Below are 54,802 nucleotides of genomic sequence, written 5' to 3' on the forward strand. Positions count from 1 at the left end.
CGGGAAACCGCCGCCAGAAGCCGATCCCATACCCCCGCCTTGCGCCAGCGCACGAACCGGTTGTAACAGGTCGTGTAAGGCCCATAGCGTTCGGGAATGTCCGCCCAGGGGCTGCCGGTGCGAAACCGCCACAATATCCCGTTGATCACCCGGCGATCATCCACCCGAGGCACGCCACGGCTCTTGTTCGGCAGCAACGGCTCAATCACCGACCACTCGAAATCTGTCAGGTCAAAACGACGGCGCATATCCAAGGCTCCTTTCCCGAACCTTGAATCAATCACTTGCCGTCCACGCAAGCCAGTTTATGAGTTTACGGCCTAGTTCTTCACCGAGATGCCGCCCTGGGCCTTGATCCGCCGCACATGGGCCAGCGCATCGGCATAGCTGTCGATGCGGGCGAAGAAGCCGGGGGCCTTGGCGCCGTAGATCACCTCGCCGGTGGAAAAGATGCGCGGCCCCAGCGTCAGCCCGGCGCGCTGGCGCTCGGCCGCGGCAAAGACGGTGCTGGCCTGGCTTGAAGGGTTGTGGATGGTGGTCACCCCCATGGCCAGATCCTGCACCAGCGACCAATTCTGCTGGGGGATGAAGTCCCCCACCCCATAGGCGCCGTGGGCATGGGCATCGATGAGCCCGGGCATGATGGTCTTGCCGCTGGCATCGATGAAGCGGGTGCCCTCGGGGAAGGAGAGCCTGACCCGGGTGGCATCATGCACCCCGGTGATGCGATCGCCCTCGATCACGATGAGGCCGTTTTCGATCACCCCGGGATCATCGGCGGCAAGCCCGGCGCGCATGGTCAGCACCCTTGCCCCGCTGATCACCGTGGTGCCGCTGGGTTTGGCCTTGTCCACCGTGAGGCCGAGGGGAATGCCGCCGGCAGGCGGAGTAAAGGTGGCCGGCTTTGCCCCTTCGGCCTTGGGCGCGCTCGCAAACAGCGCGCTCACGCTGGCGGTCTTGAGCGTCGGGCCGATCGACCAGAACAGGGTTTCCCCGCCATTGGCCCAGCCGAGGTAATCCGCGCCGCCGCTGCTCACCTTGGTCACCGGCAGCGGCCCGCCGGTCTCGCTCACATCGACCGGCTTGCCGCCGGGCAGCAGCGGCATGGCAAAGACCTCGTAATTCTGGCGGAAGGCGATGGTGCGGCCATCGGGCGCGACCCGCAGGTCGCTGGCCATGTCGCCCTTGGCGTGAATGCGCCGCGCCTCGCCATTGAGATCGGTGGAGACAAGGGCAATGCCGCTACCTTCGCGCGCGATCAGGAACAGCCGGTCATTGGCGGCGCCCCATTGCGGCGCGCTGCCATTGCGGGTGACGCGCCGGGGCGGGGCCGAGCCATCGACGGGCATGACATAGATGCCCGGGCCCTCGGAATGTTCGGGCGCGGTGAGATAGCCGCCCTGGCGCTTTTCAAAGGCGATCAGACTTCCGTCGGGCGAAAAGGCGATCGGGCCATAATGGCCCGGGCCGGTGAGCACCCGGCGGTTCTGCCCCGCGGCATCGGCGATGACGATCTCGCCGAGGTGCTCGTCGCTCCAGCGCACATAGGCAAGCGCGCTGCCATCGCGGCTGAAGGCAGGGAAGGCCTCGATCACGTCGGCCGCATCGCCAGTGAGGGGGACGGGCGGCTCGGCCCCGCTGGCGGATTTCACATAAAGCCGCCCGAGGCTCTCGAACACCACCCGGCTGCCATCGGGGGCAAGCGTGGCAAAGCGCGGCATGGTGGTGGCAAAGCGTTCGGGAGCAACCGCGATCACCGGGTGCGGCGCATCGGCAACCCCGCGGGTGTCGTTGATGGCAAAGGGAATGATCCGGTGGCCGCTGCCATCGCGATTGACCCGGTTCAACTTGCCCCCGGCCCAGAACACGATTCCCGAACTGTCGGGCAGCCAGGCGATATTGGGATAGACCCCGGTGACCGCCCAGGTCTCCTGCACGTCAAGATCGAGCTTGCCATAGATCATCCGCTCCTGGCCGCTTGCCAGATCCTTGATCCACAGCTGGCTCTGGTCCTTGTCGCGCCGCACGAAGGCCAGCTCCTTGCCATCGGGCGAAGGCGCCGGGCGCACCGCGCCACCATAGCCCGAGACCGCGGTCGTCACTTCGCCGGTGGCAAGGTCATGGCGCTCGATCGCGAAGATGCCGGCCTGGGAATCCTGAGCATATTCGAACACATTGCCCGGGGTGATGTTGCGGGTGTAATAGACTGCGCTGCCATCGGGGGCGAAGACCGGCTCGCCCAGTTCCTTCTGCAGCTTGTCATTGGCGCGCTCGACCACCTGCACCCCGCCACCGCCCGAGACATGGTAGAGCCAGATCTCGCCGGTGCCGGCGCTGCGCTCTGTGGTGAAGTGCTTCTTGGCGGCGATGAAGCGCCCGTCGGGTGACCAGGCCGGCTGATTGAGCAGGCGGAAATCTTCGCGCGTCACCTGCCGCTTGTCGCTGCCATCGACATTCATCACCCAGATATTGTCGCCCCCGCCGCGATCCGAGGTGAAGGCGATGCGCTTGCCATCGGGGGAAAAGCGCGGCTGCACCTCCCAGGCGAGGCCCTCGGCGATGCGCCGCGGCATGCCGCCGGTGATCGGCATGGTGTAGATATCGCCCAGGAGGGTGAAGGCGAGGGTCTGGCCATCGGGGGAGACATCGACATCCATCCACGTGCCTTCCTCCACCCGGATCGGCACCTGGCGGATGGTGGCGCCCTTGGGCGCCTCGACATTCCACTTCTCCTCCGCCCCCTTCTCGGCGGCCTTGCCATCCGGTTTGGGCGCGGCGGGAAGCGGGGTGGCAAGCATGGCGACCCCGGCGAGCAGGGCGGCGTGAAGCAGGCGCATGGAAAGTCTCCCTCTGTCGGCGCGCGAGACTAGCGGCGCGCAAGGATATTGCTAGGGGTGGCAATGTCGTTGGTCGAGCCGGAGCGGCCATTTGCGGGGAAGGCGATGCTGCGCATCATCACCAACAATTTCGCGCTGCTCACGGTCGCGGGCGTGGGGCTGGCGTGGATTTTTCCGCCCGCCTTCACCTGGATGACCGATGGCAGCATCCGCCTGGCGGGCCAGCCGCTGCTCAGCCTGGCGCTGGGGGTGGTGATGCTGGCGATGGGGCTGACGCTGACCTTCGCCGATTATCGCGCCCTGGCGCAGATGCCGCGCGCGCTGCTTGTGGGTGTGGGGCTGCAATTCCTCGTCATGCCCCTGTCCGGCTTTGCCATTGCCAGCGCGCTCGATCTGGAGCCGGGGCTGGCCGTTGGCCTCATCCTTGTGGCCTGTTGTCCGGGGGGCACGGCCTCCAACATCGTCACCTTCATCGCCCGCGGCAATGTCGCGCTGTCGGTGGCGATGACCATGGCCTCGACCCTTGCCGCGGTGGCCCTCACCCCGCTGCTCACCGGCGCGCTGGCCGGGGCCTATGTGGCGATCGACCGGCTCAACCTGCTGCTCAACATGGTGGGGATCGTGCTGGTGCCGGTGGTGCTGGGCACCCTCTTGAACCGCCTGTTCCCGCGCGCGGCGGCGCGGGTGAGTGCGGGGCTGCCGGTGATGGCGATCGTGCTCGTGATCTGGATCGTCGGCGGGATCGTCGGCGGGGCCAAGGCGCAGATCATTGCGCATGCCGGCACGGTGCTGCTCGCCACCTTCCTGCTCCACGCCAGCGGCTTTGCCTTGGGCTATGTGCTCGCCAAGGTGCTGGGCCTTGACGAGGTGGCGGCGCGCACGATCAGCATCGAGGTGGGGATGCAGAACTCCGGCCTCGGCTCGGGCCTTGCCAAGACGCCGGCCTTCGCCGCGCAATTCGCCAATGCCACACAGGCCGCGCTCGCTCCGGTGCCGGCCGCGATTTCAGCGGTGTGGCACGTGGTGATCGGAAGCCTGCTTGCCGGGTGGTGGCGGCGGCGGGGTTGATCCTTCTTGCTCCCCTCCCCCGGGGGAGGGGCTTAGGCGAACATCCCCCGCTTCGGCCCCAGATAGCCGAACAGATAGGCCGCCACCTTGCGCATCTGGATCTCCTCGCTCCCCTCGGTGATGCGATAGCGGCGGTGGTGGCGGTAGATGTGCTCGAAGGGCTTGTGGCGCGAATAGCCGATGCCGCCATGCACCTGCATCGCCCTGTCCGCCGCCTCGCAGCACAGCCGGTTCGCCCAGTAATTGCACATCGAGACCTTGTCGGAAATGCGCCGCTCGATCTCCTCGTGCGGCATGTTGTCCATCTCCCAGGCGGTCTTGAAGATCAGCAGCCGCAGCATCTCGGCCTGCGTCGCCAGCTCCACCAGCGGGAACTGGATCGCCTGGTTGCGCGCCAGCTCCTCGCCGAAGGGCTTCCGCTCGCGGGCATATTTCACGCTCTCATCGATGCAATAGAGCGCCGCGCCGCAGCTCGAGGCCGCCTGGCGGATGCGGTTCTGGTGAACGAAGCTCTGCGCCAGCGCGAGCCCGCGGCCCTCCACCCCGAGGATCGCGCTGTCGGGCACCCAGACATTGGTGAGCGACAGGCGCGGGTGATCGGTGGGCATGTTGAAGGTCCACAGCCATTCCTCGATCTTGAGGCCTTCGCTGGGGTTGGGGACGAGGAAGCAGGTGATCCCGCTGGCATCGCCATCCTTGCCGCCGGTGCGCGCAAACAGCGCGCAATGGGTGGCCACATGCATGCCGGTGATCCACATCTTCTCGCCGTTGATCAGCCAGCCATCCACCCCGTCGCGCGCCTCGCGCACCGCGCGGGTTTCCATGTGGGTGGCGTCCGAGCCGTGGCGCGGCTCGGTGAGGCCAAAGGCGACGCGCCGGGTGCGCTCGAACCCGCCGAGGATGAACTCCTGCTTCTGTTCCTCCGTCCCCCATTGCTCGAACATGGCAACGAAGGGGAAGTTGCCGACAATGCTGTGCTCGTTCTGCAGGTCGTTGTGGAGGCCCAGGCCCTTCCGCGCAAAATGCTCGCGGATCACCGCCATCCACAGGTTGGAGCCATCCTTGCCGCCATAGCGCTTGGGTGCCGAGAAGCGCCAATGGCCGGCCGCGTCGGCGCGGCGCGTCGCCTCTTTCAGCAGTTCCTCCCACTCGTGCCGGGGCAGCCCGCCGCGCTCCCAATCGGTGCGGGAATGCTCGCGGCGGTGGTCGAAGAAGCGGATATTGTCGTCCTGCTCCTCCAAGGGCTTGATCTCGGCCTCGATGAAGGCGTCAAGCTCGTCGAGATAGGCTTGCAGGTCGGCGGGGATGGCAAAATCCATGGGGCTATTCCTCTCCGGTCCATCGTTGGCGCGCAGCTTCCAGCGCGGGATATTTTGGCACGTCTGCGGCCAGCTTGGTGAGCGCGAGGCGTTTGAGCTGCGCCAGCAGGCCGGGCGTGGCCAGCCCCTCGCGCCCGGCAAGCAGGGCTTCGGCCAGATCGCGATCATGCACCTTGGCGATGATCGCGGGTTCCTCGCGCGCGATCATGCCCAGCGCATTGCGCGCCACCGCCCATTGGAAGCGGTCATGGCCTTCAAGCCGGGGCTTGATGGTGGCGAGCCAATCGGCCACGGCGGTGGCGATTTCCGCGGCGCTGGCCTCGCCAAGCGGCGCTGCCTGCGCCGCAGCGCGGGGCAGGGACCGCGCGCGCTCGGCGCTCGGGGCCTCCTCCTCGAGCAGCAGCAGCAGATCGAGTTCCTGCTCGCTGGTGCGGCGGGAGATCACCACGCGCTCGAGCATCCGGTCGGCGCCCGAGCGCCATTGCGCCGCCATCCTGAGACAGCCCAGCGCCCACCACACGGTGCGATAGATCGTCCAGAAGCGCAGGCGTGCCGGATCGACCTTTACGCCTGCTTCGGCCTCATAGGCGGCGATATAGTCCTCGACCACCCCCAGCCCGAGGGCCGGGCGGTCATAGCGGTGAAAGCGCCACACCGCCATGCAGCCAAAGGCAAGATCCTCGTGGGGATCGCCGAAATGGGCGATCTCCCAATCGAGCACGCCGGTGAGGTGCGAGCCTTCCACGAGCAGATTGCCCATGCGATAGTCGCCGTGGGTGAGCACGGGTTCGACCGCAGGCGGGCAATTGTCCTCGAGCCACTTGAGCCCCAGCGCGATGATCGGGCGGTCGCCGCCTGCCTCGAGGAATTGCCGCTTGAGCTCGGCAATCGCGGCGCGGGTTTCAAGCACCGGCACGCCTTGGGGCACGTCGATTTGGCGCAAGCGGTGGATGCGGGCGAGATCGCGGGCAATTTCGCGCAGCAACCCGTCAGGATCATCGCAATCGAGGATGACCTTGGGATCGGCCGTGCCCGGCAGGGCGCGCATGATGAATCCCGAGCCAAGCCCGTCCTCCGGCGCCAGCAGCGCCACCACCTGAGGCGCAGTCACGCCCTTGGCCCGCGCCGCCTCGATCAGCGCGGCCTCGACCGCGTGCCCATAGGGCCGCCCTTCCATGAAGGCGAGGCTGGGCGCGCGGCGCAGCACGAAGGCCTCGTCCCCGCAGGCAAAGCGCCAGCTTTCCATCACCGCCCCGCCGGTGAGGCGCTGGGGCGGGGCGGAAAGGGCGCCAAGCCCGGCGCGGGCGCACACCCGCGCAAGGCCCGCACGCAATTCGTCAGCCGTGATCGCCACCGGATCAGGCGGGGACGTTGTCTCTCCTCACGGTGATCACCTGGGGATAGGTGAACTCCTTGAGACCTTCCTTGCCATATTCGGCGCCAAAGCCCGATTGCTTGTGCCCGCCGAAGGGCGCGAAGGGCGAGAGGTGGAGATATTCGTTGATCCACACCGTGCCGGTCTCGAGCTGTTCGGCAATCTTCACGCCCCTTTCGGGATCGCCCGTCCACACCGCGCCGGCAAGGCCATATTCGGTGTTGTTGGCGCGCGCGATCACTTCCTCCTCGCTCGAGAACTTCATCAGCGGCATGACCGGGCCAAACTGCTCCTCGGCCACGATGCGCGCGTCCTCGGGCGGATTGTCGAGGATGGTGATCGGCACGTAGAAGCCGGTGCCCGAGGGATCGACATCCCCGCCCAGCAGGAACTTGTAGCCATTGGCCTTGGCATCCTCGATCAGCTCGATCACCCGCTCATATTGCTTGCGGTTCTGGATCGGGCCAACCCCGGTGCCCTGTTCGCTGCCATCGCCGACCTTCACGGTCTTGGCATATTCGACGATCGCAGCCGAAAGCTCGTCATAGATGTCCTCGTGAATATAGACGCGCTTGGCCGCGACGCAGATCTGTCCAGCATTGGAGAAGCTCGACCAGAACAGCTGCTCGGCAACCTTCTTGGGATCGGCATCGGGCAGCACGATCGAGGCATCATTGCCGCCAAGCTCGAGCGTGATGCGCTTCAGATCCGCGCTTGCCCCTTCCATGATCTTCTTGCCCGTGGCGGTCGATCCGGTGAAGGTGATCTTGTCGATATCGGGGTGGCTGGTGATCATCGGCCCCAGATCATCCTCGCCGGTGATGATGTTGACCACGCCCGCAGGCACCTTGGCGGCGATCAGCTCGGCGATGCGCAGGGTGGTGAGCGGGGTGAAGGGCGAGGGCTTCAAGACGATGGTGCAGCCCGAAAGCATCGCCGGCACGATCTTCTGGATCGCCATCATCACCGGGAAGTTCCACGGCACGATGCCGCCAACCACGCCCACCGGCACCCGGCGCACGCGCATCAGGCGGGTGTCATCGTCCTGCACGATCTCTTCCTCGAGGCTCAAGGTCGATTGTGCTGCCGCCATCCCGGCGGCGCCATAGATTTCGCCCCGGGCCTGCTCGTGCGGCTTGCCCTGTTCGCTGGTTAGCAGGCGATAGAGTTCCTCGGCGTTTTCCTTGATCGCGCCCGAAATCGCCATGATCGCGGCACGGCGCTCCTCGATCGGGGTGTTCTTCCAGGTCTTGAAGGCCGCGCGCGCGGCGGCGACCGCTTCGTCAAGCTCGTCCTTGCCGCACACCGGCACCTGGCCGATCACCTGTTCGTTGGCGGGATTGATCACGTCCATCCAGCGGCCGGTTTCCACCATCTTGCCGCCGATCAGGTTCTTGTATTGGGTGACCATGGTTCTTCCTCTCTCGTGCGTGGGGGGACTCGTCTCTCGCCCACAGGTTGGCGCGTTGCATTGAAAAACGCAATCGCCCGCAGCCGGGCAAGTGTAGCGGGCCGGCGCGGGCGCAGCGCCTGACAATTGCGCTATTCCCGCGCGCGGCTATGGAAGCGGCAAAGAGCCTGCAAAGAGGATACCCTGATGAGTGATTCCCGCCCCGACCTCGTGATCTATGGCAGCCCGATCTCGCCCTTCGTGCGCAAGGTGGCGGGGGTGTGCATTGCCAAGGGGGTGGGCTACGAGATCGAAGCGGTCAATGTCTTCGATCCGCCCGCATGGTTCCGCGCGATCTCGCCGATGAAGCGCATCCCGGTGCTGCGCGATCGCAGCGTGGCCGAGGAGGGGGTGGCCGGCACCATCGCCGATTCGAGCGCGATCTGCGCCTATATCGAGAAAAAGCATCCTGCCCCGGCGCTCTATCCCGATGCGCCGCTCGCGCTGGGCGAGGCGCTGTTCATCGAGGAATATGCCGATACCGCGCTGGCCATGGCCGCAGGCATGGGCATGTTCCGCCCGATCTTCTTTGCCATTGCCAAGGGCGAGGCGCCGGCCCTCGACAAGGCGCGCGAGGCCTGGAGCGCGCAGGTGCGCCCGATCCTCGACGTGCTCGAGGCGCGGCTTGCCGGGCGGGCCTTCTTCGCCGGCGAGGCGCTCTCGATCGCCGATATCACGGTCGCCTGCGTGCTCGGGCAGATCGCGCTGGTGGCCCGGCTCGATCTTGCCCCCTGGCCTGGCCTTGCCGCCCATTATGCCGCGCTGCAGGCCCTGCCCGCGATTGCAGGGCCTTTCGAGGCGGCGGAAAAGGCCGTGCGGCAGAGCTTGCCCACCCCCTTCGAGCTGACCTAAGCCCCCGGCCACCAGCAGGAGGACAGCAGCAGGCATGGCCAGCGAATGGTGCATCGGGATCATCGGCGGATCGGGCCTCTATGCCATCGAGGGGCTGGAGGATGAGCAGTGGATCGCGATCGAGACCCCCTGGGGCGATCCTTCCGATGAGATCCTGTGCGGCACGCTCGGCGGGGTCAAGCTGCGATTCCTGCCGCGCCACGGCCGCGGGCACCCCATCACCCCGAGCGAAGTCAATGCCCGCGCCAATATTGATGCATTGAAGCGCGCCGGCTGCACCGATATCCTGGCGATCAGCGCGGTCGGCTCGTTGCGCGAGGAGCTTGAGCCGGGGCGGTTCGTGGTGGTCGAACAGTTCATCGACCGCACCGTCAGGCGCGAGAGCACCTTCTTCACCAGCGGCTTTGTCACCCATGTCTCGATGGCCGATCCGGTGTGCCCGCGGCTGTCGCAGATGGCCGCCGAGGCGGTGGTCAAGGCCAGGGGAAAGGTGGCGGTGGGGGCGACCTATCTTGCCATGGAAGGCCCGCAATTTTCCACCCGCGCCGAAAGCCGGATGTACCGCGCCTGGGGGGCGGACGTGATCGGCATGACCGCCATGCCCGAGGCCAAGCTCGCGCGCGAGGCCGAGCTGCCCTATGCGCTTGTCGGCATGGTCACCGATTATGATTGCTGGCGCGAGGGCGAAGCGGTCGATGTCGCCGCGGTGGTCCAGCAGATGCAGGCCAATGGCGCGCTCGCCCGGGCGATGGTGAGGAACTTCATCGAGGCCCTGCCGCCGACCCGCGCGCCCTCCCCGATCGACACCGCGCTCGACAACGCGGTGATCACCGCGCCTTCCGAGCACGATCCGGCGCTGCTGGCGCGGCTCGACGCGGTGGCCGGGCGGCTGTTTGCCTGAGGCCTACCCGGCCTAGCCCGGAGCGGCATCGGCGATGGCCTGCGCGGTCTTGTAATCGGGCTTGCCGTTGTTGAGCCGCAGCGAGGCTTCGGTGAAGATGTAGCGGCGCGGGATCTTGTAACCGGCAAGCCCGGCGCGCGCATGGGCATCGAGCTGGGCCTCGAGACCAGTGCTGTCAGCCGGCGCGGCGCCCGCGGCCGGCTGCACCACCGCCACCACCTTGCGCCCGAAACGCGGATCGGGAAGGCTGACCACGCGCACATCCTGCACCGCCGGATGGGTGATCAGCACCGCTTCGACCTCCTCGGGGAAAACCTTCTCACCCCCGGTGTTGATGCACATGTTGTCGCGCCCGATGAACTCGAGCGTGCCATCGGCGGCCCAGCGCGCCCGGTCGCCGGTCATCAGCCAGCGCTTGCCGCCGATCACCGGGAAGGTCTGGGCGTTCTTTTCGTCCTCGCCGAGATAGCCCAGCGGCAAGGGGCCGGTGCGCGCGACGATCCCGACCCCTTCCGCGCCCGGGGGGATTTCCTTGAGGTTCTCGTCGAACAGCTTGGTCTCGCGCCCGGGCAGCGGCTGGAACTTGCCCCCGCCGCTCGATCCTTGGGCGGTGGTGATGACGATGCCGGTGCCCGAGCTTTCCGAGGAGCCGAGTGCATCGATGATCATAAGGTGGGGCGCGTGCCCGATCAGGCGCTGCTTGAGGGCTGGCGAGAACACCGCGCCCGAGGAGGTGATGGTGCGCAGCGAGGCGAGCACCTTCGCGCCATCGCCGCGGGCATCGAGCCGGTCAGCCAGCGGCAGGGCAAAGGCATCCCCGACGATGAAGATGCCGCGCGCGCCAAGCCGAGCGATCTCGTCGAGAGCGAGATCGGCATCGAAGCGGGGCGCCGGCAGCAGCGCCAGAGTGCCGCCCTTGAGCAGGTGGATGAGCGCGGTGAACTGGCCGGCGCCGTGCATCAGCGGCGAGAGCAGCAGCAGCGGCGAGGTGCTGGCCGGATGCTCTGGCCCGATCCGCGCCGCTTCGGCCACCTGGTCTTCGAGCGAGGCGGCGACGAATGGCGCTGTGCCGGGCGCGCGCTGCCACACCCCGATGCTGAAGGCGGCCCAGGCCTGATCCATCGGCCACATCACCGCCTTGGGCATGCCCGTGGTGCCCCCGGTGGCGGTGAGGAACAGCGCCGCGCGGTCATCATGCACACCAAAGCCTTCGCCGAGCGGGCTGTCGCACAGCGCCGTCCACTCGGCCCCGCCCACGTCGATCGTGTGCGAGCCGGCCGGCATGGCGCCCTCGGCCAGTTCGGCAAAGTCGCTTTCGACAAACAGCGCCTTGAGGCCAAAGCGGGTGAAGATGTCGGCAAGCTCGCGCGCCTTGTAGTGGTAATTGACGTTCACCGGCACCAGCCCCGCCTTGACGCAGCCGAACCAGGCAAGGAGGTATTCGGGGGTGTTGCGCAGCATCTGCCCGGCAATGTCGCCCGGCCGCAGCCCGCGCGCCATGAGCCCCGCGGCGATGCGATCGGTGAGCGCGTCGAGTTCGCCCCAGGCGATCACCCGCTCTCCATGCACCAGCGCCGGGCGATCGGGCGGGATCGCCGCGGCCAGCTGCTTGAGCACCACCCCGAAATTCGCACCTTCAAACACCATGCCTTGCTCCACCTGACATGTCATTTTCGCTAGCCCCGTCGGCGCCCGGCTTCCCCTAGGTAAATGATGAGGCATTTGCCGAAAATTGCGCTAGTGTGAGCGCGCGGGAGAACATTGGAGAGGAGCAAGGCTGACAATGGCCAACAATGTTGTCGAATTGCGCACGCCGCAAGGCCGCGAATCGCTTGAACAATATCTCGAATCGGTGACCATCCGCTGCCCCGACGACATCCACGATGCCGCAGTGAACCTCGCGCGAATCGCGCAGGAGCGGGGGATGCAGGTGGCCGTGTGCGACGATATTTCGTCGAAGGAACCGATGGTCGATGCCGAGGGCACGATCCTCAATGCCGACACCTTTCGCTGGCTCGATGATGGGGCGCGCTGGTGGGAGGATCACCGCCTCGCACTGCATTCGCCGCTGCCGCGCGCCTGCCGCTATGAGAGCGAGCCCTTCTGGGTCAACCGCCACGGCTTTCACACCCGCTGGCGCAACCACTATCTTGATGAGATGGACCTTTCCGATTTCGAGCGCCGCGCCCTGTGCAAGGCGGCGATCGTCATCCCCACGCACCTGCCCTTCGGCCAGATCAGCGCTTCGAGCTTCATCTCGATGGATCGCAACAAGGAGGATCTCAGCCGCGAATTTGCCGAATACGGCACTCTGTTTGCCATGGTGATCCGCTGCTTTGTGGCGGGCTATGTGCAGGCGATGCGCACCAAGCGGCGGATTCCATCAGACTGTGTGCTCTCGAAGCGCGAGGTGGAATGTCTGCGCTGGGCCGCGATCGGCAAGACCGACAAGGAAATCAGCATGATCCTCAACCGCTCGCACGCCACCATCCGCTATCACATCCACCGCGCGGGCGAGAAGCTCGACAGCGTCAACCGCGCCCAGACGATCTTCAAGGCCGGGCAGCTCGGTTATCTCGGCGCGTCTGACTGAGCTTGCGGGGCGGGGCGCCTTGCCTGGCCCTGCCCGCTGCCCGATCGCATCGCCGCGGGCGTGTGCCGACCGGGGCCGGCTAGCCCAGCCTCCCTAGCCCAGCCTCCGCAGCGGCTCGCTGCCATCCCAGCCGATGCTCGCCGCCTTGATGATGGCAAAGAGATCCGGCCCGTCCTTGGCCTGCTGGAGAATTTCGACCAGCGTGCCGGGGCCGGTGCCGGGATCGACATAGATCACCTCGCTGGTGCCGAAGCGGCCCTCGATCACCACCTCGGCGCCTTCGGCCTCGCACAGCGCCCGGGCGGCGGCGAGATCATCGACCAGGATGCACACGTGGTGCAGCCCGTTACCGGTCGATCCATATTCGCCGCGGTAAATCGAGGGGTGTTCATCGCGCGGGCGAATGAGCTCGATCTGCATCTCGCCCCAATAGGCAAGCGCAAGGTCAAAGGCCGCCGCGGTGGGCGCGCCGCGATATTTCATCCCTTCAAGATGGATGTTCTCGATCAGGAAGAACGGCCCCACCCCCATGACCTTCGTCCAATGGGCAAGGGCGGCATCGAAATCCGCAGGCACGAAGGCAAGCTGCATGATGTGCCCAAGCGCTGCGATCTTGCCGGCCAATGCCATCTCACTCTCCAATCCGCTAGGGTGACCCTCCCGGCAGACTGTGTGATATTCCTTGCTCGAGACACTGCGCAAAGTGCGAGGGACGGACTGGCAGCATGAACGAGATCAAGGACATTGCCCGCGGCGATCGCTGCCCAGGCATCAGCTATACCGACATGCTCAACGGCGATACCCGCCGTCCGCCCGATTACCTGTTCGAGGAATCCTTCATCGAGATGGGCGATGCGCCGCTCTCGGTCGAGCCCTATATCTCGGAGGAATGGGCGCGGCTGGAGCGCGAACGGATGTGGCCCAATGTCTGGTTGTTCGCCGCGCGCGAGGATGAACTGCCCGATCCGGGCGACAGCGTGGTGTTCGACATCGCCGGCAAGAGTTTCCTCCTCATTCGCCAGAAGGACGGGAGCGTGAAGGCCTTCTACAACGCCTGCCTTCACCGCGGGCGCAAGCTGCGCACCGAGAGCGGGCCCTCGGTGCAGCTGCGCTGCCCCTTCCACGGCTTTACCTGGCGCAACGACGGGAGCCTCAAGGAAATCCCTTGCGCCTGGGATTTCAAGCACCTTGAAGGCAAGGACATGAGCCTGCCCGAGGCCCGGGTCGAGCTGTGGCAGGGCTTCGTGATGATCACCGAGAACCACGCCCTGCCCGATTTCAAGACCTGGCTTGGCCCGGCGGCCGCGCATTATGACCGCTATGACTTTGAAAACCGCTACACTGGCATGTGGGTCAAGAAGAAGATCCCGGCCAATTGGAAGGCGACCGCCGAGGCCTTCATGGAGGCCTGGCACTCGATCACCACGCACCCGCAGCTGCTCGCCTTCCTCGGTGATGCGAACACCCGCTATGATCTCATCGGCGATCACTTCAACCGCGCGATCACCCCTTCGGGCGTCCTTTCCCCGCACATGAAGGGCAAGGATTCGGACTATGTGCTCGAAAAGATGAACGAGTTTTCGGGCGGGCAGGATGCGCGCACCAACCGCCGCTTCTCGGCTACTGAGGGCCCGGCGGAGGATTATGATCCGGCCGATCCGCTGGCGGCGCGCCGGGTGCTGGCCGAGGCCGGGCGCAAGGGCTTTGCCGAGCAATATGGCTATGACTATTCGCAGGCCTCGGACGCGGAAATCCTCGACAATTTCACCTACAACATCTTCCCCAATTTCTCGCCCTGGATCGGTTTCCTGCCGACGCTGGTCTATCGCTGGCTGCCCGGCGACACGCCCGATTGGTGCATCATGGAAATTCGCTTGCTGTTTCCCACCCCCAAGGGCGAGAAGCGCCCGCGCGCGGTTGAGCCGACCTATATCCCGGATGACCAGCCCTTTGCCTGGGCTGCCGACAAGATGGGCCCGCAGCTCGCCAATGTCTTCGATCAAGACATGGCCAACCTTCCCTATGTGCAGGAGGGGATGAAGGCGCTGCGCGATGGCCTCATGGAACTTGGCCACTATCAGGACAGCCGGGTGCGGCATTTCCAGCGCACGCTGAAGAAATATATCGACGGGGAATTGCCGGCGGTTAAATGACCGCATGGCAGGCTTTTCCTTCGATCTTTCGGGGCGCAGCGCGCTCATCACCGGGGCTTCATCGGGCCTTGGCGCGCGCTTTGCCCGCCTGCTCGCGGCGAGCGGGGCGCGCGTCGCGCTGGGGGCGCGGCGGGCTCACCGGCTGGCAGCGCTGGCGGGCGAGATCGGCCCGGCGGCGCAGGCCGTTTCCATGGATGTGGCGCGCGAGGCCGACATCATCGCCGGCTTCGATGCCGCCGAGGCGGCATTCGGCGGGGTGATCGACACGGTGATCGCCAATGCTGGGGTCGATGGGGCGGGGCTTGCCACCGCGATCAGCGAGGCCGAGATCGAGCAGACGCTCGCCATCAACCTCAAGGGCGCGATCCTCACCGCGCGCGAAGGCGCAAGGCGGATGATGGCCCATGGCGTTACCAAGGGGCGCATCGTGCTGATCGCCTCGATCACCGCCTTCGAGCCTTCCCCCGGCCTCGTCGCCTATGCCGCCTCCAAGGCCGGGGTGGTGCAGGCCGGGCGCACCCTCGCGCGCGAATGGGCGCGGGCGGGTATCTGCATCAACACCATCTCCCCCGGCTATATCCGCACCGCCATCAATGCCGACTGGTTCGAGACCGAGGCGGGCAAGAAGCAGATCGCGCGCTTCCCGCGCCGGCGCCTGATGGGCGAGGAGGGCCTCGATGCCCTCGTCCTGTTCCTGTGTTCGGATGCGGCCGAGTTCGTCACGGGCAGCGATTTCGTGCTCGATGACGGGCAGACCTTGTGATGCGCCTTCGCTTCAGCCCGACGCGCACTCACGGCCCCGCGCACGGGCTGCGCGGGGCGCTTCGCGCCGTCCCTTCACCAGCCGCCTGCGATGCCTAGACGAGCGATCTCGCTCGCCGCCGGGGTGCTGCCCGAGGCCAGTCCGGCCGAACTGATCGACTGCGCGGCGGCGGCCGGGTTCGATTATGGCGGCATGTGGGCCGCGCCCGAAAGCTGGACCAGCGCCACCACCCGCGCCGTGCGCCGGCAGGCGCGCGAGGCAGGGGTGCGGCTGCTCGACCTCGAGGTCGCCTGGATCATGCCCGGCCCGCCCGATCCGTGGCTGGCCGAGCTGGTTCACATCGCCGCCGAGATCGGCGCGGCCAACCTCTTGGTGGTCTCGAGCGATCCCGACATGGCCGCCACCGCCGCCAAGTTCCAGGCGCTCATCGATGCCGCGCGCGGCACGAAGGTGCGGGTCAATCTCGAGTTCGGCCTGTTCACCGCGGTCAAGACCATTCACATGGCCCGCGCCGTGCTCGATGCGGTCGAGGGCGAGGCCAAGGCGCTGCTTGTCGATACCCTGCACTGGGCGCGCTCGGGCGGCACGCCGGCCGATCTTGCGGCGATCCCGCGCGACTGGCTGTCCTATTGCCAGCCCTGCGATGCGCCCGCCGAGGGGCCCGCGGCGGATGATCTCGATGCGATCATCGACGATGCCATCAACCGGCGCATGCCGCTGGGGCAGGGTGGCCTGCCGCTCGGTGCAATGCTCGATGCCCTGCCCGAAAGCCTGCCGCTGGCGGTGGAGGAACGTTCGGCAGCGCTGCGCGCGGCCTATCCCGATCTTGCCGAACGTGCCCGCGCGGTGGCGCGCACCAGCCGTGCCTGGCTTGCCGCGCGCGGTTAGGTGCGCGGCATCGTGGGCAAGGCGCCCGGCCCGCGTTGCATTTCCGTGACGGAGCGCTAGGCGGGGCGCAGCAGCCGCAACGGGGATTCGCGCGCGATGAAGATCATGTCCGGCAATTCCAACCTGCCGCTCGCCCGGGCGATCGCGGCCTATCTCGAGATCCCGCTCACCGATGCCAGCGTGCGCCGCTTTGCCGACGAGGAGGTGTTCGTCGAGATCCACGAGAACGTGCGCGGCGAGGATGTCTTCGTGGTCCAGCCGACGAGCTATCCGGCCAATGACAACCTCATGGAACTCCTGATCTGCATCGATGCGCTGCGCCGCGCCTCGGCCCGGCGGATCACCGCGGTGGTGCCCTATTTCGGCTATGCCCGGCAGGACAGGAAGCCCGGCCCGCGCACGCCGATCTCGGCCAAGCTGGTCGCCAACCTCATCACCGAGGCCGGGGCTGACCGGGTGCTGGCGGTGGATCTCCACGCCGGGCAGATCCAGGGCTTCTTCGACATTCCCACCGACAATCTCTATGCCGCCCCCGTCATGGCCGCCGATATCCAGGCGCGCTATGGCGATCAGGCGCTGATGGTGGTGTCCCCCGATGTCGGCGGGGTGGTGCGCGCCCGCGCGCTCGCCAAGCGGCTCGACAATGCGCCGCTGGCGATCGTCGACAAGCGCCGCGATCGCCCGGGCGAATCGGAAGTGATGAACATCATCGGCGAGGTGAAGGACCGCCATTGCATCCTCATCGACGATATCGTCGATTCGGGCGGCACCCTGTGCAATGCGGCCGAGGCGCTGCTCGAGAACGGGGCAAGGTCGGTGGCCGCCTATATCACCCACGGGGTGCTCTCGGGCGGGGCGGTGGCGCGCATCAACGGCTCGGCGCTCAAGGAGTTGGTGATCACCGATTCGATCCGCCCGACCGAGGCGACCCAGGCTTCCGAGCGCATCAGGGTGCTGCCCATCGCCCCGCTGGTGGGCGAGGCGATCCGCCGGATCGCCGATGAAAGCAGCGTCAGCTCGCTGTTCGATTGATGTTTGATCCGGCCGAGGTGCGCGGCCTGCTGATCGCAGCGGCGCGTGCCCGGCAGCCGCTCACCTATGCGGCGCTGCTGAGCCTGCTCGGGTTTCGCTTCACCCGCCCGCTGATGCGCCAGCTGTGCAAGGTGCTCGACCGCATCGACGAGGATGGGCGCGCTTGCGGTGAGCCGGGCCTTGCCGTGCTGGTGGTGCGTCAATCGGACGGGCTGCCGGGGCAGGGCTGGTTTGTCAGCCGCGCTGGCCTTTATGCCGATCTGCCGCTCATCTGGGAAGGGCCGGAGGCGCGGCGCTATGTCGAGGCTCGACAGGCCGAGGCCTTCGACTATTGGAAGGGCGCATGACCAGCAGCAGCAATGATCGCGACCTCGCCCTCGCCTTGGCGCTGGCCGATGCCGCCGGGGCGGCGATCCGCCCGCTGTTCCGGGGGCAGTGGAGCGAGGAGCGCAAGGCCGATCGCTCCTATGTCACCGAGGCCGATCGCGCCGCCGAGGCGGCGATGCGCCGGCTGATCGAGGAGACCTTCCCCGCCGACGGGATCATCGGCGAGGAATATGGCAGGCGCAACGAGGGCGCCGGGCGGCAATGGGTGCTTGACCCCATCGACGGCACCACCAGCTTCATTGCCGGCCGCCCGATCTTCGGCACGCTGATCGCGCTCCTCAAGGATGGCTGGCCGGTGCTGGGCATCATCGACCAGCCGGTTGCGGGCGAGCGCTGGGTCGGCCAGCTGGGCCGGCCGACGCTGTTCAACGGCAAGCCGGCCCGCACCCGGCCCCTGCCCGATCTGGCCGAGGCGGTGCTCGCCACCACCAGCCCCCACGCCTTCAGCAACGCGGAGGCCGATGCCTTCATGTCGGTGGCCAAGGCCGTGGCCGAGCGCAAGATCGTCTATGGCGGGGATTGCTACAATTACGGCCTCGTGGCGAGCGGCCATATCGACATCGTTATCGAGGCGAACCTCAAGCTGCATGATTTTGCCGCGCTGGTGCCGGTGGTCGAAGGGGCCGGGGGGATGATGAGCGACTGGCAGGGCCACCCGCTCGATGCCGGCTCTGATGGCACGGTGATTGCGCTCGGCGATCCGGCGCGGCTGGAAGACGTGCTCGAGGCGATGGGCTAGGGTGCATCTGTTCTTCTACGGCGTGCTCTTGCAGGGGAGCGCGGTCTGGCCGATCCTGCGCGGCCTCGGGCCGGGGCGAGCGGCGACCACGCGCGGGGCGCTCTATGCCCTTCCCGATCCTTTGGGCTGATATCCGGCGCTCATCCCGGGCGACGGAGCGGGCGCGGGCCTCATCCTTGGCCGGGTGCACAGGGCCGGGGAGATTGACCTTGGCGCGCTCGATGCCTTCGAGGGCGCCGATTATGTGCGCCGCCCCGTGCCGGTTGCCGTGGAGGGGCAGAGCCTGTGGGCTGAGGCTTACGTCTGGGCTATGCCATTGCCGCTAGGGGCAGAGCCGATCGTGCATGGCGATTTTTCGCGCTGGCTCAGCGAGACCGGACGCGCGCCCTATCGCGGGCCATGAGAACCGGCCCTGCCGCGCGGGGCATGGCCCGAACCCTTGCCTTTTGCCCGCTGCGCGCCTAAGCGCACGCACTTCACCGACACGAATCAATCAGCCAGCCTGGCGAGAAGGGCTGCCACGGCCGGTTTCGACGTGTCCTGCCAAGGAGATGAAAATGCCCAAGCTCAAGACCAAGAGCGGTGTGAAGAAGCGCTTCAAGATCACCGCCACCGGCAAGGTCAAGCATGGTGTCGCCGGCAAGCGCCACCGGCTGATCAGCCACAATGCGAAGTATATCCGCCAGAACCGTGGCACCAGCGTGCTCTCGGAACACGACACCCCGGCGATCAAGCGCTGGGCGCCTTACGGCCTCGATTGATGCGCCGGGCCGCAAGGGCCCTTCGCGCATCCTCAAGACAAGGATAGACTGATATGCCTCGCATCAAACGCGGTGTTACCACCCGCGCCAAGCACAAGCGGATCCTCGATCAGGCCAAGGGCTATCGCGGCCGCCGCAAGAACACCATCCGCATCGCCCGCCAGGCGGTCGAAAAGGCGGGCCAATACGCCTATCGCGACCGCAAGGTGAAGAAGCGCAATTTCCGCGCGCTCTGGATCCAGCGCATCAATGCCGCGGTGCGCATGGAGGGCCTGACCTATTCGCAGTTCATGCACGGCATCAAGCTTGCCGGGATCGAGCTGGATCGCAAGGCCATGGCCGATCTCGCCATGAACGAGGCCGGTGCCTTCAAGGCCGTGATCGCGCAGGCCAAGGCCGCGCTGCCGGCCTGATCTGCTTTACGCCGCACCCCCGATGGGCGCGGCGGACACGGGCTGACTGCCACGAAACGATGGGGTGGCTGGCATGGCGCCAGCCGCCCCTTGTCGCATGGGCTTTGCAAGAAGGCGTCAACACGCTTGTAAAACCGCGCCACCTGCGGCAAGCGACGGGCATGGGGGACATGTTCGATCACAGCGGCGTGCTCGCGCCAAAGACGGTTTCGGGCGAGCGCCTGCGCGCCGAGTTCCGTGAGCCGCCGGCCGAGTTCGACGGGTGTTTCACCACCTTCTATCACCTCAGCCTCGATTTGCCCGAAGGCGCGCCCCCGGTGATCGACTATCTCCAACCCGAATGGGCCAATATTCGCTTCTTCTGCGGCGGCACGCCCGACGCGGCGATCGGCACCACCGCGGTGAGCGGTGCGCGCTTCGTTGCCACCGGGCCGAGCGCGCTGCCCTGCCGCTTTGCGCTCGGGCGGGTGCGGATGTGGGGTGTGGGCTTCCTGCCGCTGGGCTGGGCGCGCTTCTTTGCCGCCAGCGCCAGCAGCTGTGCCAACATGATCTGCGATGGCGCGCAGCATCTCGCGTTCCGCCACTTTGCCCCGCTGGCCGAGACGCTGTGCGATCCCGAGGCCAGCCTCGATGATCAATATGCCGCAATCGTGGCGATGATGAAGCAGGCGATGCGCCCCTCCCGCGACGAGCAGCGCATCGCCCGGGTTCATGCCGCGCTGGTCAAGGGCGACCTCGTCTCGGTGCACGAACTGGCCGATGCCTGCGCCATGAGCATCCGCACGCTCGAGCGGGTGTGCATGCGCTATTTCGGCTTCTCGCCCAAGCTGCTGATGCGCCGCCAGCGCTTCATGCGCTCGCTCACCACCTTCATGCTTCAGCGCGGCAGCCGCTGGACCGAGGCGATGGATGCCCATTACCACGATCAGGCGCAGTTCACACGCGAGTTCCGCGAGTTCATGACCATGAATCCATCGGAATATGCCGCGCTCGAGCACCCGATCCTCACCTCCTTCATGGAGGCGCGGGCGCGCATCTGGGGCAGCCCGGCGCAGACGCTCGACCCGCCGCGCGGGACGCGCTGATGGGGCAGGACCAGCGGCGGGCTGCGCCGCGCCAAGCGCTCGTCCGGCCCAAGGGGCGCTGAACCATGCGCAACCGCGCCGGCCCTGCGATCAAGGTGCATTTTGTCGCGCCCCCACCGCCGCTGCGCCCCTATGTCACCGCGCTCTATCGCACCGAGGTTACCTGCCCGCCCGGCGCGGCGTGGGTGGAGGACTGGCTGCATCCCGAATGGGCCAATCTGCGGTTTCTGGGCGCCGCCCACGCCGAGGCGGGGTTCGGGACGGGTGTGCTGGAGCCCAGCCCCGCCTTTGCCGTTACCGGCCCCACCAGCCGGGCGATCCGTGTCCGGCTCGGCCCGGGGCAAAATTGGGGGATCGGGCTCTTGCCGCTGGGCTGGGCGCGGCTGATCGGCGCCCCGGCCGATGCCTACGCCGACCGGATCGTCGATGCGAAGGCCGATCCTGTCTTTGCCCCCTGGTTGCCGCTCGCCGCGGCGCTGGCGGCGAGTGATGGCGAGCCGGAGCGCGAGGCGGCGCTGATCAGCGCGCATCTTGCCCGGCTTCTTGCCGAGGCCGCACCCATTGATCCAGCACAGGAGACCGCGATTGGCGCGCTCAATGCCGCGCTGGTCGATCCCGAAGTCGCCAGCGTCGCCGATCTAGCCTTGCGGCTCGGCATGACGGTGCGCTCGCTCGAGCGGCTGTCCTACCGCGCCTTCGGCTTTGCCCCCAAGCTGCTGATCCGCCGCCAGCGGTTCCTGCGCAGCCTGGCGCGGGTGATGCTCGATCCCGCGCTCACCTGGCTGGGGGCGCTCGATTCGCGCTATCATGACCAGCCGCATTTCGTGCGCGACTTTCGCCGCTTCATGGGCATGAGCCCGAGCGCCTATGCGCGCGCCGACAAGCCGCTGCTGCGCGCCGCGGCGCAGGCGCGCGTGGCCGCGCTTGGCGAAGCGGTGCAGGCCCTCCACGCCCCCGGGGGGGCAGAGCCTGGCTGAGCGGCTTGCGCTTTGCAATCCGCCCGATTTGCCGCTAGCGCGCGGCGGCAACCCTTCCGCTGCTTTCCAACCATCCCTTGGGCCATGACTGACATCACACGTGAGACCGAGGCCGCGCTCGCCGCGATTGCCGCCGCCCCGAACCTCGCTGCGCTCGAGGCGCTGCGGCTCGAGACGCTGGGCAAGAAGGGCTGGGTCAGCCTTGCCTTGAAGACCCTGGGGACGATGCGCCCCGAGGAGCGCCAGCAGGCTGCCCCGGCGATCCAGTCCGCCCGCGCCGCGATTGCCGAGGCGATCGAGGTGCGAAAGGCCGCGCTCGAGGCGGCCGAGCTCGAGGCGCGGCTTGCGCGCGAGACCATTGATCTCACCCTGCCTGCCCCGGTGCAGCCGAGGGGCTCGGTGCATCCGGTGAGCCAGGTGATGGACGAGCTTGCCGAAATCTTCGCCGATCTCGGCTTTGCCGTGGCGAGCGGCCCCGAGATCGAGGACGATTGGCACAATTTCACCGCGCTCAACATGGACGAGACCCACCCGGCGCGGGCGATGCACGACACCTTCTATTTCCCCGACCGCACGCCCGAGGGCCGCGAGGTGCTGCTGCGCACCCACACCTCGCCGGTGCAGATCCGCGCGATGCAGGAACACGGCGCGCCGCTGCGCATCATCGCCCCGGGGCGGGTCTATCGCTCGGACAGCGATGCCACCCACACGCCCATGTTCCACCAGATCGAAGGTCTGGTGATCGACAAGGACATCCACCTCGGCCACCTCAAGTGGACGCTGGAGACCTTCCTCAAGGCGTTCTTCGAGCGCGAGGACATCGTGCTGCGGCTGCGCCCCTCCTACTTCCCCTTCACCGAGCCGAGCGTCGAGATCGACGTCGGCTATGCGATGGAAGGCGGGCGCCGGATCGTCGGCGGGTCGGGCGATGAACCGGGCCATGCGTGGATGGAAGTGCTGGGCAGCGGGATGGTCAACCGCAGAGTGATCGCCGCCGCCGGGCTCGATCCCGACGAATGGCAGGGCTTCGCCTTCGGCACCGGCGTCGACCGCCTCGCCCAGCTCAAATACGGGATGAACGATTTGCGCGCCTTCTTCGACGGCGATCCGCGCTGGCTGGCGCATTACGGCTTTTCGCCCTTCGACCAGCCGACCCTCTCCGCCGGTGTGGGAGCGCGCGCATGAAGTTCTCGCTCGCCTGGCTCAAGGATTACCTTGAAACCGATGCCAGCCTCGCGGAGATCTGCGATGCGCTCAATGCCATCGGGCTTGAGGTGGAGGGCGTGGAAGACCCGGCGGAGAAGCTCGCAGGCTTCCGCATCGCCCATGTGCTCACCGCCGCGCGCCACCCCGATGCCGACAAGCTCCAGGTGCTCAGCGTCGATACCGGCGAGGGTGAGCCGCTGCAGGTGGTGTGCGGCGCGCCCAATGCCCGGGCCGGCATGAAGGGCGTGCTCGGCCTGCCCGGCGCGGTGGTGCCGGCAAGTGGCATGGTGCTCAAGAAAAGCGCGATCCGCGGGGTCGAATCCAACGGCATGATGTGCTCGGCGCGCGAGCTTGGCCTAGGCGATGATCACGCCGGGATCATCGAACTGCCCGATGATGCGCCGGTGGGCATGGAGTTTGCCGCATATCACGGCGCCGATCCGGTGATCGAGGTCGCGGTCACTCCCAACCGGCCCGATTGCATGGGGGTCTATGGCATTGCCCGCGATCTTGCCGCCAAGGGGCTGGGGCGCCTCAAGCCGATCACCATTCCCGCCTTCACGCCCACAGGCCCGTGCCCGGTTGAAATCCGCACCGACGATGCTGAAGGCTGCCCGGCCTTCTATGGACGGGTGATTACGGGGGTGCGGAACGGCCCTTCGCCCGACTGGCTCCAGGCGCGGCTCAAGAGCGCTGGCCAGCGCCCGATCTCGCTCCTGGTTGACCTTACCAATTACCTGATGCTCGGCTTTGGCCGCCCGGCGCATGTTTATGATCTTGCCAAGCTCAAAGGCGCGGTGGTGGCGCGCCGGGCAAGGGACGGCGAGCAGGTCCTCGCGCTCAACGAGAAGACCTACACGCTCGATGCCGGGATGACCGTGATCGCCGATGACCATCAGGTGCACGATATCGCCGGGATCATGGGCGGGGAGGATTCGGGCGTTGCGGACGAGACCAGCGACGTGCTGCTCGAGATCGCCTATTTCGATCCGGCCCGCATCGCGGCGACTGGGCGCAAGCTTGGCCTTTCGACCGATGCGCGCACGCGGTTCGAGCGCGGGGTTGATCCGGCCTTTCTGGACGAGGGGCTTGACCTTCTGACCGGCCTCATCGTTGAACTGGCGGGCGGCCAGCCGAGCGAGGCCGTGCGCGCCGGTGCGCCGCCATCGGTGCCCAAGGTCGTTGCCTTCGATCCCGGCCTCACCGCCCGCCTCGGCGGCGTGGAGGTGGCCGAGGCCGAACAGCGGCGCATCCTTGAAAGCCTCGGCTTTGCCGTCAGCGCTGACTGGCAGGTGAGCTGCCCGCTGCGTCGCCACGATATCGAAGGCCCGGCCGATCTGGTCGAGGAAGTGGTGCGCATCCACGGGCTCGACAAGGTGGCCAGCGTCGCGCTTCCGCGCCCCGAGGGCGTGGCCCGGCCGACCGCGAGCGAGGAGCAGCGCCGCGATCGTCGCCTGCGCCGGGCGGCTGCGGCGAGCGGGCTCAATGAGGCGGTGACCTGGAGCTTCCTGCCTGAATGGGCGGCGGCCCACTTCGCGCCCGAGGGCGAGCCGCTGTGGGTGCTCGCCAACCCGATCAGCGAGGACATGAAGGCGATGCGCCCCTCGCTCCTGCCCGGCCTGCTGCTCGCGGCCAAGCGCAACGCCGATCGCGGCGCGGCTGCCTCGCGCCTGTTCGAGATCGGGCGGCGCTATTTCCGCAGCGGCAATGGCCTGAGCGACGAGCGCCCCACGCTGGGCATCGTGCTCGCGGGCGAGAAGACCCCGCGCGGCTGGCAAACCGGCAAGGCGCAAGGCTTTGACGCCTACGACGCCAAGGCCCTGGCGCTGCAGCTGCTCGAAGCGGCAGGCGCACCGGTGGCAAATCTTATGGTAATGGGTCCTGACCCGCTCGGGCCGGGGCCGCAGTTCCACCCCGGCCAGTCGGCCACCCTGCGGCTCGGCCCCAAGACGGTGCTGGCGCGCTTCGGGATGCTGCACCCGGCAACGCTCAAGGCCTTTGATGCCGAAGGGCCGATTGCGGCAGTGGAGCTGTTCCTCGATGCGATCCCGGCGCGCAAGAGCGCCGGCTTTGCCCGGCCCGGCTTTGCCCCGCCGGCGCTTCAGGCGGTGCGGCGCGATTTTGCTTTCCTCGTGCCCGAAGCCCTTGCCGCCGGCGATCTGGTGCGCGCGCTTGCAGGGGCAGACAAGGCGGCGATCACCGCGGTGCGGGTGTTCGACGTGTTCCAGGGGCCCGGCGTGCCCGAGGGGCGCAAGTCGCTTGCGCTCGAAGTCACCTTCCAGCCGGGCGAGAAATCCTTCACCGAGGCCGAGCTCAAGGCCCTGTCCGACAAGGTGGTGGCCGCCGCCGCCAGGCTCGGTGCGGAGCTGCGCTGATGAAAACGGCACTCGTTACAGGCGCGACCTCGGGGATCGGCCTTGAAACCGTGCGCCGTCTTGCCCAGGAGGGCTGGCGCTGCATCGCCACCGGAAGGCGGCAGGATCGGCTCGATGCGCTGGTGGCCGAGCTTGGCAGGGACAAGGTGCACCCCGCCTGTTTCGACGTGCGCGACAGCGCGGCGATGGACGCAGCGCTCGCCAGCCTGCCCGAAGGCTTTCGCGCCATCGACCTGCTGGTCAACAATGCCGGCCTCGCGCGCGGCCTTGCCCCGGCGCAGGAAGCCCGCCTCGAAGACTGGCAGACGATGATCGACACCAACGTCACCGCCTTTGCCGTGCTCACCCGCAAGCTCTTGCCCGGGCTGATCGCGCGCAAGGGCGTGATCATCGCAATCGGCTCGGTGGCGGGCAGCTACATCTATCCCGGCGGCAATGCCTATGCCGGGACCAAGGCCTTCGTGAACCATTTCACCCTTGCCCTGCGCGCCGATCTGCACGGCACCGGGGTGCGGGTGACGAGCATCGAGCCGGGCATGGTCGAGACCGAGTTCACCCTGGTGCGCACTGGCAGCCAGGAGGCCTCCGACCGGCTCTATCGCGGCATGAACCCGATGACCGGAGCGGATATCGCCGATGTGATCGCCTGGGTTGCCGGCCTGCCGCCGCATCTCAACATCAACCGGATCGAGCTGATGCCGGTCAATCAGGACTTCGCGGGCTTCCGCGTCGCACGCGAGGGCGAATGACCGGCAGCACCGTTTCCAACCGCCGCACCTTCGCGATCATTTCGCACCCTGACGCCGGCAAGACCACGCTGACTGAAAAGCTGCTGCTGCAGGGCGGGGCGATCCACCTTGCGGGTGAGGTCAAGGCGCGCGGGGCGGCGCGGCGCGCACGCAGCGACTGGATGAAGATCGAGCAGCAGCGTGGGATCTCGGTCACCTCCTCGGTGATGACCTTCCAGAAGGATGGCATTGTCTTCAACCTGCTCGACACGCCGGGCCACGAGGATTTCTCCGAGGACACCTACCGCACGCTCACCGCGGTCGATTCGGCGGTGATGGTGATCGATGCGGCCAAGGGTATCGAGCCGCAGACCCGCAAGCTGTTCGAGGTGTGCCGCTTGCGCTCGGTGCCGATCCTCACCTTCGTCAACAAGGTCGATCGCGAGGGCCGCGATCCCTTCGAGACGCTCGACGAGGTCGCCGACATGTTGGCGCTCGATGTGTCCCCGCAGATGTGGCCGATCGGCATGGGCGGGGAGTTCGAGGGTGTGCTCGACTTTGCCAGCGGCCTCGTCAGCCGGCCCGAGGGGCCGAGCCGCGAGTTTGCCGGTCAGCGCGAGGCCGATGCCGACATTCCTGAACGCTTTGCCGAGGAAATCGAGCTCGCGCGCGGCGGCTACCCCGAATTTGACCTTGAAGCCTTCCGCCATGGCGATCTTACCCCGGTCTATTTTGGCTCGGCGCTCAAGAATTTCGGGGTGGCCGAGCTGATCGACGCGATCGCCCGCTACGCTCCGCCGCCGCGGCCCCAGCCGGCGGGCGAGGTGCTGATCGCGCCTGACCGCGACGAGGTGACCGGGTTCATCTTCAAGATCCAGGCCAATATGGATCCCAACCACCGCGACCGCATCGCCTTCATGCGCCAGGTCTCGGGCACCTTCAAACGGGGCATGAAGCTCATCCCCTCGGGCCTGGGCAAGCCGATTGCGGTGCATTCGCCGATCCTGTTCTTCGCGCAGGACCGCGAGGTTGCCGACACGGCCGAGGCGGGCGACATCATCGGCATTCCCAACCACGGCACCCTGCGCGTGGGCGATACCCTGTCCGAACGCAACCAGGTGCGCTTTACCGGCCTTCCCAACTTTGCGCCTGAAATCCTGCGCCGCGTGCAGCTCAAGGACCCGACCAAGACCAAGCAATTGCGCAAAGCGCTCGACGATCTTGCCGAGGAAGGGGTGATCCAGGTGTTCCACCCCGAGATCGGCGCGCAGCATATCGTCGGCGTGGTCGGCCAGCTTCAGCTCGAGGTGCTGATCTCGCGGCTCGAGGCCGAATACAAGGTTGCCGCGGCGCTAGAGCCTTCGCCATTTGCCACCGCGCGCTGGATCAAGGGCGAGGCGCGGGCGCTCGAGCAATTCGCCAGCTTCAACCGCGCCCATCTCGCCCGCGACCGCGATGGCGACCTCGTGTTCCTGGCCAAGAGCGCCTGGGACGTGAATTACCAGATCGAGAAGAACCCCGAACTGACCTTTTCGGCCACCAAGGAACGCTAGTCTTGCAGGGCCGCGCCCTTCGCGGCATGGCGCTGGCCCATGGAAGACACCGGCCCCACCTCACAGACCTTCATCTCGCAGCGCCTGCGGCTTAACTATCTCGACTGGGGCGGGCGGGGCAAGCCGCCGCTGGTGCTGGTGCACGGCGGGCGCGATCATGCCCGCTCGTGGGACTGGACCGCGCGGGCGCTGCGCGCCGATTACCACATCATCGCCATGGATCACCGCGGGCATGGCGATTCGGACTGGGTCTCGGACGGGGTCTATACCGCGGCCGACATGGTCTATGATCTTGCCCAGCTCATACACCAGCTTGGCGTTGGCCCGGTGCGGATCGTGGCCCATTCGATGGGGGGCAATGTCGCGCTGCGCTATGCCGGGGCCTTCCCCGAGATGGTGACCAAGCTGGTGGCGATCGAAGGGCTTGGCCCTTCGCCCGAGCTGCGCGCCAAGCAGCGCGCCGTGCCCTATCCCGAGCGCCTCGCCGAATGGATCGGCAAAAAGCGCGCCGCGGCCGGGCGCACCCCGCGCAAATATGAGAGCATCGAGGCGGCGCTGGCGCGGATGATCGAGGAGAACGCCTATCTCACCGAGGAACAGGCGCGCCATCTCACCGTCCACGGGGTCAACCGCAACGAGGACGGCACCTATAGCTGGAAGTTCGATCCCCACCTCAATGTCTGGCCGGTCGAGGACGTGGCCGACGAATTCATCGAGCAGCTCTGGGGCGCGATCACCTGCCCGACGCTGCTGCTCTACGGGGCGGATTCTTGGGCCTCGAACCCACAGAAGGACGGGCGCATCGCCCATTTCAAGACCGCGCGCGTGATCGAATTCGAAAAGGCGGGCCACTGGCTCCACCACGATCAGTTTGACCGCTTCATCGCCACCTTGCGCGATTTTCTCTGAGCCGCAGGGGTGCGTTTGCCGCCGCGCCGCAGCGCCAGGCGCGGGACGCCGACCAATTCTGCCTAAAAACTAAGCGCACGATTGAGAATTAGGCAGGGATTCTCCCGCAGGTGCGAAGAAACGCGCTGATTCCGCTGTGTCAGGCGCGTTACCCAAGGATGGCACGCTTGTTGCTGGTCTCTGGCTGACCGGAATGATCCGGCACAACAGGGGCCAGAGATGAAGTTCATCATCGCCATCATCAAACCGTTCAAGCTCGACACCGTGCGCGAGGCCTTGAGCGGCATCGGCGTCGCCGGGATGACTGTCACCGAAGTCAAGGGCTTCGGCCGGCAGAAGGGTCAGACCGAAATCTACCGCGGCGCCGAATATTCCACCAACATGCTTCCCAAGGTGAAGCTCGAGATCGCTGCGAGCGACGACATCGCCGCGCAAGTGGTCGAAACCATCCAGCAGGCCGCCAACACCGGATCGATCGGCGACGGCAAGATCTTCGTGCTCGATCTTGCGTCTGCCACCCGCATCCGCACCGGCGAGTCCGGCGAAACCGCGCTGTAAGGGGACCCAATCGATGAAATCCATGCTTTTCAAGGGTGCAGCGCTGGCGACGGGGGCGGTGATGCTGGCCGCGCCTGCCTTCGCCGCGCCGGTGGCCGAGGCCGCCGAGGTTGCTGCCGAAGTGGCGAGTGCCGCTGCCGAGGCGGCGCCGGCCGTGCCCAACCCGGGCAACAATGCCTGGATGATGACCTCCACCATTCTCGTGCTGCTGATGATCCTGCCGGGTCTCGCGCTGTTCTACGGCGGTCTCACCCGCTCAAAGAACATGCTTTCGACCATGACCCAGGTGGGTGCCACGGCGGCGCTCGCCATGCTGATCTGGGTGATGTGGGGTTACAGCCTCGCCTTCGGGCCGGAATCGACCGGCGCGCTCAGCCAGTTCATCAGCACCGGCAGCTATTTCCTCTCCTCGGTCAGCCCCGACACCACCGCGGCGACCTTCAGCGAGGAGGTGATCAGCGAATATGTCTTCGTCTGCTTCCAGATGACCTTCGCCGCGATCACCTCTGCGCTGATCCTCGGTTCGACCGCCGAGCGTATGAAGTTCTCGGCCACCATGCTGTTCGTGGCGGTGTGGCTGACGATCGTCTATTTCCCGATCGCGCACATGGTGTGGGCCGGCGGCGGGCTGCTGTTCGAGATGGGCGCGCTCGATTTTGCCGGGGGCACGGTGGTGCACATCAACGCCGGGGTTTCGGGCCTGGTGCTCGCCTACCTCTTGGGCAAGCGCAAGGGCTATCCGACCGAGCCGATGCCGCCGCACAGCCTGACGCTGACCATGGTCGGCACCGGCCTGCTGTGGGTGGGCTGGTTCGGCTTCAACGCCGGCTCCGAGCTTGAAGCCGATGGCACCGCGGGCCTCGCCATGATCAACACCTTCGTTGCCACCGCTGCCGGCGGCCTTGCGTGGATGCTGGCCGAGAAGCTCGCCGGCCACAAGGGTTCGGCGCTGGGCTTCTGCTCGGGGGTGATCGCGGGCCTCGTGGCGGTGACGCCGGCGGCCGGCAATTCCGGGCCTTTCGGCGCCATCCTGCTCGGCATCATCGCCTCGGTGATCTGCTACTTCGTGGTCTCGAAGGTGAAGGCCAAGCTGGGCGTGGACGACTCGCTCGATGCCTTCGGCATTCACGGCGTGGGCGGCATTGTCGGCGCGATCGGCACCGGTATCGTCTATTCGCCCGCGCTTGGCGGCCCTGGCGATCCGGCCGAATATGTGATGGGCGCGCAGGTCACCACCCAGATCATCGCCGTGGCGGTGGCCATCGCCTGGGCGGCGGTGGGCACGCTTATCGCCGGCTTCCTGGTCAAGGCGGCCATTGGCCTCAGGGTCGATGAGGAGGCCGAGGTCAACGGCCTCGACATCTCCGAACACGGGGAGCGCGCCTACAACTAGGCGCCCCCTCACCAGCTTGGCGGGGGGAGGTTCCTCTCTCCCACTCCCTCTCCCCTCCCCCCGCCTCACCGAGTTCCTCCTGCGAACGAACAAACTGGGCAAGGCCGGAGCGGCGATAAGCCCTCCGGCCCCTTTTTTTCAGGTCTTCGGTTTGCGCCGCTGCCTCTGCGAGGTCGCCTCTGTGCGTTTCGCGCGGGCGCGCGCGGCCCGCCCTGTGTTAGGCCGGATCAGCGCGATGGCGGGGGCGTGCTTATGCCCGCTCGGCGGCGATCACGAAATCGGCGCAGCGCTCGCCGATCATGATCGAGGGCGCATTGGTGTTGCCGCCGACGATCTTGGGCATCACGCTGGCATCGGCCACCCACAGGCCCTCAAGCCCGTTGAGTTTGAGGGTCGGATCGACCACGGCCCCTTCATCCACGCCCATGCGGCAGGTGCCGACCGGATGATAGACGGTATCAGCCCGGCTGCGGATGAGATCATCGAGCGCGGCATCGTCATCGAGGTTCACCGGGTGGCGATCCTTCGGTCCGAAGGCCTGCAGCGCCGGGGCCTCGACGATGCGGTGCGACAGGCGCACCCCGGCGCGCAGGCAGGCAATGTCGCGCGGATCGTCGAGGAAATTGGGATCGATCACCGGGGCCGCCGCCGGATCGGGCGAGCCCAGCCGTACCGTGCCGCGGCTCTCGGGGCGCAGCACGCAGGCATGGAGCGAAAAGCCATGCCCCTTGACCTTCTCGCGCCCGTGATCCTCGAGCACCGCGGGCACGAAGTGCCACTGCACATCGGGGGCCGGGCTGTCGGGCATCACCTTCCAGAAGCCCCCCGCCTCGGCATAGGGGGTGGTCATCACCCCGGTGCGCTTGCGCCGGTGCTCGATGATCGCCGCGGCCATCCGCAGCGTGCCTTTAAGGCTGCTGCCGATCGGCACGTCGCTGGAGGTCTCCCAGCCCGAGACATAGTCGATGTGATCCTGAAGGTTGCTGCCCACCTCGGGGCGATCGAGCACCACCTCGATGCCATGCTGCTTGAGGTGCGCGGCCGGGCCGATCCCCGAAAGCATCAGGATCTGCGGCGAGTTGAAGGCGCCCGCGGAAAGGATCACGCCGCGCCGCGCCAGCACGGTCTCGCTCGTCCCGCCGCGCCGCAGCTTGACGCCCGTCACCCGCCCGCCCTCGATCACCAGCCTTTCCACCAGCGTCTCGGTGCGGATGGCGAAATTGCCGGCCCCGCGGATTGGCTCGACATAGGCGCGCGCAGCCGACCAGCGTTCACCCTTGTGCTGCGTGACCTGATAGAGCCCGAAGCCCTCCTGCGCGGCGCCGTTGAAATCGGGATTGGGGCGCAGCTGCAGCGAAGCTGCCGCCTCGATGAAGGCGTGGCTGGTGGGGTTGGCGTATTTCTGATCCTCGACGAACAGCGGCCCGCCCGCGCCGTGGTAATCATCGCTGCCGCGCTCATTGGCCTCGGCCCGCTTGAAATAGGGCAGCACCTCCTCATAGCTCCAGCCGGTGCAGCCCATCGCGGCCCAGTTGTCATAGTCCCAGCGGTGGCCGCGGATATAGACCATGGCATTGATCGCCGAGGAACCGCCGAGGCCGCGCCCGCGCGGCTGGTAACCGATCCGCCCGTTCAGCCCCTTTTGCGGCACGGTTTCATAGCGATAGTTGGATTTTTCCGGGATGAAGGGCATGAACCCCGGGGTCTTGATGAAGATGTTGTCGTTGCGCCCGCCGGCCTCGATCAGGCACACCCGGCGCGTGCCATCGACCGCGAGTCGCCCGGCCACCGCACTGCCCGCGCTGCCACCGCCGATGACGATGTAATCGAAACGTTCCATGGTCTCTCCCTTGCTTGGGGGAAGACTAGGCAGCTTCGGCGCTTCCGGCAATCGGGTTTCGATCCGCCACTGAATGGGCGGCGGGCTGCCCCGCGGCCTGGCGCGCCTGCCAGCGGGCGCGGATCATGTCGCTCGTCAGGCGGCTGCCATCGTGGCTCCAGCCCGGTTCGCGCAGCAGGTAGGAGAGCTTGTGCCGCCAGGGCGCGCGGATGATGTCGCTGATCATGCCGATCCACTCGTGGAACACCGCCCACAAGAGGTTGAAGCTGCCCAGCTGCTTGACGATGCCATAGCGGATCGGCTCGTCATCGACCTCGGGCGTGAAGGTGCCGAACAGCTTGTCCCAGATGATGAACACCCCGGCATAGTTGCGATCGAGATAGCGCGGGTTGGTGGCGTGGTGGACGCGGTGGTGGCTCGGCGTGTTCATCACCGCCTCGAACCAGGCGGGCATCCGCCGGATCGCCTCGGTGTGGATCCAGAACTGGTAGATGAGGTTGAACCCGCCGCAGATCGCGATCATCGCCGGGTGGAAGCCGAGGAGCACCAGCGGCACGGCAAAGAGAAAGCCGAAGGTCAAGGCCCCGGTCCAGGTCTGGCGGAGCGCGGTCGAGAGGTTGTAGTGCTGGCTCGAATGGTGGTTGACATGGGCCGCCCACATCCAGCGGATGCGGTGCCCGGCGCGGTGCACCCAGTAATATTTGAAATCATCGAGCACGAAGCAGACGGGCCAGGCCCACCACACCTTCCACCATTCAGGCCCGAAGTCGAACAGGCGATAGTCATAGGCCTTGAGGAACACCGACAGGGCAAACCCGCCGAGCAGCGCGCCCGCGACGGTCGAGCCGAGGCCGAAGGCAAGGCTGACGAGCGTGTCCTTCGGCTCATAGGCTTCAGGCGCGCGGAATTTGGCCCAGATCATTTCGGCCAGCACTGCCAGCACGAACAGCGGCACGGCATATTGGGTGGGGTTGAAATCAGGCATCCGGCCGCCCGCTTAGCCGATTGATCGCCTCGGCCCAAGCCGCGGCGTCGGGGATGTCGAGTAGCACCTTGCCGAAGCGCGGCTCGCCAGGATCGACCACCAGGTGGCCCGCGCCCGCTGTGCGCTCGAGGTGGGCCGCGGCGCCGGGGCCGAGCACGCGCCCTGCAAAGCGGTTGCCGTGGCGCTTGATCACCATGATCCGCCCCTCTTTGTCGCGGGCAAGCGCGCCCGCGCCTGCGGCATCGCAGGCGGTGGCGACGGGGGCAAAGCCATCCTCGACCTCACCGGCCGCTCGCGCCGCCGCCTCGGCGCTGTCGAGCCGCGGCGTCCCGCCGAGCCTCAGCCACCAGGCCAGCCCTGCAAGCGCGAGGATCGCGACCAGCGAAGCGGCGGTCTGGACGATGAGATCCATGCCGCTTTCAGCGTCAGCTCTGGCTGAGCATGTCGAGCATCGGGCGGACCGGGCTGACATCATAGCCGGCTGCGGCAGCGATGCGGGCAATGGTCTCGGGGCTTTCACCCTGCTTGGCAGCGGCCAGCGCCCACAGCAGGGTGGAGCGGGTGCCCGAGCGGCAATAGGCGAGAATCGGCCCTTCGGCCTGCTCCTGCGCGGCGATCATGGCATCGACCTGCGGCTGGCTGAAGCCTGAATGGCCGACTGGAATGGCGACATAATTGAGCCCCGCGGCAGCCGCAGCAGCGGCGATCTCATCGCCCTGCGGGGCGGAAGGGTCTTCGCCATCGGGGCGGTTGTTGATGATCATGGCCACCCCAAGGGCTGCGGCCTCGGCCACATCCTCAAGCGCAAGCTGCGGGCTTACAAGCATATTTTCGGTCAAACGGCGAAAATCGCTCATCGCGGCTCTGCTCCCTCGCTCATCCTGCCTTGCGCTTCATGCCCAAGCCTCGCGTGCTTCACAAGTACCGCGGCGCCGCGCCGCGGGGCCTGCCGCCTCGCAGGCGCTGGCAAGCCCCGGTAAAATCATTCGCAAATCGCCCGCTGGTGCGCTATACGCTTGAGCGGTGCGCACCGCTAAGGATCTTCGGCGCGTCGGCGACCGGTGCGGCTCACTGTCCCTGCCACCGGCGCCTTGGAGGACGGGCAGTGTGACAAGGTACGTACTGATCTATGGGTTACGATAGGGGACGCCGGCGCGGTCGCGACAAGCGCGACGGTTTCGGCGAAGATGGTTTCGATCCGTTCGGCAGCGGGCACGATGGGTTCCTGCCGCCGCGTGATTTTGGCGGCGATCGTTTTGGCGGCGGAGACCGTTTCGGGGGTGGTGACCGCTTTGGCGGGGGTGATCGCTTCGGCGGCGGCCCGCGCGGCGGTGGCGGCGGGCGCGGCCCGGGCGGTGGCGGCTTCAACCGGATGCCGCCCCAGATCGTCGGCACCGGCAAGGGCACGGTCAAGTTCTTCAACGCGCAAAAGGGCTTCGGCTTCATCCAGCAGGAAGGGGGCGGCGATGATGTCTTCGTCCACATCAGCGCGGTCGAGCGCGCCGGGCTTGATGGCCTCGCCGAAGGCCAGGCGCTCCAATACAATCTCGTCGATCGCGGCGGCAAGGTCTCGGCGCAGGATCTCCAGATCATCGGCGAGGTGATCGCAGTTTCCACCCGCCCGGCTGCCCCGCAGCGCGAGCTGACCGGGGAGCGGGTCACCGGCACGGTGAAGTTCTTCAACAGCATGAAGGGCTTCGGCTTCCTCGTGCGCGATGATGGCCAGCCCGATGCCTTCGTCCACATCAGCGCGGTTGAACGTTCGGGCCTGCCCGGCCTCAATGAGGGTGAGCGCTACGAATTCGATCTCGAGGTGGATCGACGCGGGAAGTATTCGGCCGTCAATCTGGCACCGATCCAGGGCTGATCCCGGCCCATTGCCGCGCAAGCGCCGGTTTGACGCGCGGGCGCGGCAAGATTAACGGATGGCAGTGGCGGCCTTGGCTCAGGGCCGCCATTTGCTTTTGGCACACCCGCACGTCTCGATCAGGAAAGCAGCCCATGTCGATCACCCCGCTCATGCCCGTCTATCCGCGCTGCGGTGTCCGGCCGGTGCGCGGCGAGCACTGCCATCTCATCGACGAGGATGGCACCCGCTATCTCGACTTTGCCAGCGGCATCGCGGTCAACCTGCTGGGCCATTCGCACCCGGGCCTGATCGCGGCGATCCAGCAGCAGGCGGCAACGCTGATGCACGTCTCCAACCTCTACGGCAGCCCGCAGGGCGAGCGGCTGGCCCAGCGGCTGGTGGATGCGACCTTCGGCGACACGGTGTTCTTCACCAATTCGGGGGCCGAGGCGGTGGAATGCGCGATCAAGACCGCGCGCGCCTATCACCAGAATGCCGGGGATGCGGGCGACCCAGCGCGGTTCGAGATCATCACCTTCCACAATGCCTTCCACGGCCGGACGATGGCGACCATCAGCGCCTCGAACCAGGCCAAGATGCACCAGGGCTTTGCCCCGCTGCTCAATGGCTTCAAATATGCCCCCTTCGACGATCTCGAGGCGGCACGGGCGCTGATCGGGCCGCACACCGCGGGCATCCTGGTCGAGCCGATCCAGGGGGAAGGCGGGATCCGCCCGGCCTCGCCAGACTTCATGCAGGGCCTGCGCGCGCTGTGCGACGAACATGGCATCCTGCTGATTCTTGACGAGGTGCAATGCGGCGTGGCGCGCACCGGCAAGCTCTATGCCTATGAGCACTATGGCATCACGCCCGACATCATGGCCACCGCCAAGGGCATCGGCGGCGGCTTTCCGCTGGGCGCCTGCATCGCCACGGAGAGGGCCGCGCGCGGCATGACGATCGGCACTCATGGCTCGACCTATGGCGGCAATCCGCTGGCCATGGCCGCCGGGCTGGCGGTGATGGATGCGGTGGCCAATCCCGAGTTCCTCGCCGCGGTCGCCGACAAGGGCGAGCGGCTGCGCACCCGGCTTGAACAGTTCATCGGCAATTATCCCGAGCTGTTCGAGCTGGTGCGGGGCAAGGGGCTGATGCTCGGGCTCAAGATGCGCATGGAAAGCCGCCCGTTCTATGTCCACCTGCGCGACAATCACCAGCTGCTGACCGTGGCGGCTGGGGACAACACCATCCGCATCCTGCCGCCGCTGGTGATCGGCGAGGCAGAGATCGAGGAGTTCTTCGACAAGCTTTCGGCCGGCGCTGCCAGCTTCCGGCTGCCCGAGGCGGCCTGATGGGCGGGGGCCTGGCCCGCCATTTCGGTGCGCTCGGCGATGCCGGGGCCGATGCGCTGGCGGCGATGATCAATGATGCGATCGACCGCAAGGCCGCCCGCGCCGGCAGGCCGCGCGGCGCCAGCGACGAGGATGCGCCGCTCGCCGGCCATGTGCTCGCCATGGTGTTCGAGAAGAACTCGACCCGCACCCGGGTGAGCTTCGACATCGCCATGCGCCAACTGGGGGGCAGCGTGCTGGTGCTCGATTCGGGCTCGAGCCAGCTCGGGCGGGGCGAGACCATCGCCGATACCGCCCGGGTGCTCAGCCGCATGGTCGATGCGATCATGCTGCGCACCGATGACCATGCCAAGCTCGAGGAAATGGCGGCCCACGCCAGCGTGCCGGTGATCAATGGCCTCACCGACCTTTCGCACCCCTGCCAAATCCTCGCCGATCTGCTCACCGTGATCGAGCATGGCAAGGCGCTGCCCGGGCTGGAGCTCGCCTGGTTTGGCGATGGCAACAATGTGCTGCACTCGATCCTCGAGGCCGCCGGGCTATTCAAGTTTAATGTCCGGGTGGCGACCCCGGCGGGCTATGAGCCCGATCCCGCCTTTGTCGCCCTGGCGCGCGCGGGCGGGGCGCAGGTGACGCTCACGCAGGATGCAAGGGCTGCAGCGCGCGGGGCGGACGTGATCGTCACCGATACCTGGATCTCGATGGGACAAGCCGATGCCGCCGACAAGAAGGCGGCGATGCAGCCCTATCAGGTCAACGCCGCGCTGATGGCCGAGGCCAAACCCGATGCGCTGTTCCTGCATTGCCTGCCCGCCCATGTGGGCGAGGAAGTGAGCGCCGAGGTGTTCGAGGGGCCGCATTCGGTGGTGTTCGACGAGGCGGAAAACCGCATCCACGCGCAGAAATCCGTGCTGCTGTGGTGCCTCGGGCGGCTTTAGGGGTGGGCGGGTCTTTCGCCTGCAAGAATCGCACCCCATATCTGCAGGCATGAACGCGACCAGCGCCAGCGCCGAGACCTTTGCCGATGCCCTGCTCGGCTTCACCATCCCCGCACGCCATGCCCGCGGGCGGCTGGTGCGGCTCGATAAGGTGCTCGAGGAGGTGCTCGCGGCCCATGCCTATCCCGCGCCGATCACCCACCTGCTCGGCGAGGCGCTGGTGCTTGCTGCGCTGATGGGCGGCTTGCTCAAGGGCGAGCGGGCGCAGATGACGATGCAGGCGCAGACCGAGGGCGGGATCGTGCGCCTTTTGGTGTGCGACTATCGCGCCGGGGCGGTGCGCGGCTATTGCGACTTTGATGCCGAGCGGCTGGCCGGGCTGGGGGCCAACCCCACGCTCGCCGCGCTGTTCGGCGAGGGCTATCTTGCCATCACCTTCGAGCCCGAGGGCGGACGGCGCTATCAGGGGATCGTCCCGCTCGAGGGGGACAGCCTCGCGGCCGCCTGCGAGACCTATTTCAGCCAGTCCGAACAGGTGCCCACGCTGATTCGGGTGGCCAGCCGTGCGGGTGCCGAAGGCCGGCTGGCCGCTGGTCTGTTGATCCAGCATCTTCCCGATGGCGAGGAAGGGCGCGAGCGCCTCCACGTGCGGATGGATCATCCCGATTGGGAGCATGTCGCTCTGCTCGCCGGCACGATCAGCCACGAGGAACTGCTCGACCCGGCGCTCTCGCTCGAGGCGATCGCCTGGCGGCTGTTCCACGAGGAAGCGGAAGTGCGCACCTATCCCGCCGTGCCGCTTTCTCGCGGGTGCCGCTGTTCGAGCGCGCATTACGCCGCGATCATCGCGCGCTTTCCGCCCGAGCAACAGGCGGCGATGCGCAACGACGAGGGCATCATCGCGGTCGATTGCGCCTTCTGTTCGCGCAGTTTTGCGCTGGCGATCTGACCATTGCGCGGAAAAATCGCACCGAGCGCAACTTTCGGGCAGGATTTTACAACACTGCACAGCAAAATCGGGGCATGATTGCGACCATGAAGCAAGCACCTGCGATCCTCGCCATGGCCCTCGGGCTTTCCGGCATTGCCCTCGCCGGGTGGGGCGCTTTGGGCACGGGCCCGCTCGCGGCGCAGGGCAATGGCCTCGCGCTGCTCGGCACTCTGGCCAAGGGCGAATGGACCTTGCGGCCCCGCGGCGATGCCGCCCCGCGCAAGCTGTGCCTGCGCAGCGGGGGCGAGCTCATCCAGATCATGCACCAAGAGAGCGGCTGCAGCCAGTTCGTGATCGAGGACGCGGCAAATCGGGTGACGGTGCAATACACCTGCCCCGGCAACGGCTATGGCCGCACCAGCATCCGCCGCGAAACCCCGGCGCTGGTGCAGATCGAAAGCCAGGGCATTCACGATGGGATGCCCTTCCAGATGACCGCCGAAGCGCGGCGCACCGGCAGCTGCTGAACCCAGCCGATTGCCTTTGCCGCGCGCCGTGTTAGGGCCGCGGCCATGAGCGAAACGGGATCAGGCAAGGCCCGCCCGCTGGCGGTGGTGCTGCTTTCGGGCGGCCTCGATTCGATGGTGAGCGCCGCGCTGGCGATGGAACGCGGCTTTGCCGTTCATGCGCTTACCGTTGATTATGGCCAGCGCCACCGCTGCGAGCTGGAAGCGGCAGCACGGATCGCTGGCGCGCTGGGGGTGGCGCGCCACACCACCATCGCGCTCGATCTGCGCGCCTTTGGTGGCTCGGCGCTGACCGATGCGATTCCCGTGCCCAAGGGTGGGGTGGGTGCAGACATCCCCGTCACATATGTGCCGGCGCGCAATCTCGTGTTCCTCGCGCTCACCACCGCCTGCGCCGAGGCGGCGGGCGCGCGCGACGTGTTCATCGGGGTCAACGCGCTCGACTATTCGGGTTATCCCGATTGCCGGCCGGAATTCATCGCCAGCTTTGCCGAGACCGCCAGGCTCGGCACCAAGGCCGGGGTGGAAGGCGCGCCCTTCACCATCCACGCCCCGCTCCAGCACATGACCAAGGCCGAAATCGCCCGTGAATGCGCGCGGCTCGGCCTCGATCCGGCGTGGAGCTGGTCATGCTACGACCCGACGCCAGAGGGGCTGGCTTGCGGCCTGTGCGATTCGTGCCGCCTGAGGAAAAAGGGTTTTGCCGAGGCCGGGATTGTCGATAGCACCCGCTATCACGCCTGAGGCCGCACATCTGCGCGCCGTGCATCGCATCTCGAGAGAGGGGAGAGGTTCTTGAGCCAGGACAATGCTGCCGCCGCGCCCGACGCGGACGCGCCGGTGCCCGCCTACAGCTGGTATGCCTTGGGCGTCTTGGTGCTGGTCTATGTGCTTAACTTCATCGACCGGCAGATCCTCTCGATCCTCGCCAATGACATCAAGGCCGATCTTGGCGTCGATGATGCCTATCTCGGCTTTCTCTACGGCACGGCATTTGCGGTGTTCTATTCGCTTTTCGGCATTCCGCTCGGCAAACTCGCCGATGGCTGGAAGCGCACCCGGCTGCTGGCGATTGGTCTTGCCCTGTGGTCAACCATGACCGCGCTTTCGGGCTTTGCCCGCAACGCGGCCACGCTCACCGTGGCGCGGATCGGGGTTGGGGTTGGTGAGGCCACCGCCAGCCCATCGGCCTATTCGCTGATTTCAGATTGGTTCCCGGCCCGCCTGCGCGCCACCGCGCTCGCGATCTATTCTTCCGGGCTCTATATCGGCGGGGGGGTGTCGATCTGGATCGGGGCGCTGATCGTCGAGAACTGGAACCGGGCCTATCCCGATGGTGGGCCGCTGGGGCTTGCGGGCTGGCAGGCAGCCTTCCTGGCGGTGGGAATCCCGGGGCTGGTGCTGGCGCTGTGGGTGCTCTCGCTCAAGGAGCCGGTGCGCGGCGCGATCGATGGTCTGCCGACGCCCGAGAACCCAAGGCCCTTTGCCGGTTTCCTGCGCGAGCTGGTCGAGGTGATCCCGCCGTTCACGCTGATCGGCGCGGCGATGCGTGGGGCCCGGGCGCTGGCGCTCAACCTTGCTGGCCTTGGCTTCTTTGTGCTGGCTGCGCTCGGTCTGTCGCAGGTGGTGCCGGCCTCGGCCAATCTCCTGCCTGGCACTGCCGCGGGCGCCTGGCGGGTATCCGACCAGTGGCTGTTCCTAGGCCTTGGCTATTACGCTGTGTTCAGCTGGGCGATGGGGCTAAAGGCGCGCGACCTGCCGACCTTCCGCCTGACTTGGGGTTCGCCCGCCTTCGTCTGCGTGATCCTGGGCTATGGCATGGTCGCCTTCATGGCCTATGCCAATTCCTATTGGGGCGCGCCCTATGCCGAGCGCGTGCTCGGTGCGTCCAAGACCGAGCTGGGCACCTTCCTCGGCGCACCAGCCGCGCTGGCGGGCTTTCTCGGAGTGGTGCTGGGGGGAAGGATGGCGGATTACCTGTTGCTGCGCCGGCCTGACGGGCGCATCTGGGTGATCCTGTTCGGGTTGGTCACGCCGGTGCCGGTGGTCTATGCCGCCTTTACCACCCACGAGCTTGCGGTGTTTTACGCCTTGAGCTTCCTTGCCAACATGCTCACCGCCTCGGCGCTCGGTGCCGCGGCCGCCTCGAGCCAGGCGCTGGTGCTGCCGCGGATGCGCGGGGTGGCAACCGCGACCTTCTTCCTCGCCACCACGCTCGTCGGCCTTGGGCTGGGGCCTTTCATCGCGGGCTATGTCTCGGCGATCAACGGCGATGATCTCTCGCGCGGGGTGCTCTCCACTCTGGCGGTGATGCCGGTGGGTGTCGCGCTGCTGATCGGTGCCTTGGTGCTGTTCCCGCGGGCGATGCGCGAGATCAGGCAGAGGGCTGCGGAAGCGGGCGAGGTCTTCGCCGACACGCCCTGAAGGGCGCCGCGCGAAAGCGGCGCCAGCCCAGTCGGCGCAGGCACCGCGCTGCGACATCGTGATGATGGTGCCGTGGTGGCTCGCCTGGATCGGGGCGCCCTCGCTTGGCGGGCAGGCTGTCCCGGTGGTGCGGCGGCCTGCAAGGGCGGTGCCGAGCTCGTTCCTGCCCCGCGGGAGATAGCTTGCGGAGGCTGAAGAAAGACGGAGGCGCGGCCATGCAAGCGTGCTTGGCACGGTTGCGCCCGCCACGGATGCAACAAAAAGGGGGCCGGATCGCTCCGGCCCCCTCGTGCTTAACCCTGGAAGGCTGGACTTACATGCCCGAACCCGGGCCGTAGGTCACTTCCACACGGCGGTTCTGCGCCTCGCGCACACCGTCAGCGGTCGGAACCCGCGGCTTCGATTCGCCGAAGGCTTCGCTCGTGATCCGCGCTGCGGGGATGCCGCGACCGGTCAGGTAGTTACGCACCGCCATGTTGCGACGCTCGGCGAGGCCCATGTTGTACTTCGGCGTACCGGCGCGGTCGGTGTGACCGGCCAGCATCACGCTCGCCGTGCCGCAGTTGGCATAGGCCGTGACAGCACCGTTGAGGATGCTCGCGGCCTCGGGCGTGATGTCCGACTTGTCGAAGTCGAAGAACACGATGTACGGGCCGGTGTTGCACGGCGCCTTCGGCGGAGGCGGAGGCGGCGGCGGAGGCGGCGGCGGAGGAGGTGGAGGCGGCGGCGGAGGCGGCGGCGGCGGCGGCGGAGCCTCTTCACCACCAAAGTTGTAGGTGATCGAACCGAGGATCGAGTGCGAGCGGAACTCGGTGTCGAGCCTGCGGCCAAGCGGATCGACCAGGTTCACGTCGGGCGCGTTGAAGAAGCGGTACTTGAGGCCGACATCCCACGAATCGCTGAGCGGGGTGCGCAGACCGGCAATCACCTGCCAGGCAAAGCCGGTGTCCGAATCGTTCCAGATGCCCGGGCCGTTGGCATTCACGCGGCCTTCCATGTCGATGCGCGCGACGCCCACACCGGCGCCAACGAAGCCCTGAAGCCCATCATCATCGCCGAAATCGGCAAGCCCGTTGAGCATGAAGCTCAGCGCATTGGCTTCACCCAGCGCATCGCGCTGGTCGGTGAAGGTGTTGAACACCTGCGGCGCGCCGGTCGGGTTGAGCACCAAGCCATTGGTCCCGCCAAAAGCGCTGGTGAGGTCAGCCGCACGGTAGCTCGCTTCGGCCTCAAGGCGGAACCCGCCGAAGTCATAGCCGATCACAGCGCCGAAGTCATAATCGGTGTCATAGTCGGCGCGAGCGTCGTTCGGGCCGCCGTTCACACCAACCAACTGGTCTTCGACGATCATCACGCCGCCGTCGCCCTGAATATACCACTGGCCTTCGCGGGCCAGGGCAGGCGAGGTCAGCGCGGTCGAAGCCATCGCCATGCCAATGACGAGTTTGCGCATTATAAATTTCCCCTTAGCTTGAGACATGAGGCTCGTTCGGTCTCTATCTTTTCCCCATGGCAGAGGCAAGCCATCAATGCCGCTATGGTGTTGCAAGAATGTCGCTATGCTGCGGTTGCGGGCAAAAAAGAAATACAGGCAAAGCCGCCAATTCCGCCATTTCTGCGATCCAATTCGCGCTCAGGCGAGGATGCCGAGCGTCTGCAAAGCCTGCAACACCTGCGTGATCGCGGCGCGGGCCTCGGTATCGATCACGCTGCCGCCGGTCGGCGCCTCGGGCGCGGCTGCGCTCTGCCAGGTCGTGCGGAACACCAGCAATTGGCCGGCGCTGCGGTCGAACACGCTCATCCCCTCGCGCGGAGCGACGAAATGCCAGGTCTCGCTGATCCTCAGCGCAAGCTGGTCCGCGCGCCCTTGCCAGGCATCGCTGGCCGGCGCGGTGACGCGATAGCTCGCGCCTTCCGGGGCATTAGCGGGTGGTGCGGGAAGCGAGCCATCGATCCCATGGGCATAGACCGCATCGAGGATGCTGAGCGCTTCGTTGAGGAAGAATTCCTTCTGCGCCTGCCCTGGCACGAGCAGGGGCAGCTCGAGCGTGGCGGTTACGGCGGGAAAGGGGAAGGGATCGGGCATCGCAAGCTCCAGCGCATCAGGGCAGGGTGGCAAGAGTGAGGGGAAGGGACAGATCGAAGGTGCCGACCTGTCGCACCCACAGCGGGCCGGGCCCGTGCTGGGTGACGAGGCCGCTCACCTCGGCGCTGCCGAGGTGCAGCCATGGCTCGCTGCGCGGCCAGGTCGAATGGGGTGCGTCCGGCGGGCCGAAACCGACGATGTAGGCCTCGCGCTCCTCGATCAGCGGCACCTCGAGCCCGTCCTCCCAGCGCCATTGCCCGCGGGCGCGCCGCGTCCAGGCAAACAGCCGCGCGCCATCGGCTTCGGTCCGCATGCGCGGGTGCGCCGGGCAGGGGGGACGGCGTGACAGCCCGGGATTGGCGAGGGTGGCCAGCACCGGATCGGGATCGCCCGTCCCGATCGCGGCGATACGCGAGGTGGCGAGTGGCGGCACGAGGTTCGCCTCCAGCGCCACCAGCACATCGTCGAGCAGGATCACAGGGGTATCGGCTCCGTGGCCTCGCGCTGCAGCGGGCTCGGTGCCGCCGCGTCCGCGCAGCAGGCCGAAAAGACGCCAGCGCCCGGCACCGATCGGATCGGCGCCGGCAAACTGGATGATCTCATCGCCCACCAGCATCCGGTTGGCACCCGCGGCAAGTCCGGCGATGTCCGTTTCGGAAAGCACCAGATCATCGGCCACGAGGTCGACACGTGCACTCGCTTCGCGCTCGAACAACAGCGCCCGCGAGGGGCCGAGCGGCTCGGCCAGCCGTCCCATCAGGCTGCGCTGGGTGCCGCTGCTGGCGATTGGGGTGAGCGCGCTGCCCTGCACCGCGAACAGGGCGGCCCCCCGCCAGGCCCGGTTCTGGGCCGAGGCCGCTGCAAAGATCAGCGGCTGGCCCGGATTTGTGCTGCCATCGGGGGGCACTTCGATGAGCGCCAGCCGGGTCGGTGGAATGACGAGGTCCACAGGGCTCAGGGTCTCGCCGGGATCGCTTGCCAGCGGCGCGGCGCTCGGCGGTGCCAGCCGCTCGAGCTCGAGCAGGATGCCGCGATCAAGCCATTCCCAGCTGCGCACCAGCCAGGTGCCCGGTTGATCGGGCAGGCGCACGATGCTGCCGGGGATGACGCGCGGATCGAGCTCGCCAACCAGCCAGGAAAGGCTTTCCTGCTGCCAGCGCGCGCGCTGCGCGGCGCCGCTGGCAAGCTGGCGCGCGCCCTCGGCGGTGAGCGTGGCGGGCAGGTCGATCACCTGCTCGCGCCCGGCATCGCGCGCGCCCACCGCGCGCTGGATGCCCGGCTGGTAATCGCGCTGCTCGTCGTAATAGCGCAGCGCGGCCGGGGCGCGAACGGGTGGGCCGGCGCGCTGCTTGTGCCGGGTTTCCTCGCGCGCGCGGCCAGCCTCGGCAAGCTGCTCCGGCAAGGTCAGCGCTTCGCCGTTCGGTTCGGCGCGCGGAGCAATCAACAGCCCCTCGCCGCCAGCCGTGCAGACCAGCGGGATGACCTGATCGATCGCCGCCAGCGTGCTGCCGAGCGGCCCGCCTTCATCGGCAAGCCCGCGTGCGGGCGTGAGCGCCACGCTTTCCGCCATGCCTTGCGCCACCGGCACCAGCGCGGCGAGCGGCACCGAATCGGCAGGGCCCGCGGCGAAGATCTCGAAACTCAGCGCCGGGATACGGTTGCCGAAATCAGCAAGCTCGAGATTCTCGAACACCACGTAGGCGCAATCGCGAAAGGCCGGGGCCTCGGCGCCCCGCGCCGCGGCGATCAGTGGATCGACCGGATCATCGCCGTGGCCGGGATAGAAGCGCATCGCCCCGCCGGTCTTGAGGTCTCCCGCGGTGCCGCGCAGCAGATTGCCATCGGCCCAGATCCGCCCGATGCCGGCAAGCGGCGTGCTCGACAGCGCCACGGCAAAGGAGGCCGAATAGGAATAGGTGACGGTCGATGGCTGGCCCTTGCGGCCCTTGTCCTTGCGCCTCGTCTCGATCAGGTCGGTTGACCAGATCACCGTGCCCGGCACCCGCATCCGCCCGAAGTGGCGCGGGATCGGTGTGCCATAGCTTGAGGTGCTCACCGCAAGTTCGCGCAGCCGCGGCCCCTGGCGCGTGGGGGCAAAGAGCATCGCATCGGCCTGCTGCCCGACCAGCGCGCCGATCGCCCCGCCGATCGGCCCGCCCACCGCCGTGCCGATCGCCGTGAGGAGCAAGGTTGCCATGGACTTAGACTTCCACTGGAGGGGCAAGGCGCCACTGGGCGCAGATTATCCAGCCCGGGTCGAAGGGTTGCTGCACCACCCGCCCGAGGCCGGCATGGGCATGGATCACGCTGCCGGCCTCGGCGGCAATCGCGAGGTGATGCTGGCCGCGGCCGAGGCCAAGCAGCAGCACATCGCCCGCGCACACCGGGCCGCAGGCCTTGATGAGACCAGAACGGTCGGCGCAGGCGAGCCAGGTGCCGATCTCGAGGTTGCGCAGGCCATAGCCGCGCGGCGTGATGGGGGCGAGGCCGCAAGCCGTGATGGCGGCGGCGACCAGGCCAACGCAATCGAGGCCCGTTGCCGGGTCGCGCCCGTGGAGGCGGAAGCGGCAGCCCAGCAGCGCCTGTGCGGCACGCAGCAGGCGTTCGCGCTCATCGCCCATGGCCGGCGTCCTCATGGCTGGCCGTAGCGGGCCAGCAGGTCATTGCCCGGCAGGAACGGCTCACCCCGGAAATTGATCGCATTGGCAAAGCGCGCCGCGCAGGTGGCGATGGTGTGGTCGCAGCCTTCGCGCAGTTCGATGCGCGTACCGGGCTGCGTGCCGGCAACCAGCGGGCGATCGAGCACCAGCCACGCGCCCGCAGCCGCGATCACGCCGAAGGCGATCCCGGTCTGCGGCCCGGCCAGAAAGCGAAGCCTGCCATCGACGAACAGATCCCCCGCAATCCCCTGAACCTCCACCCGATTGCCGTCGATGTCGATGTTGGTGAGGTGATGATGATGCGTGAACCGCACGGGCGAAAGACCGCAGCCCGGGCCGCAGAAAGCCGCGCGGCAGGTGGGGCTGGTGCGCGGCACCAAGTCGCGCTCCAGCAGGCTCTTGGCCGATCGCAGCTCGGCGGCAAACTGCCGGCGATCATCCTCGATCCTGCCGATCTCGCCGGTGTAGAGCGTGGCGTGCTCGAGGGTCAGCCAATCGACCGCGCCGATGGCGATGGCGGCTTCATCAAACAGGCCAGCGGCAAGTTCCTCCTCGCGGATCGCCTCGTGGCTGAGCGCGCCCTCGACCTCGGCGCTGTCATTGGCAAGCTCGCTGGTGAGGCGCACCGCGGCCGGGATCATCCCCGGGGCGGCCATGTGCCGCACCCCGCCGAAGACGAGATCGCGGTCATGGCTGGTAAAGCCGAGGGCCACGCCGTCGCGGCGGTAGATGCGCCAGAAGGTTGCGACCGTATCGAGATCGCGGTCGAAGAACACCCGCATCAGGCACGCTCGCGCAGTTCGATCAGCGGAATCGAAGGGGCCTCACCCGCGGCGAAATTGACCGAGGAAATATCGAGCCGATCCTCGGCAAAGCGCACCGGCACGTCGAACAGGAAGCCGGCGCGCACCTCGGCGCCCGGCGGCGGCGCTTCGGAAAAACGCAGCACGCCGAGCGGTTCGAGCGTCCAGCCGCTGCTCGGCTCGCCGCCAACGCTCACCAGCAGCGTCTCGGCGCGCGGGCGGGTGATCGGGCGCACCTGCGGGTCGGCGGTGCCATAGGTCTTGATCAGCGGAAAATCCGCGCGCAGCCCATCGCCCACCCCAAGCAGCTGGTCGAACATCGTGGGCGTTCCGGTCATGCCGTTGGAGCTGTGATCGAAAGGGTCCATGAGGCGAAAGCCGCGCCCCGGGCCGCGCCGGGCGCGGAAAAAGGCGATGAGCTGGCTGAGCTCGGCTTCCGAGCGGATCCCGGCGCCCACGTCGAAATGCAGCCTTGCGTCGGCCCACAGGGCATTGCGCCGTTCGTGGCCCGAGGCGGTCACCGCGATCGAGGTGGAAAACTCGGGCGCGACCGAGGCGCCCCGCCCCAAGGCAAAGGGATAGAGGACATCGTCGAAGGCATCCATGGGTGGCTCCGGAGGCGGGGGCAGGCGGGTGTAGCCATCGCGCGCCACCTGGGGCAGCGCCCAGACATAGCGGCGGGCGATCCCGCGTGCGGCGGCTTCATCAAGGCCGTGGTCGATGCGTGGCCATTGGGTATCTGCGTCGGCCGGATCAAGCACGAAGCCGGCAAGGTAATCCTGGCTTGCGCGCGGATAGCCGAGCCAGGCATCAACGAAGGCATAGGCCGTGCGCCGCGCTGCATCGGCGCCCGCAGTGAGCCAGTCATAATCCTCGATCTGCAGCCGGTCGAAGGCGGGATAGGCCCAGCCAGCCGGCAGATTGGCGCGGTACAGCTCGGGCCGGGCGGGATCGAGGATGGTGGGCGTGAAAGCCAGCAACAGCACCTCGGCAGCTCCTTCGGCCGCAGCCCGCACCGCGGCGGTGAGCGCCGCGGTTGATTGGGCAAGGAGCGTGCCGGCCGCATCGAGCAGCGCAATCTCAGCCGCATCGAGCGGGCCGGCAAGATCGGGGATTGTCGGCGGATTGCCGCCGAGGGCAAGCCTTGCCGCATCGTCATAAAGGCAGATTTCGCCCGCCGGCGTGACCCACCACCACGGCTCGCCAATCTGGAAGCGCACTGGTTGCTCGGCAGCTTCCAGCAAGGCGACGAAGGCCCGCGCGACATCGGCAAGCCAGGCCATCGCCTCGCCATGGGCTGGTGACAAGAGGGTGGAGGGCGGCACCCAACCGGTCAGCGCCGGAGCGCCGTTCGCCGTGCGCTGCTTCCAGCTTTCGGGGCAATAGGCATCGAACAGTTCGTACGAGAGCGAGGCGATCACCGAAAAGCCGGCTGCGCGCGCCCGGGCGAAGTAATCGCCATGCCACAGCGCCGCCGGGGTGCACAGCGCGCCCGGCTGCGCCGCCAGGAGCGCGCCCCCCGCCGTGTGCGCCAGGCGCATGAAGTGGCTCATCCCGACATAGTGGACTATGTCATCGCGATAGCCGAGGCCGACCAGATTGCGCAGCAGCCGCGCCGGGGTCTGGTTATAGCCATCGTCATAGGCGGTGGCGATGCGCTCCCCATGCGGGGGAACCAACACGTCGCCGATCGCCAGCATGGCCCGGGAGCCATCGGCATTGATCTCGGACATGATGACCGACCCGTTGAACCGCGCCGGCAGCGGGGCGGTGCTCCCCGGAACATAGCCGGGCGCCACCAGCGAGATGAACATCCGGTCGATATCCGAAGGGTGGATCGGCTCGCCGGGCAGGCCATAGCCGCTCTCAAGCTGCGAGAAGGGCAGGGTAATGCGCGCATCGGTGGGCGTGCCCTGCGCATAGTTCCAGAGCCGCACATACCAGGTGCGCGGCGCGCCATTGGCATCGCGCCCCTCGATCGTCAGCGTCGGGCCGTTGGGCTGGTCGAGCGCGATCACCCCTTCGGACTGCCAGCGAAAGCTCAGGGTGGTGTGGGCATAGTCCCGGTCGGTCGCGTAGGCGAGCAGCGGGTGATCGAGCGCATCGACGCTGTCCCAGATCAGCCCGACGAGTTCGCCGGCATGGTGCAACTCGACTTCGACCCGCAAGGCATCGGGCGCGGTAGTGACCACCGCCGCCATCGCCGGCCGCGGGAAATTGACCGTCCAGAAGCGCGGATCGAAGCGCTGGATGAAGCTGCTTTCCTGCCCGCGGGCCGCGCGGGCGAGCCAGAACGCCATTGGGGTTTTCCGATTATGCCTGGTCAAGTGTGCGGCGCACCGCGCTGGCGATCTGGCGGGCAGAACGCTGCATCGCGGCTGGGGCTGCCTGCCCGCGCGGCACGGCAAGCTGGATGGCCACCCGAACATCCTGAGCGGGGCGTGCAGCCGGACTCGTCTCGATCCGCACCGCAGGGGGCCGGACAAACACGATCGGCGCGCGCTCCTGCGCCATGATCGGCGCTTTTGGCGCTTCAGGCAGATTGTCGATCCGGCCCGCGCTGGTGGGCACGAACACCTCGGGCCCTCGTTCTCCGACGAGGATCGGGCGGCCCGGTGAAACCGGGCCGCCGGTGGCGCGCCCGGGCAGGCCGAAAAGTGCGCCAATCGTCTGGCCAAGCAGGCCACCGAGGCCACCAGCGCCACCGCCGGCACCGTTTGCCGAACAGGCTGGCCATGCCCGATTGCAGCGCATAGGCGGCAATCTCGCTGAGCGCGCTGAAGGCGATGCGCTTCAAGTCGTCAAAGCCGAGACTGCCGCGTCGGATCGCCGCCAGCAGGCCCCGCTCGAGCACGTCCCCGGCCCGGCCAAACCCATCGAGCAGCGAGGTGTCTAGCGACCGGCGCATGGTTTCCAGATCGCTGGCAAAGCCCTCTGTGCGGGCGCGCACGTCGATCACCAGCTCCTCAAATCCTTCGGTCATGGGCATCACGCTCCATCATGCGCTCTATGGTCTCGCGGCTCGGCGGAGCGGGCGAGCCTGGATCGTCCGGCTGGGTGAGCGCCATCGCCAGCTCGGCCGGCGTTGCGCTCCAGAACTCGTCAGGCCGCCAGCCCAGCCAGCGCGCGGCCAGCGCCCAGCAGCGCTGCGCGGCGGCGGCGAAGGTGGCGCTCACGCGCGGCCCTGGAGCACCTGGGCGAGTACCGCGCGCACCGGCTCGGTCGCCGCGACCAGGCCGATCTCGAGCAGCGCTGCGCCGACTGCCTCGCGTGGCGGCCGGTTCTCGGTTGGCAGGCAATGCCACAGGAGCGCGGTCATCTCCGAAAGTGTCATCGCCCCCGCGGCTGCGCGTTCAACCAGGGCGAACAGCGATCCCAGCTCTGCCTCGGCCTCGACCAGATGTTCAAAGCTCGGGCGCAGCACGTAGTCGGCACCAGCCACCCTCAGCCGGGCTTCCCCGCGCAGGGGATTGGCGGGGCGGCTCATGCCGGGATCACCGGGCCGGAACTTTCGAGTTGCAGCGTATAGGTGCGCTCGCCGTTGAAATCCCCGGCATAATCAAGCCGCTGCACGAGAAAGCGCCCACGCAGCCGGGCGCCGTCCTCGAACGACAATTCGTAATCATCGAGCGTGCCGGCGAGCGCGTGGGCGCGCACCGCATCCTCGGCTGCGCTGCCAAGGAAGATTCCGGCGGCGCTGACCGAGACCGAGCGGGTGCCCGCGCCCGAGAGCAGCTCGCGCCAGCCGCCCGACTGCTTGTGGGTGATGACCACGGTATCACCATTGATCGACATCTGCGTGGTCCTGAGCCCGGCGACGGTCTGATATGTGGGCGGCGAGGCTCCGTCGGAGATCTTGAGCAGGAAGGCGGCGCCGGATTGAGCGGGCATGGTTGTTACTCCGTGGCTGGGGCAAACAGGCGAAAGCGGAATTCGATGAGCGCGGCGCGCAGATTGTCGGGGCGCGCCTCGCTGCGGGCGCGCAGGAAGCGGATGGTGGCGACCTCGAACCCGGCATGAAGGCGCGGCAGGCCAAGCACCCGGCGCTCGATTGCGGCGAGCAGCGCGGCATCGGCCTCGGGGCGGTCGATACGGGTGACGAGTTCGAGCGCGATCCGGGTCTCGCGCCCGGGGCGGTCCTTGGTGCCCCAGTCGGCCGAGGCGCTGGCCGCGATCCCGAGCCAGGGCGGACTGACGCTGAGCGGGCTTTCCTCGGCGATGGCATTGATCCCCGCGAGCGCCGGATCGGCGCTCAGCCAGGCGATCAGCGCGGCGCGCAGCTCATTTTCCATCCTGTGCGTCCTCGAACAGGTCGGGCCACAGCGCTCTGGCCGAGCGCCAGCCAGCCCCGGTGTCGTGGGCGGTGCGGCGCGCCGCCCTGCTGCGCCTTTCGGCGATCTGCCGGGCCCGGGCGGCAAGACGCGCGATCAGCCGCGTCGCGGCGGCGCTGGCGCGGATCACGCCAGCCTCACCGCGCGCCAGGGGCGCCACAGCGCCGTGACGCTTGCCGGGGGGACCGCGGCGGCCTTGCCCTCGCGATCGCGATAGGAATGGGCGGCAAGGCGGATGATCCCCTGACGCAGCGGTGCGGGCAGGCCCTCCCAGTCATCGGCGATCCCGGCCTCGAAGCGGACAGCCACGCCGCGGCCCGTGAACACCTGGAGCAGCTGGACGCAGGCGCTCGTGCCGATGCGCCATTCGATCGCCTCGCTCGGGGAGGCAAAGACCGAACGGTCACCCTCGGCATCGATCAGTGCCGCGCCCGTGATCGTCCTGACCGGGCGCGAGACGAGTTCCTGCCAGCCGCGCGCCAGGGGAATGGTTTCCTCCACCTCCTGGCGCAGCGGCGCCTTGCCGGTGAAGGCCTCGCAGATCGCAAGGCTGGTATCGAGCAGCCCACTCAGCGCTGCGTCATCATCCGGACGGGTGATCCCGAGCCAGTGCTTGAGCTCGGCCAGCGCCAGAGCGCCAGGCACTGGCGGCTGCACGATAATCCGCTCCATCGCGGTGTCTCCCGTTTCTTGAACCCGGAAAAATGCGCCCGCATCCCCGGCTCGGCGGAGAGGCAGTCCGAGCAGGATGCGGGCGCAAGAGGCCGACCGGCGCGCAAAGGGGGCGCCGCGCCGATCGGCGCAGCGAAGCTGGGGCGCGGCGGCCTCAGGCTTCGATCTTGAGCAGCTTGATCGCGTTCGAATCGAGCACCTGCCCGCCGAGGCGCCGGGTGGCGTAGAAGTGGACGAAGGGCTTGTTGGTGAAGGGATCGCGCAGGATCCGGGTGGCCCCGTGTTCGGCAATCAGATAGCCGTGGCGGAAATTGCCGAAGGCGATCGGGAAGGCCCCGCTCGCCACGTCGGGCATGTCCTCGGCCTCGATCACGGGATAGCCCAGCAGCCGGTCGGGCTGGCCTTCGACAAGGCCCGGCTGCCACAGGAAGGCGCCATCGGCGGTCTTGAGCTTGCGCACCAGCGCCAGCGTCGCCGCGTTCATCACGAACACCGCGCCCTGGCGGTGCCCCGCCTTGAGCGAATGGATGAGGTCGATGAGCTTGGCCTCGGGCGCCGAGCCCAGCCCGGTGGCATTGCCCGAGCCGACATATTGCACCATGCCGAAGGCCCGCACCCCATCGACCGCGGCGCTGGTCGGGGCGGTGAGGAAGCCGGCCGGCTGGTTGATGCCGGTGCCATTGACGAAGGCCGCGCCCTCGGCCCGGGCAAATTCGAGCGCGATCTCGTTGGCGAGCCAGGCCTCGACATCGAAGGCGGCATCATCGAGCATCGCCTGGCTGGCGGCGGGATTGGCGTAGAGCTCGCCGCTGGGGGGCGCGATCTCGGCGAATTGCGGCGTGCCGGTCTCGGGCCGCGGCCCGGTTTCGCTGACCCAGCCCGAGGCGATCCCGCCGGTCGCCACGAGCTTGCGATAGCCCGCGGTGCCGGTCTGCACCACTTGGGCAATGGCACGGATCGGGCTGATCTCGACCAGTTCGGCGGTGATCGCCGCGTCGATCGCGCGCGGCACGGCATAGCCGCCATCACCCGGAGTGGCGCCGCTCAGCGACTTTACCTCGCTCTCGCGCCCGCGGCGCAGATAGCCATCGACAAAGCCCTTGATCTCGGCGCTTTCGCTGGCGCCGCCCGCGCCAATCGCCGGGCGGCTGGCGGCGGCGCGGGCGACCTTGTCGAGGCGCGCCTTGACTTCATCGACATCGCTGCGCAGCGCGGCGATATCGGCCTCGGCGCGGTCCTGGCGGGCAATGATGTCGAAGCTGGCATCGAGCGCATCGGTGCCGGTGATGGGAGCAGTGGGGGTCGTTTCCATGGGGCAGGGGCCTTTCGGTTGGGCAGAAGGAAGGCCGCCCCGTTCGGCGGCCGGTGGGTGAAGGGGTGGGGCGCGCCGATCAGGCGATCAGATGCACCCTGGCGCGGTGCTGGAGCGGGTAGGTCACAAGGCTGACCTCGATGAGATCGATTTCGATCAGCTCGCGCCCGGCGGGCGAGTGCCGCGCCGCGCGGGTGCGAAAGCCGAAGCTGAGACCATTGACCGCGCCGTTGGCGAGCAGCGCGGCGGCGCGGCTTTCCGGCCGGTCGATCCGGGCGATGACGCGAAGGCCGCGGGCATCCTCCTCGGCCTTCTCGACCACGCCGATCGGCTGGTCGGCGCGGTGCTGCCAGTAGAGCGGCAGCGGCACCGTGCGCGCGGCAAGGCTGCGGGCAAAGGCGCCGCGGCGAATGGTGTCGCGGCCCGCATCGGGCACGTCGAACAGTGCGGCATATCCGGCAAAGCGCATGGCCTGGCTCCGCCTCACAGCCGATCCCAGAAGCCGAGCCGCACCGCCATGCCGATCAGCAGCAGGGCCAGCAGCCCGCGGATGATCCATTCGACGATCGCCTTCCAGGCGCTTGCCTTGGCATCGCGCCAGGCCTGGAGCAGCTCGCGCAGCTCCTCGAGGTCATCCTCGGCGCCGGGATCGCCGAGCCCCAGCCGCTCGAGCGTGCGGTGGGTGGCAAGCGCGCTCGCCTCCTCGACAATCGCGCGCAGGGTGAGCAGCGCTGCCCCTTCCTCGCGCGCCTGGGCCATCAGGCTCGCCAACACATCTTCGTGGCTCATCGGGCAGTCTCCTCGGGAGGAAGGCCGAGCAGCAGGCGCTTTTCGGCACGGGTCAGGAAGTCGGCATCGGAGACCTGGGCCCAGAGCCGCTCGCGGTCTTCCGACAGGGCCGGGATGCGATCGAGGTCGATGCCAAGCACCGCCTCGGGAAACCACGGGGCAAGCCCCTGGCGCAGCGCGGCGAACAGCTTTTCCGCGAGCGGCAGCAGGGTCAGCCGCCACAGCGCGCGGTTGGCCTCGCGGTAATTGGCATAGGTGTTGTCTCCCGGCAGGCCGAGCAGCATCGGCGGCACCCCGAAGGCAAGGGCGATGTCGCGCGCCGCAGCGCTCTTGAGCGTGGCAAAGTCCATGTCGGCCGGGGAGAGCGCCATCGACTGCCACTTCAATCCGCCATCGAGCAGCAGCGGGCGCCCGGCATTGACGGCGCCGGCGAAGGCATGATCCAGCTCACGCCTGAGGCGCTCGAACTGCTCGTGCGTCAGGCTGGCGCCGTCGGCGGTCTCATAGACCAGCGCGCCCGAGGGCCGTGCGGCGTTCTCGAGCAGCGCCCGGTTCCAGTGGGTCGCGGCATTGTGGATCAGCACCGCCTGCCAGGCCGCCTCGAGCGCCCCGGCACCGTGATGGTCATCGCTCGGGTGCATCGCCCGGATGGTGATGATCTGGGGCCAGCCGTGCTCATCCTCGCATGGGATGCGGGTGGTGCGGCCCTGCACCGTGTAATCATAGGCGCAGGGCCAGCCGTCCGGCCCGGTCACCACCTTCACCCTTTCAGGCCGCAGCGCGAACAGCTCGATCGGGGTGCCGGCAGCATCCTTGAGGATCTGGACATAGCCATTGCCGTGCAGCAGCAGGTGCGCCGCCAGCGTCTCGACCAGCGATTGCCCGGCGCTGGTGGCGGTGACCAGCGTGGCAAGCCGCGGATCGGGGCAGGCGAGCGGCGCCTGGCCCACCCCCTCGGCCACCAGCCGCACCGAGCGCTGGACGATGG

General features: G+C 67.6%; 59 protein-coding genes (1 of these 59 cut by a window edge). 30 read left to right on the top strand and 29 right to left on the bottom strand.

What is annotated here, in order from left to right:
- Together G524_RS0102865 and G524_RS14785 are read right to left on the bottom strand one after the other, a co-directional pair.
- A partial coding sequence (locus tag G524_RS0102865) for an IS5 family transposase (RefSeq protein ID WP_036857343.1) occupies positions 1-248 on the bottom strand: 248 nt, incomplete at its 3' end.
- A gap of 72 nt (positions 249-320) precedes the next feature.
- Positions 321-2,837: a PD40 domain-containing protein gene (locus G524_RS14785; RefSeq protein ID WP_036857346.1), complete on the bottom strand. Its 2,517-nt coding sequence runs from the start codon at positions 2,835-2,837 to the stop codon at positions 321-323.
- A 63-nt stretch (positions 2,838-2,900) separates the two neighbouring features.
- Here G524_RS14785 and G524_RS0102875 point away from each other — a divergent pair, with 63 nt between their 5' ends.
- Entirely contained in the window at positions 2,901-3,905 is a 1,005-nt protein-coding gene (locus G524_RS0102875) for a bile acid:sodium symporter family protein (protein ID WP_245561292.1), read from the top strand.
- A 32-nt stretch (positions 3,906-3,937) separates the two neighbouring features.
- Here the strand turns inward: G524_RS0102875 and G524_RS0102880 are convergent, their stop codons facing one another.
- From G524_RS0102880 to G524_RS0102890, 3 genes are read right to left on the bottom strand one after another with little or no spacing between them, the layout of a single operon-like run.
- The gene (locus tag G524_RS0102880) at positions 3,938-5,224 is read right to left on the bottom strand and encodes an acyl-CoA dehydrogenase family protein (protein ID WP_027442356.1); all 1,287 of its coding nucleotides are present in this window, start codon (positions 5,222-5,224) and stop codon (positions 3,938-3,940) included.
- 4 nt (positions 5,225-5,228) lie between these two features.
- Positions 5,229-6,578, bottom strand: coding sequence for a phosphotransferase (locus G524_RS0102885; RefSeq protein ID WP_027442357.1), 1,350 nt, complete (start codon positions 6,576-6,578; stop codon positions 5,229-5,231).
- Between the two features lie 4 nt (positions 6,579-6,582).
- Entirely contained in the window at positions 6,583-8,010 is a 1,428-nt protein-coding gene (locus tag G524_RS0102890; protein WP_027442358.1) for an aldehyde dehydrogenase family protein, read from the bottom strand.
- A gap of 186 nt (positions 8,011-8,196) precedes the next feature.
- Between G524_RS0102890 and G524_RS0102895 the strand changes: the two genes are divergently transcribed.
- Positions 8,197-8,901: a glutathione S-transferase family protein gene (locus tag G524_RS0102895; RefSeq protein WP_036857280.1), complete on the top strand. Its 705-nt coding sequence runs from the start codon at positions 8,197-8,199 to the stop codon at positions 8,899-8,901.
- Positions 8,902-8,935: 34 nt separating this feature from the next.
- Positions 8,936-9,802, top strand: coding sequence for an S-methyl-5'-thioadenosine phosphorylase (gene mtnP, locus G524_RS0102900; protein WP_027442360.1), 867 nt, complete (start codon positions 8,936-8,938; stop codon positions 9,800-9,802).
- Positions 9,803-9,814: 12 nt separating this feature from the next.
- On the opposite strand, the gene G524_RS14790 is transcribed toward mtnP, so the two are convergent.
- Positions 9,815-11,449: an AMP-binding protein gene (locus tag G524_RS14790; protein ID WP_051220870.1), complete on the bottom strand. Its 1,635-nt coding sequence runs from the start codon at positions 11,447-11,449 to the stop codon at positions 9,815-9,817.
- Positions 11,450-11,585: 136 nt separating this feature from the next.
- On the opposite strand from G524_RS14790, the gene G524_RS0102910 reads away from it, so the two are divergent.
- Entirely contained in the window at positions 11,586-12,395 is an 810-nt protein-coding gene (locus tag G524_RS0102910; protein WP_051220871.1) for a helix-turn-helix transcriptional regulator, read from the top strand.
- Between the two features lie 93 nt (positions 12,396-12,488).
- Here G524_RS0102910 and G524_RS0102915 read toward each other — a convergent pair whose 3' ends face one another.
- Entirely contained in the window at positions 12,489-13,025 is a 537-nt protein-coding gene (locus G524_RS0102915; RefSeq protein ID WP_027442362.1) for a VOC family protein, read from the bottom strand.
- Between the two features lie 95 nt (positions 13,026-13,120).
- Here G524_RS0102915 and G524_RS0102920 point away from each other — a divergent pair, with 95 nt between their 5' ends.
- From G524_RS0102920 to G524_RS0103005, 19 genes are all read left to right on the top strand, one after another.
- Positions 13,121-14,548, top strand: a complete 1,428-nt coding sequence (locus G524_RS0102920; protein WP_027442363.1) for an aromatic ring-hydroxylating oxygenase subunit alpha — start codon at positions 13,121-13,123, stop codon at positions 14,546-14,548.
- Positions 14,549-14,552: 4 nt separating this feature from the next.
- Complete coding sequence (locus G524_RS0102925; protein ID WP_027442364.1) at positions 14,553-15,311, top strand: SDR family NAD(P)-dependent oxidoreductase; 759 nt, start codon at positions 14,553-14,555, stop codon at positions 15,309-15,311.
- A gap of 90 nt (positions 15,312-15,401) precedes the next feature.
- Positions 15,402-16,199: a sugar phosphate isomerase/epimerase family protein gene (locus tag G524_RS0102930; RefSeq protein WP_027442365.1), complete on the top strand. Its 798-nt coding sequence runs from the start codon at positions 15,402-15,404 to the stop codon at positions 16,197-16,199.
- A 96-nt stretch (positions 16,200-16,295) separates the two neighbouring features.
- Positions 16,296-17,231 carry a ribose-phosphate pyrophosphokinase gene (locus tag G524_RS0102935; protein ID WP_027442366.1) on the top strand — a complete coding sequence of 312 codons (936 nt, stop codon included), beginning with the start codon at positions 16,296-16,298 and terminating at the stop codon, positions 17,229-17,231.
- On the top strand, positions 17,231-17,578 hold the full coding sequence (locus G524_RS0102940) for a hypothetical protein (RefSeq protein ID WP_027442367.1): 348 nt from the start codon (positions 17,231-17,233) through the stop codon (positions 17,576-17,578). Before G524_RS0102935 ends, G524_RS0102940 begins: the two co-directional genes overlap by 1 nt.
- A complete protein-coding gene (hisN, locus tag G524_RS0102945) occupies positions 17,575-18,357 on the top strand; it encodes a histidinol-phosphatase (protein WP_027442368.1) in 783 nt (260 codons plus the stop codon). Before G524_RS0102940 ends, hisN begins: the two co-directional genes overlap by 4 nt.
- Position 18,358: 1 nt before the next feature.
- Positions 18,359-18,487 (top strand): hypothetical protein, encoded by a 129-nt coding sequence (locus G524_RS17280; protein ID WP_281170482.1) that lies wholly within the window; start codon positions 18,359-18,361, stop codon positions 18,485-18,487.
- 12 nt (positions 18,488-18,499) lie between these two features.
- On the top strand, positions 18,500-18,760 hold the full coding sequence (locus G524_RS16230; protein WP_084625028.1) for a gamma-glutamylcyclotransferase family protein: 261 nt from the start codon (positions 18,500-18,502) through the stop codon (positions 18,758-18,760).
- Positions 18,761-18,914: 154 nt separating this feature from the next.
- Positions 18,915-19,118 (top strand): 50S ribosomal protein L35, encoded by a 204-nt coding sequence (rpmI, locus tag G524_RS0102955; RefSeq protein ID WP_027442370.1) that lies wholly within the window; start codon positions 18,915-18,917, stop codon positions 19,116-19,118.
- 53 nt (positions 19,119-19,171) lie between these two features.
- Complete coding sequence (gene rplT / locus G524_RS0102960) at positions 19,172-19,531, top strand: 50S ribosomal protein L20 (protein ID WP_027442371.1); 360 nt, start codon at positions 19,172-19,174, stop codon at positions 19,529-19,531.
- 170 nt (positions 19,532-19,701) lie between these two features.
- The gene (locus tag G524_RS0102965; RefSeq protein WP_245561273.1) at positions 19,702-20,616 is read left to right on the top strand and encodes a helix-turn-helix domain-containing protein; all 915 of its coding nucleotides are present in this window, start codon (positions 19,702-19,704) and stop codon (positions 20,614-20,616) included.
- 65 nt (positions 20,617-20,681) lie between these two features.
- On the top strand, positions 20,682-21,593 hold the full coding sequence (locus tag G524_RS0102970) for a helix-turn-helix domain-containing protein (RefSeq protein WP_027442373.1): 912 nt from the start codon (positions 20,682-20,684) through the stop codon (positions 21,591-21,593).
- A gap of 84 nt (positions 21,594-21,677) precedes the next feature.
- Positions 21,678-22,778 (top strand): phenylalanine--tRNA ligase subunit alpha, encoded by a 1,101-nt coding sequence (gene pheS / locus G524_RS0102975; protein ID WP_027442374.1) that lies wholly within the window; start codon positions 21,678-21,680, stop codon positions 22,776-22,778.
- The gene (gene pheT / locus G524_RS0102980; RefSeq protein ID WP_027442375.1) at positions 22,775-25,174 is read left to right on the top strand and encodes a phenylalanine--tRNA ligase subunit beta; all 2,400 of its coding nucleotides are present in this window, start codon (positions 22,775-22,777) and stop codon (positions 25,172-25,174) included. Before pheS ends, pheT begins: the two co-directional genes overlap by 4 nt.
- Positions 25,174-25,923: an SDR family NAD(P)-dependent oxidoreductase gene (locus tag G524_RS0102985; RefSeq protein WP_425387197.1), complete on the top strand. Its 750-nt coding sequence runs from the start codon at positions 25,174-25,176 to the stop codon at positions 25,921-25,923. Before pheT ends, G524_RS0102985 begins: the two co-directional genes overlap by 1 nt.
- Complete coding sequence (locus tag G524_RS0102990; RefSeq protein WP_027442377.1) at positions 25,920-27,455, top strand: peptide chain release factor 3; 1,536 nt, start codon at positions 25,920-25,922, stop codon at positions 27,453-27,455. Before G524_RS0102985 ends, G524_RS0102990 begins: the two co-directional genes overlap by 4 nt.
- A 39-nt stretch (positions 27,456-27,494) precedes the next feature.
- Positions 27,495-28,364 (top strand): alpha/beta fold hydrolase, encoded by an 870-nt coding sequence (locus tag G524_RS0102995; protein WP_027442378.1) that lies wholly within the window; start codon positions 27,495-27,497, stop codon positions 28,362-28,364.
- Between the two features lie 219 nt (positions 28,365-28,583).
- The gene (locus G524_RS0103000; RefSeq protein ID WP_027442379.1) at positions 28,584-28,922 is read left to right on the top strand and encodes a P-II family nitrogen regulator; all 339 of its coding nucleotides are present in this window, start codon (positions 28,584-28,586) and stop codon (positions 28,920-28,922) included.
- Between the two features lie 13 nt (positions 28,923-28,935).
- On the top strand, positions 28,936-30,315 hold the full coding sequence (locus G524_RS0103005; RefSeq protein WP_245561274.1) for an ammonium transporter: 1,380 nt from the start codon (positions 28,936-28,938) through the stop codon (positions 30,313-30,315).
- Between the two features lie 250 nt (positions 30,316-30,565).
- Here the strand turns inward: G524_RS0103005 and G524_RS0103010 are convergent, their stop codons facing one another.
- The 4 genes from G524_RS0103010 to G524_RS0103025 are packed head-to-tail and all read right to left on the bottom strand — an operon-like array spanning position 30,566 to position 33,997.
- The gene (locus tag G524_RS0103010; RefSeq protein ID WP_027442381.1) at positions 30,566-32,155 is read right to left on the bottom strand and encodes a GMC family oxidoreductase; all 1,590 of its coding nucleotides are present in this window, start codon (positions 32,153-32,155) and stop codon (positions 30,566-30,568) included.
- Between the two features lie 25 nt (positions 32,156-32,180).
- The gene (locus G524_RS0103015) at positions 32,181-33,140 is read right to left on the bottom strand and encodes a sterol desaturase family protein (protein ID WP_027442382.1); all 960 of its coding nucleotides are present in this window, start codon (positions 33,138-33,140) and stop codon (positions 32,181-32,183) included.
- Entirely contained in the window at positions 33,133-33,552 is a 420-nt protein-coding gene (locus G524_RS0103020; protein WP_027442383.1) for a hypothetical protein, read from the bottom strand. Before G524_RS0103020 ends, G524_RS0103015 begins: the two co-directional genes overlap by 8 nt.
- 13 nt (positions 33,553-33,565) lie before the next feature.
- Positions 33,566-33,997: a protein tyrosine phosphatase family protein gene (locus G524_RS0103025; RefSeq protein WP_027442384.1), complete on the bottom strand. Its 432-nt coding sequence runs from the start codon at positions 33,995-33,997 to the stop codon at positions 33,566-33,568.
- 272 nt (positions 33,998-34,269) lie between these two features.
- Between G524_RS0103025 and G524_RS17285 the strand changes: the two genes are divergently transcribed.
- The 7 genes from G524_RS17285 (at position 34,270) to G524_RS0103060 (ending at position 41,161) form a co-directional block, all read left to right on the top strand.
- Positions 34,270-35,007: a cold-shock protein gene (locus tag G524_RS17285; RefSeq protein WP_027442385.1), complete on the top strand. Its 738-nt coding sequence runs from the start codon at positions 34,270-34,272 to the stop codon at positions 35,005-35,007.
- Between the two features lie 134 nt (positions 35,008-35,141).
- Positions 35,142-36,341 (top strand): aspartate aminotransferase family protein, encoded by a 1,200-nt coding sequence (locus G524_RS0103035; RefSeq protein ID WP_027442386.1) that lies wholly within the window; start codon positions 35,142-35,144, stop codon positions 36,339-36,341.
- Complete coding sequence (gene argF / locus G524_RS0103040) at positions 36,341-37,279, top strand: ornithine carbamoyltransferase (protein ID WP_211219268.1); 939 nt, start codon at positions 36,341-36,343, stop codon at positions 37,277-37,279. The genes G524_RS0103035 and argF overlap by 1 nt, the downstream gene beginning before the upstream one ends.
- A gap of 49 nt (positions 37,280-37,328) precedes the next feature.
- A complete protein-coding gene (hslO, locus tag G524_RS0103045) occupies positions 37,329-38,228 on the top strand; it encodes an Hsp33 family molecular chaperone HslO (protein ID WP_027442388.1) in 900 nt (299 codons plus the stop codon).
- Between the two features lie 86 nt (positions 38,229-38,314).
- Positions 38,315-38,737, top strand: a complete 423-nt coding sequence (locus G524_RS0103050; RefSeq protein WP_245561275.1) for a DUF3617 domain-containing protein — start codon at positions 38,315-38,317, stop codon at positions 38,735-38,737.
- A gap of 45 nt (positions 38,738-38,782) precedes the next feature.
- Positions 38,783-39,481: a 7-cyano-7-deazaguanine synthase QueC gene (gene queC / locus G524_RS0103055; RefSeq protein WP_027442390.1), complete on the top strand. Its 699-nt coding sequence runs from the start codon at positions 38,783-38,785 to the stop codon at positions 39,479-39,481.
- A gap of 51 nt (positions 39,482-39,532) precedes the next feature.
- Positions 39,533-41,161 (top strand): MFS transporter, encoded by a 1,629-nt coding sequence (locus G524_RS0103060; RefSeq protein ID WP_027442391.1) that lies wholly within the window; start codon positions 39,533-39,535, stop codon positions 41,159-41,161.
- Positions 41,162-41,474: 313 nt separating this feature from the next.
- On the opposite strand, the gene G524_RS0103065 is transcribed toward G524_RS0103060, so the two are convergent.
- From G524_RS0103065 to G524_RS0103145, 18 genes are all read right to left on the bottom strand, one after another.
- Positions 41,475-42,614, bottom strand: a complete 1,140-nt coding sequence (locus tag G524_RS0103065; protein ID WP_027442392.1) for an OmpA family protein — start codon at positions 42,612-42,614, stop codon at positions 41,475-41,477.
- Positions 42,615-42,794: 180 nt separating this feature from the next.
- Positions 42,795-43,247: a DUF2793 domain-containing protein gene (locus G524_RS0103070; RefSeq protein ID WP_027442393.1), complete on the bottom strand. Its 453-nt coding sequence runs from the start codon at positions 43,245-43,247 to the stop codon at positions 42,795-42,797.
- A 16-nt stretch (positions 43,248-43,263) separates the two neighbouring features.
- On the bottom strand, positions 43,264-45,444 hold the full coding sequence (locus G524_RS0103075) for a phage tail protein (protein ID WP_027442394.1): 2,181 nt from the start codon (positions 45,442-45,444) through the stop codon (positions 43,264-43,266).
- 4 nt (positions 45,445-45,448) lie between these two features.
- Positions 45,449-45,868, bottom strand: coding sequence for an NlpC/P60 family protein (locus G524_RS0103080; protein WP_027442395.1), 420 nt, complete (start codon positions 45,866-45,868; stop codon positions 45,449-45,451).
- 11 nt (positions 45,869-45,879) lie between these two features.
- Entirely contained in the window at positions 45,880-46,689 is an 810-nt protein-coding gene (locus tag G524_RS0103085; RefSeq protein WP_084625029.1) for a DUF2163 domain-containing protein, read from the bottom strand.
- Positions 46,689-49,010 carry a DUF2460 domain-containing protein gene (locus tag G524_RS0103090; RefSeq protein WP_027442397.1) on the bottom strand — a complete coding sequence of 774 codons (2,322 nt, stop codon included), beginning with the start codon at positions 49,008-49,010 and terminating at the stop codon, positions 46,689-46,691. Before G524_RS0103090 ends, G524_RS0103085 begins: the two co-directional genes overlap by 1 nt.
- A 13-nt stretch (positions 49,011-49,023) precedes the next feature.
- A complete protein-coding gene (locus G524_RS17330; RefSeq protein ID WP_342662442.1) occupies positions 49,024-49,224 on the bottom strand; it encodes a hypothetical protein in 201 nt (66 codons plus the stop codon).
- Between the two features lie 19 nt (positions 49,225-49,243).
- Positions 49,244-49,693, bottom strand: a complete 450-nt coding sequence (locus tag G524_RS14800) for a hypothetical protein (protein WP_342662443.1) — start codon at positions 49,691-49,693, stop codon at positions 49,244-49,246.
- A complete protein-coding gene (locus G524_RS14805; protein ID WP_036857285.1) occupies positions 49,677-49,886 on the bottom strand; it encodes a phage tail assembly chaperone in 210 nt (69 codons plus the stop codon). Before G524_RS14805 ends, G524_RS14800 begins: the two co-directional genes overlap by 17 nt.
- The gene (locus G524_RS0103105) at positions 49,883-50,197 is read right to left on the bottom strand and encodes a gene transfer agent family protein (protein ID WP_027442398.1); all 315 of its coding nucleotides are present in this window, start codon (positions 50,195-50,197) and stop codon (positions 49,883-49,885) included. Before G524_RS0103105 ends, G524_RS14805 begins: the two co-directional genes overlap by 4 nt.
- Complete coding sequence (locus tag G524_RS0103110) at positions 50,194-50,601, bottom strand: phage major tail protein, TP901-1 family (protein ID WP_027442399.1); 408 nt, start codon at positions 50,599-50,601, stop codon at positions 50,194-50,196. The genes G524_RS0103105 and G524_RS0103110 overlap by 4 nt, the downstream gene beginning before the upstream one ends.
- A 5-nt stretch (positions 50,602-50,606) precedes the next feature.
- Positions 50,607-51,002, bottom strand: a complete 396-nt coding sequence (gp17, locus tag G524_RS0103115) for a tail completion protein gp17 (RefSeq protein WP_027442400.1) — start codon at positions 51,000-51,002, stop codon at positions 50,607-50,609.
- Entirely contained in the window at positions 50,992-51,171 is a 180-nt protein-coding gene (locus G524_RS0103120; RefSeq protein WP_156893994.1) for a hypothetical protein, read from the bottom strand. The genes gp17 and G524_RS0103120 overlap by 11 nt, the downstream gene beginning before the upstream one ends.
- Complete coding sequence (locus G524_RS0103125; protein WP_027442402.1) at positions 51,168-51,713, bottom strand: head-tail connector protein; 546 nt, start codon at positions 51,711-51,713, stop codon at positions 51,168-51,170. The genes G524_RS0103120 and G524_RS0103125 overlap by 4 nt, the downstream gene beginning before the upstream one ends.
- Positions 51,714-51,867: 154 nt before the next feature.
- Positions 51,868-53,025: a phage major capsid protein gene (locus G524_RS0103130; RefSeq protein ID WP_027442403.1), complete on the bottom strand. Its 1,158-nt coding sequence runs from the start codon at positions 53,023-53,025 to the stop codon at positions 51,868-51,870.
- A gap of 79 nt (positions 53,026-53,104) precedes the next feature.
- Positions 53,105-53,494 (bottom strand): HK97 family phage prohead protease, encoded by a 390-nt coding sequence (locus tag G524_RS0103135; protein WP_027442404.1) that lies wholly within the window; start codon positions 53,492-53,494, stop codon positions 53,105-53,107.
- Positions 53,495-53,508: 14 nt separating this feature from the next.
- A complete protein-coding gene (locus G524_RS0103140; protein ID WP_027442405.1) occupies positions 53,509-53,814 on the bottom strand; it encodes a DUF6127 family protein in 306 nt (101 codons plus the stop codon).
- Positions 53,811-54,802, bottom strand: partial view of a phage portal protein gene (locus tag G524_RS0103145; protein ID WP_027442406.1) — the 3' portion only. Its footprint extends 166 nt past the window's final position; 992 of the gene's 1,158 nt are visible here — the last part of the coding sequence; the start codon falls outside the window, past its right edge; its stop codon occupies positions 53,811-53,813. Before G524_RS0103145 ends, G524_RS0103140 begins: the two co-directional genes overlap by 4 nt.

It is taken from the genome of Erythrobacter cryptus DSM 12079 (genome assembly GCF_000422985.1).
Classification (GTDB): Bacteria; Pseudomonadota; Alphaproteobacteria; order Sphingomonadales; family Sphingomonadaceae; genus Erythrobacter; species Erythrobacter cryptus.

Excerpts from the sequence above, each read along its gene's own strand:
- G524_RS14785 (WP_036857346.1), bottom strand. The coding sequence starts at position 2,837 with ATGCGCCTGCTTCACGCCGCCCTGCTCGCCGGGGTCGCCATGCTTGCC.
- G524_RS0102875 (WP_245561292.1), top strand. The coding sequence starts at position 2,901 with ATGTCGTTGGTCGAGCCGGAGCGGCCATTTGCGGGGAAGGCGATGCTG.
- G524_RS0102880 (WP_027442356.1), bottom strand. The coding sequence starts at position 5,224 with ATGGATTTTGCCATCCCCGCCGACCTGCAAGCCTATCTCGACGAGCTT.
- G524_RS0102890 (WP_027442358.1), bottom strand. The coding sequence starts at position 8,010 with ATGGTCACCCAATACAAGAACCTGATCGGCGGCAAGATGGTGGAAACC.
- G524_RS0102895 (WP_036857280.1), top strand. The coding sequence starts at position 8,197 with ATGAGTGATTCCCGCCCCGACCTCGTGATCTATGGCAGCCCGATCTCG.
- mtnP (WP_027442360.1), top strand. The coding sequence starts at position 8,936 with ATGGCCAGCGAATGGTGCATCGGGATCATCGGCGGATCGGGCCTCTAT.
- G524_RS14790 (WP_051220870.1), bottom strand. The coding sequence starts at position 11,449 with ATGGTGTTTGAAGGTGCGAATTTCGGGGTGGTGCTCAAGCAGCTGGCC.
- G524_RS0102910 (WP_051220871.1), top strand. The coding sequence starts at position 11,586 with ATGGCCAACAATGTTGTCGAATTGCGCACGCCGCAAGGCCGCGAATCG.
- G524_RS0102915 (WP_027442362.1), bottom strand. The coding sequence starts at position 13,025 with ATGGCATTGGCCGGCAAGATCGCAGCGCTTGGGCACATCATGCAGCTT.
- G524_RS0102920 (WP_027442363.1), top strand. The coding sequence starts at position 13,121 with ATGAACGAGATCAAGGACATTGCCCGCGGCGATCGCTGCCCAGGCATC.
- G524_RS0102925 (WP_027442364.1), top strand. The coding sequence starts at position 14,553 with ATGGCAGGCTTTTCCTTCGATCTTTCGGGGCGCAGCGCGCTCATCACC.
- G524_RS0102930 (WP_027442365.1), top strand. The coding sequence starts at position 15,402 with ATGCCTAGACGAGCGATCTCGCTCGCCGCCGGGGTGCTGCCCGAGGCC.
- G524_RS0102935 (WP_027442366.1), top strand. The coding sequence starts at position 16,296 with ATGAAGATCATGTCCGGCAATTCCAACCTGCCGCTCGCCCGGGCGATC.
- G524_RS0102940 (WP_027442367.1), top strand. The coding sequence starts at position 17,231 with ATGTTTGATCCGGCCGAGGTGCGCGGCCTGCTGATCGCAGCGGCGCGT.
- hisN (WP_027442368.1), top strand. The coding sequence starts at position 17,575 with ATGACCAGCAGCAGCAATGATCGCGACCTCGCCCTCGCCTTGGCGCTG.
- rpmI (WP_027442370.1), top strand. The coding sequence starts at position 18,915 with ATGCCCAAGCTCAAGACCAAGAGCGGTGTGAAGAAGCGCTTCAAGATC.
- rplT (WP_027442371.1), top strand. The coding sequence starts at position 19,172 with ATGCCTCGCATCAAACGCGGTGTTACCACCCGCGCCAAGCACAAGCGG.
- G524_RS0102965 (WP_245561273.1), top strand. The coding sequence starts at position 19,702 with ATGTTCGATCACAGCGGCGTGCTCGCGCCAAAGACGGTTTCGGGCGAG.
- G524_RS0102970 (WP_027442373.1), top strand. The coding sequence starts at position 20,682 with ATGCGCAACCGCGCCGGCCCTGCGATCAAGGTGCATTTTGTCGCGCCC.
- pheS (WP_027442374.1), top strand. The coding sequence starts at position 21,678 with ATGACTGACATCACACGTGAGACCGAGGCCGCGCTCGCCGCGATTGCC.
- pheT (WP_027442375.1), top strand. The coding sequence starts at position 22,775 with ATGAAGTTCTCGCTCGCCTGGCTCAAGGATTACCTTGAAACCGATGCC.
- G524_RS0102985 (WP_425387197.1), top strand. The coding sequence starts at position 25,174 with ATGAAAACGGCACTCGTTACAGGCGCGACCTCGGGGATCGGCCTTGAA.
- G524_RS0102990 (WP_027442377.1), top strand. The coding sequence starts at position 25,920 with ATGACCGGCAGCACCGTTTCCAACCGCCGCACCTTCGCGATCATTTCG.
- G524_RS0102995 (WP_027442378.1), top strand. The coding sequence starts at position 27,495 with ATGGAAGACACCGGCCCCACCTCACAGACCTTCATCTCGCAGCGCCTG.
- G524_RS0103000 (WP_027442379.1), top strand. The coding sequence starts at position 28,584 with ATGAAGTTCATCATCGCCATCATCAAACCGTTCAAGCTCGACACCGTG.
- G524_RS0103005 (WP_245561274.1), top strand. The coding sequence starts at position 28,936 with ATGAAATCCATGCTTTTCAAGGGTGCAGCGCTGGCGACGGGGGCGGTG.
- G524_RS0103010 (WP_027442381.1), bottom strand. The coding sequence starts at position 32,155 with ATGGAACGTTTCGATTACATCGTCATCGGCGGTGGCAGCGCGGGCAGT.
- G524_RS0103015 (WP_027442382.1), bottom strand. The coding sequence starts at position 33,140 with ATGCCTGATTTCAACCCCACCCAATATGCCGTGCCGCTGTTCGTGCTG.
- G524_RS0103020 (WP_027442383.1), bottom strand. The coding sequence starts at position 33,552 with ATGGATCTCATCGTCCAGACCGCCGCTTCGCTGGTCGCGATCCTCGCG.
- G524_RS0103025 (WP_027442384.1), bottom strand. The coding sequence starts at position 33,997 with ATGAGCGATTTTCGCCGTTTGACCGAAAATATGCTTGTAAGCCCGCAG.
- G524_RS17285 (WP_027442385.1), top strand. The coding sequence starts at position 34,270 with ATGGGTTACGATAGGGGACGCCGGCGCGGTCGCGACAAGCGCGACGGT.
- G524_RS0103035 (WP_027442386.1), top strand. The coding sequence starts at position 35,142 with ATGTCGATCACCCCGCTCATGCCCGTCTATCCGCGCTGCGGTGTCCGG.
- argF (WP_211219268.1), top strand. The coding sequence starts at position 36,341 with ATGGGCGGGGGCCTGGCCCGCCATTTCGGTGCGCTCGGCGATGCCGGG.
- hslO (WP_027442388.1), top strand. The coding sequence starts at position 37,329 with ATGAACGCGACCAGCGCCAGCGCCGAGACCTTTGCCGATGCCCTGCTC.
- G524_RS0103050 (WP_245561275.1), top strand. The coding sequence starts at position 38,315 with ATGAAGCAAGCACCTGCGATCCTCGCCATGGCCCTCGGGCTTTCCGGC.
- queC (WP_027442390.1), top strand. The coding sequence starts at position 38,783 with ATGAGCGAAACGGGATCAGGCAAGGCCCGCCCGCTGGCGGTGGTGCTG.
- G524_RS0103065 (WP_027442392.1), bottom strand. The coding sequence starts at position 42,614 with ATGCGCAAACTCGTCATTGGCATGGCGATGGCTTCGACCGCGCTGACC.
- G524_RS0103070 (WP_027442393.1), bottom strand. The coding sequence starts at position 43,247 with ATGCCCGATCCCTTCCCCTTTCCCGCCGTAACCGCCACGCTCGAGCTG.
- G524_RS0103075 (WP_027442394.1), bottom strand. The coding sequence starts at position 45,444 with ATGGCAACCTTGCTCCTCACGGCGATCGGCACGGCGGTGGGCGGGCCG.
- G524_RS0103080 (WP_027442395.1), bottom strand. The coding sequence starts at position 45,868 with ATGGGCGATGAGCGCGAACGCCTGCTGCGTGCCGCACAGGCGCTGCTG.
- G524_RS0103085 (WP_084625029.1), bottom strand. The coding sequence starts at position 46,689 with ATGCGGGTGTTCTTCGACCGCGATCTCGATACGGTCGCAACCTTCTGG.
- G524_RS0103090 (WP_027442397.1), bottom strand. The coding sequence starts at position 49,010 with ATGGCGTTCTGGCTCGCCCGCGCGGCCCGCGGGCAGGAAAGCAGCTTC.
- G524_RS17330 (WP_342662442.1), bottom strand. The coding sequence starts at position 49,224 with ATGGCGCAGGAGCGCGCGCCGATCGTGTTTGTCCGGCCCCCTGCGGTG.
- G524_RS14800 (WP_342662443.1), bottom strand. The coding sequence starts at position 49,693 with ATGACCGAAGGATTTGAGGAGCTGGTGATCGACGTGCGCGCCCGCACA.
- G524_RS0103105 (WP_027442398.1), bottom strand. The coding sequence starts at position 50,197 with ATGAGCCGCCCCGCCAATCCCCTGCGCGGGGAAGCCCGGCTGAGGGTG.
- G524_RS0103110 (WP_027442399.1), bottom strand. The coding sequence starts at position 50,601 with ATGCCCGCTCAATCCGGCGCCGCCTTCCTGCTCAAGATCTCCGACGGA.
- gp17 (WP_027442400.1), bottom strand. The coding sequence starts at position 51,002 with ATGGAAAATGAGCTGCGCGCCGCGCTGATCGCCTGGCTGAGCGCCGAT.
- G524_RS0103125 (WP_027442402.1), bottom strand. The coding sequence starts at position 51,713 with ATGGAGCGGATTATCGTGCAGCCGCCAGTGCCTGGCGCTCTGGCGCTG.
- G524_RS0103130 (WP_027442403.1), bottom strand. The coding sequence starts at position 53,025 with ATGGAAACGACCCCCACTGCTCCCATCACCGGCACCGATGCGCTCGAT.
- G524_RS0103135 (WP_027442404.1), bottom strand. The coding sequence starts at position 53,494 with ATGCGCTTTGCCGGATATGCCGCACTGTTCGACGTGCCCGATGCGGGC.
- G524_RS0103140 (WP_027442405.1), bottom strand. The coding sequence starts at position 53,814 with ATGAGCCACGAAGATGTGTTGGCGAGCCTGATGGCCCAGGCGCGCGAG.